Source organism: Planomicrobium sp. MB-3u-38, from assembly GCF_002836425.1.
In the GTDB taxonomy this organism is placed as follows: Bacteria; Bacillota; Bacilli; order Bacillales_A; family Planococcaceae; genus Planococcus; species Planococcus okeanokoites.
Map to the genome: position 1 here is coordinate 1 of NZ_PJBO01000008.1, position 55,184 is coordinate 55,184.

Annotated in this window: 68 protein-coding genes and 2 other annotated features; all 68 genes read right to left on the bottom strand. The window is 45.1% G+C overall.

Annotated elements, in window-relative coordinates; all coding sequences use genetic code 11:
• Positions 1–256 precede the first annotated feature (256 nt).
• The 68 genes from CXF70_RS04100 to CXF70_RS04435 all read right to left on the bottom strand — a co-directional run bounded on the left by CXF70_RS04100 (position 257) and on the right by CXF70_RS04435 (position 55,101).
• Positions 257–943 carry a KinB-signaling pathway activation protein gene (locus tag CXF70_RS04100; protein ID WP_084242163.1) on the bottom strand — a complete coding sequence of 229 codons (687 nt, stop codon included), beginning with the start codon at positions 941–943 and terminating at the stop codon, positions 257–259.
• A gap of 238 nt (positions 944–1,181) precedes the next feature.
• Positions 1,182–2,249: an Mrp/NBP35 family ATP-binding protein gene (locus CXF70_RS04105; RefSeq protein WP_084242164.1), complete on the bottom strand. Its 1,068-nt coding sequence runs from the start codon at positions 2,247–2,249 to the stop codon at positions 1,182–1,184.
• Positions 2,250–2,405: 156 nt separating this feature from the next.
• Positions 2,406–2,798, bottom strand: coding sequence for a 30S ribosomal protein S9 (gene rpsI, locus CXF70_RS04110; protein WP_033542771.1), 393 nt, complete (start codon positions 2,796–2,798; stop codon positions 2,406–2,408).
• A 29-nt stretch (positions 2,799–2,827) separates the two neighbouring features.
• A complete protein-coding gene (gene rplM, locus CXF70_RS04115) occupies positions 2,828–3,265 on the bottom strand; it encodes a 50S ribosomal protein L13 (protein ID WP_084242165.1) in 438 nt (145 codons plus the stop codon).
• A gap of 195 nt (positions 3,266–3,460) precedes the next feature.
• Positions 3,461–4,204, bottom strand: coding sequence for a tRNA pseudouridine(38-40) synthase TruA (gene truA, locus CXF70_RS04120; RefSeq protein WP_101801655.1), 744 nt, complete (start codon positions 4,202–4,204; stop codon positions 3,461–3,463).
• An 11-nt stretch (positions 4,205–4,215) separates the two neighbouring features.
• Positions 4,216–5,013 (bottom strand): energy-coupling factor transporter transmembrane component T family protein, encoded by a 798-nt coding sequence (locus CXF70_RS04125; protein ID WP_101801656.1) that lies wholly within the window; start codon positions 5,011–5,013, stop codon positions 4,216–4,218.
• Positions 5,010–5,882, bottom strand: a complete 873-nt coding sequence (locus CXF70_RS04130; protein WP_101801657.1) for an energy-coupling factor ABC transporter ATP-binding protein — start codon at positions 5,880–5,882, stop codon at positions 5,010–5,012. The genes CXF70_RS04125 and CXF70_RS04130 overlap by 4 nt, the downstream gene beginning before the upstream one ends.
• Complete coding sequence (locus tag CXF70_RS04135) at positions 5,858–6,706, bottom strand: energy-coupling factor ABC transporter ATP-binding protein (protein ID WP_101801658.1); 849 nt, start codon at positions 6,704–6,706, stop codon at positions 5,858–5,860. Before CXF70_RS04135 ends, CXF70_RS04130 begins: the two co-directional genes overlap by 25 nt.
• A gap of 602 nt (positions 6,707–7,308) precedes the next feature.
• Entirely contained in the window at positions 7,309–7,683 is a 375-nt protein-coding gene (gene rplQ / locus CXF70_RS04140; protein ID WP_084242170.1) for a 50S ribosomal protein L17, read from the bottom strand.
• Positions 7,684–7,728: 45 nt separating this feature from the next.
• Positions 7,729–8,673: a DNA-directed RNA polymerase subunit alpha gene (locus CXF70_RS04145; RefSeq protein ID WP_084242171.1), complete on the bottom strand. Its 945-nt coding sequence runs from the start codon at positions 8,671–8,673 to the stop codon at positions 7,729–7,731.
• A gap of 129 nt (positions 8,674–8,802) precedes the next feature.
• Complete coding sequence (gene rpsK, locus CXF70_RS04150; protein WP_006828953.1) at positions 8,803–9,192, bottom strand: 30S ribosomal protein S11; 390 nt, start codon at positions 9,190–9,192, stop codon at positions 8,803–8,805.
• A 25-nt stretch (positions 9,193–9,217) separates the two neighbouring features.
• Entirely contained in the window at positions 9,218–9,583 is a 366-nt protein-coding gene (gene rpsM / locus CXF70_RS04155) for a 30S ribosomal protein S13 (RefSeq protein WP_033542779.1), read from the bottom strand.
• A gap of 24 nt (positions 9,584–9,607) precedes the next feature.
• Positions 9,608–9,721, bottom strand: coding sequence for a 50S ribosomal protein L36 (gene rpmJ / locus CXF70_RS04160; protein WP_006828951.1), 114 nt, complete (start codon positions 9,719–9,721; stop codon positions 9,608–9,610).
• 37 nt (positions 9,722–9,758) lie between these two features.
• Positions 9,759–9,977 carry a translation initiation factor IF-1 gene (gene infA, locus CXF70_RS04165; RefSeq protein ID WP_006828950.1) on the bottom strand — a complete coding sequence of 73 codons (219 nt, stop codon included), beginning with the start codon at positions 9,975–9,977 and terminating at the stop codon, positions 9,759–9,761.
• A 415-nt stretch (positions 9,978–10,392) separates the two neighbouring features.
• The gene (locus tag CXF70_RS04170) at positions 10,393–11,046 is read right to left on the bottom strand and encodes an adenylate kinase (protein ID WP_101801659.1); all 654 of its coding nucleotides are present in this window, start codon (positions 11,044–11,046) and stop codon (positions 10,393–10,395) included.
• Between the two features lie 60 nt (positions 11,047–11,106).
• The gene (gene secY, locus CXF70_RS04175; RefSeq protein WP_084242173.1) at positions 11,107–12,402 is read right to left on the bottom strand and encodes a preprotein translocase subunit SecY; all 1,296 of its coding nucleotides are present in this window, start codon (positions 12,400–12,402) and stop codon (positions 11,107–11,109) included.
• Entirely contained in the window at positions 12,402–12,842 is a 441-nt protein-coding gene (gene rplO, locus CXF70_RS04180) for a 50S ribosomal protein L15 (protein WP_084242174.1), read from the bottom strand. The genes secY and rplO overlap by 1 nt, the downstream gene beginning before the upstream one ends.
• A gap of 33 nt (positions 12,843–12,875) precedes the next feature.
• Positions 12,876–13,058, bottom strand: a complete 183-nt coding sequence (gene rpmD / locus CXF70_RS04185) for a 50S ribosomal protein L30 (RefSeq protein ID WP_084242175.1) — start codon at positions 13,056–13,058, stop codon at positions 12,876–12,878.
• A 14-nt stretch (positions 13,059–13,072) separates the two neighbouring features.
• Entirely contained in the window at positions 13,073–13,573 is a 501-nt protein-coding gene (gene rpsE / locus CXF70_RS04190) for a 30S ribosomal protein S5 (protein ID WP_084242176.1), read from the bottom strand.
• Between the two features lie 20 nt (positions 13,574–13,593).
• Positions 13,594–13,956: a 50S ribosomal protein L18 gene (gene rplR, locus CXF70_RS04195; RefSeq protein ID WP_084242177.1), complete on the bottom strand. Its 363-nt coding sequence runs from the start codon at positions 13,954–13,956 to the stop codon at positions 13,594–13,596.
• 33 nt (positions 13,957–13,989) lie between these two features.
• A complete protein-coding gene (gene rplF / locus CXF70_RS04200) occupies positions 13,990–14,529 on the bottom strand; it encodes a 50S ribosomal protein L6 (protein WP_084242178.1) in 540 nt (179 codons plus the stop codon).
• Positions 14,530–14,559: 30 nt separating this feature from the next.
• Positions 14,560–14,958, bottom strand: coding sequence for a 30S ribosomal protein S8 (rpsH, locus tag CXF70_RS04205; protein WP_084242179.1), 399 nt, complete (start codon positions 14,956–14,958; stop codon positions 14,560–14,562).
• 29 nt (positions 14,959–14,987) lie between these two features.
• Entirely contained in the window at positions 14,988–15,173 is a 186-nt protein-coding gene (rpsN, locus tag CXF70_RS04210) for a 30S ribosomal protein S14 (RefSeq protein ID WP_084242180.1), read from the bottom strand.
• 19 nt (positions 15,174–15,192) lie between these two features.
• Positions 15,193–15,732, bottom strand: a complete 540-nt coding sequence (gene rplE, locus CXF70_RS04215) for a 50S ribosomal protein L5 (RefSeq protein WP_084242181.1) — start codon at positions 15,730–15,732, stop codon at positions 15,193–15,195.
• 27 nt (positions 15,733–15,759) lie between these two features.
• Complete coding sequence (gene rplX / locus CXF70_RS04220) at positions 15,760–16,071, bottom strand: 50S ribosomal protein L24 (protein ID WP_084242182.1); 312 nt, start codon at positions 16,069–16,071, stop codon at positions 15,760–15,762.
• A 35-nt stretch (positions 16,072–16,106) separates the two neighbouring features.
• Positions 16,107–16,475 (bottom strand): 50S ribosomal protein L14, encoded by a 369-nt coding sequence (gene rplN, locus CXF70_RS04225; RefSeq protein ID WP_036803916.1) that lies wholly within the window; start codon positions 16,473–16,475, stop codon positions 16,107–16,109.
• Between the two features lie 47 nt (positions 16,476–16,522).
• Entirely contained in the window at positions 16,523–16,786 is a 264-nt protein-coding gene (rpsQ, locus tag CXF70_RS04230) for a 30S ribosomal protein S17 (protein WP_084242183.1), read from the bottom strand.
• Positions 16,787–16,810: 24 nt separating this feature from the next.
• Positions 16,811–17,011: a 50S ribosomal protein L29 gene (gene rpmC, locus CXF70_RS04235; protein WP_006828936.1), complete on the bottom strand. Its 201-nt coding sequence runs from the start codon at positions 17,009–17,011 to the stop codon at positions 16,811–16,813.
• Positions 17,001–17,435 (bottom strand): 50S ribosomal protein L16, encoded by a 435-nt coding sequence (rplP, locus tag CXF70_RS04240; protein WP_084242184.1) that lies wholly within the window; start codon positions 17,433–17,435, stop codon positions 17,001–17,003. Before rplP ends, rpmC begins: the two co-directional genes overlap by 11 nt.
• A gap of 1 nt (position 17,436) precedes the next feature.
• Entirely contained in the window at positions 17,437–18,093 is a 657-nt protein-coding gene (gene rpsC, locus CXF70_RS04245) for a 30S ribosomal protein S3 (RefSeq protein ID WP_071152057.1), read from the bottom strand.
• Positions 18,094–18,096: 3 nt separating this feature from the next.
• Positions 18,097–18,438 carry a 50S ribosomal protein L22 gene (gene rplV / locus CXF70_RS04250; protein WP_084242185.1) on the bottom strand — a complete coding sequence of 114 codons (342 nt, stop codon included), beginning with the start codon at positions 18,436–18,438 and terminating at the stop codon, positions 18,097–18,099.
• Positions 18,439–18,457: 19 nt separating this feature from the next.
• A complete protein-coding gene (gene rpsS, locus CXF70_RS04255; RefSeq protein WP_033542795.1) occupies positions 18,458–18,736 on the bottom strand; it encodes a 30S ribosomal protein S19 in 279 nt (92 codons plus the stop codon).
• Positions 18,737–18,796: 60 nt separating this feature from the next.
• Positions 18,797–19,627 carry a 50S ribosomal protein L2 gene (gene rplB, locus CXF70_RS04260; RefSeq protein ID WP_084242186.1) on the bottom strand — a complete coding sequence of 277 codons (831 nt, stop codon included), beginning with the start codon at positions 19,625–19,627 and terminating at the stop codon, positions 18,797–18,799.
• 46 nt (positions 19,628–19,673) lie between these two features.
• Positions 19,674–19,958: a 50S ribosomal protein L23 gene (gene rplW / locus CXF70_RS04265; RefSeq protein ID WP_071152061.1), complete on the bottom strand. Its 285-nt coding sequence runs from the start codon at positions 19,956–19,958 to the stop codon at positions 19,674–19,676.
• Positions 19,958–20,581: a 50S ribosomal protein L4 gene (gene rplD, locus CXF70_RS04270; protein WP_101801660.1), complete on the bottom strand. Its 624-nt coding sequence runs from the start codon at positions 20,579–20,581 to the stop codon at positions 19,958–19,960. The genes rplW and rplD overlap by 1 nt, the downstream gene beginning before the upstream one ends.
• Before the next feature lie 29 nt (positions 20,582–20,610).
• Positions 20,611–21,240: a 50S ribosomal protein L3 gene (rplC, locus tag CXF70_RS04275; protein WP_084242188.1), complete on the bottom strand. Its 630-nt coding sequence runs from the start codon at positions 21,238–21,240 to the stop codon at positions 20,611–20,613.
• Between the two features lie 47 nt (positions 21,241–21,287).
• Positions 21,288–21,596, bottom strand: coding sequence for a 30S ribosomal protein S10 (gene rpsJ / locus CXF70_RS04280; protein ID WP_033542800.1), 309 nt, complete (start codon positions 21,594–21,596; stop codon positions 21,288–21,290).
• 254 nt (positions 21,597–21,850) lie between these two features.
• Positions 21,851–23,170: a Na+/H+ antiporter family protein gene (locus tag CXF70_RS04285; RefSeq protein WP_101801661.1), complete on the bottom strand. Its 1,320-nt coding sequence runs from the start codon at positions 23,168–23,170 to the stop codon at positions 21,851–21,853.
• A gap of 193 nt (positions 23,171–23,363) precedes the next feature.
• On the bottom strand, positions 23,364–24,551 hold the full coding sequence (gene tuf / locus CXF70_RS04290) for an elongation factor Tu (protein ID WP_084242190.1): 1,188 nt from the start codon (positions 24,549–24,551) through the stop codon (positions 23,364–23,366).
• A 117-nt stretch (positions 24,552–24,668) separates the two neighbouring features.
• Positions 24,669–26,747 carry an elongation factor G gene (gene fusA / locus CXF70_RS04295; RefSeq protein ID WP_084242191.1) on the bottom strand — a complete coding sequence of 693 codons (2,079 nt, stop codon included), beginning with the start codon at positions 26,745–26,747 and terminating at the stop codon, positions 24,669–24,671.
• Positions 26,748–26,798: 51 nt separating this feature from the next.
• Entirely contained in the window at positions 26,799–27,269 is a 471-nt protein-coding gene (gene rpsG / locus CXF70_RS04300) for a 30S ribosomal protein S7 (protein WP_084242192.1), read from the bottom strand.
• A 44-nt stretch (positions 27,270–27,313) separates the two neighbouring features.
• On the bottom strand, positions 27,314–27,733 hold the full coding sequence (gene rpsL, locus CXF70_RS04305) for a 30S ribosomal protein S12 (RefSeq protein WP_084242193.1): 420 nt from the start codon (positions 27,731–27,733) through the stop codon (positions 27,314–27,316).
• A 458-nt stretch (positions 27,734–28,191) separates the two neighbouring features.
• Complete coding sequence (gene rpoC, locus CXF70_RS04310) at positions 28,192–31,797, bottom strand: DNA-directed RNA polymerase subunit beta' (protein WP_101801662.1); 3,606 nt, start codon at positions 31,795–31,797, stop codon at positions 28,192–28,194.
• A gap of 105 nt (positions 31,798–31,902) precedes the next feature.
• On the bottom strand, positions 31,903–35,457 hold the full coding sequence (gene rpoB, locus CXF70_RS04315; protein WP_084242195.1) for a DNA-directed RNA polymerase subunit beta: 3,555 nt from the start codon (positions 35,455–35,457) through the stop codon (positions 31,903–31,905).
• 217 nt (positions 35,458–35,674) lie between these two features.
• Positions 35,675–36,277 (bottom strand): class I SAM-dependent methyltransferase, encoded by a 603-nt coding sequence (locus tag CXF70_RS04320; RefSeq protein ID WP_084242196.1) that lies wholly within the window; start codon positions 36,275–36,277, stop codon positions 35,675–35,677.
• A gap of 115 nt (positions 36,278–36,392) precedes the next feature.
• Positions 36,393–36,755, bottom strand: coding sequence for a 50S ribosomal protein L7/L12 (gene rplL / locus CXF70_RS04325; RefSeq protein WP_084242197.1), 363 nt, complete (start codon positions 36,753–36,755; stop codon positions 36,393–36,395).
• 54 nt (positions 36,756–36,809) lie between these two features.
• Positions 36,810–37,316, bottom strand: coding sequence for a 50S ribosomal protein L10 (gene rplJ, locus CXF70_RS04330; protein ID WP_101801663.1), 507 nt, complete (start codon positions 37,314–37,316; stop codon positions 36,810–36,812).
• Positions 37,317–37,349: 33 nt separating this feature from the next.
• Positions 37,350–37,496: a sequence feature (ribosomal protein L10 leader region), on the bottom strand.
• 42 nt (positions 37,497–37,538) lie between these two features.
• Positions 37,539–38,237, bottom strand: a complete 699-nt coding sequence (gene rplA, locus CXF70_RS04335) for a 50S ribosomal protein L1 (RefSeq protein ID WP_084242199.1) — start codon at positions 38,235–38,237, stop codon at positions 37,539–37,541.
• 106 nt (positions 38,238–38,343) lie between these two features.
• Entirely contained in the window at positions 38,344–38,769 is a 426-nt protein-coding gene (rplK, locus tag CXF70_RS04340; RefSeq protein WP_052654209.1) for a 50S ribosomal protein L11, read from the bottom strand.
• 164 nt (positions 38,770–38,933) lie between these two features.
• Positions 38,934–39,467 (bottom strand): transcription termination/antitermination protein NusG, encoded by a 534-nt coding sequence (nusG, locus tag CXF70_RS04345; protein WP_084242201.1) that lies wholly within the window; start codon positions 39,465–39,467, stop codon positions 38,934–38,936.
• A gap of 109 nt (positions 39,468–39,576) precedes the next feature.
• Positions 39,577–39,762, bottom strand: coding sequence for a preprotein translocase subunit SecE (gene secE / locus CXF70_RS04350; RefSeq protein WP_084242202.1), 186 nt, complete (start codon positions 39,760–39,762; stop codon positions 39,577–39,579).
• Positions 39,763–39,820: 58 nt separating this feature from the next.
• Positions 39,821–39,967, bottom strand: a complete 147-nt coding sequence (gene rpmG, locus CXF70_RS04355; protein WP_081986982.1) for a 50S ribosomal protein L33 — start codon at positions 39,965–39,967, stop codon at positions 39,821–39,823.
• Positions 39,968–40,037: 70 nt separating this feature from the next.
• The gene (sigH, locus tag CXF70_RS04360) at positions 40,038–40,688 is read right to left on the bottom strand and encodes an RNA polymerase sporulation sigma factor SigH (RefSeq protein WP_084242203.1); all 651 of its coding nucleotides are present in this window, start codon (positions 40,686–40,688) and stop codon (positions 40,038–40,040) included.
• Positions 40,689–40,758: 70 nt separating this feature from the next.
• A complete protein-coding gene (locus CXF70_RS04365; RefSeq protein WP_084242204.1) occupies positions 40,759–41,268 on the bottom strand; it encodes an NYN domain-containing protein in 510 nt (169 codons plus the stop codon).
• Positions 41,269–41,273: 5 nt separating this feature from the next.
• The gene (gene rlmB, locus CXF70_RS04370) at positions 41,274–42,026 is read right to left on the bottom strand and encodes a 23S rRNA (guanosine(2251)-2'-O)-methyltransferase RlmB (RefSeq protein WP_101801664.1); all 753 of its coding nucleotides are present in this window, start codon (positions 42,024–42,026) and stop codon (positions 41,274–41,276) included.
• Complete coding sequence (locus tag CXF70_RS04375) at positions 42,023–42,442, bottom strand: Mini-ribonuclease 3 (RefSeq protein WP_101801665.1); 420 nt, start codon at positions 42,440–42,442, stop codon at positions 42,023–42,025. Before CXF70_RS04375 ends, rlmB begins: the two co-directional genes overlap by 4 nt.
• A gap of 4 nt (positions 42,443–42,446) precedes the next feature.
• Complete coding sequence (gene cysS / locus CXF70_RS04380) at positions 42,447–43,847, bottom strand: cysteine--tRNA ligase (RefSeq protein WP_101801666.1); 1,401 nt, start codon at positions 43,845–43,847, stop codon at positions 42,447–42,449.
• The gene (cysE, locus tag CXF70_RS04385) at positions 43,844–44,506 is read right to left on the bottom strand and encodes a serine O-acetyltransferase (protein ID WP_101801667.1); all 663 of its coding nucleotides are present in this window, start codon (positions 44,504–44,506) and stop codon (positions 43,844–43,846) included. Before cysE ends, cysS begins: the two co-directional genes overlap by 4 nt.
• A gap of 51 nt (positions 44,507–44,557) precedes the next feature.
• Positions 44,558–44,773: a binding site (T-box leader), on the bottom strand.
• Positions 44,774–44,815: 42 nt separating this feature from the next.
• On the bottom strand, positions 44,816–46,279 hold the full coding sequence (gene gltX, locus CXF70_RS04390) for a glutamate--tRNA ligase (protein ID WP_101801668.1): 1,464 nt from the start codon (positions 46,277–46,279) through the stop codon (positions 44,816–44,818).
• A gap of 58 nt (positions 46,280–46,337) precedes the next feature.
• Positions 46,338–46,820 carry a 2-C-methyl-D-erythritol 2,4-cyclodiphosphate synthase gene (ispF, locus tag CXF70_RS04395; RefSeq protein WP_101801669.1) on the bottom strand — a complete coding sequence of 161 codons (483 nt, stop codon included), beginning with the start codon at positions 46,818–46,820 and terminating at the stop codon, positions 46,338–46,340.
• Positions 46,817–47,512: a 2-C-methyl-D-erythritol 4-phosphate cytidylyltransferase gene (gene ispD, locus CXF70_RS04400; RefSeq protein ID WP_084242210.1), complete on the bottom strand. Its 696-nt coding sequence runs from the start codon at positions 47,510–47,512 to the stop codon at positions 46,817–46,819. The genes ispF and ispD overlap by 4 nt, the downstream gene beginning before the upstream one ends.
• Before the next feature lie 21 nt (positions 47,513–47,533).
• Positions 47,534–48,631 carry a PIN/TRAM domain-containing protein gene (locus CXF70_RS04405; RefSeq protein ID WP_084242211.1) on the bottom strand — a complete coding sequence of 366 codons (1,098 nt, stop codon included), beginning with the start codon at positions 48,629–48,631 and terminating at the stop codon, positions 47,534–47,536.
• A gap of 94 nt (positions 48,632–48,725) precedes the next feature.
• Complete coding sequence (gene radA / locus CXF70_RS04410; protein WP_084242212.1) at positions 48,726–50,102, bottom strand: DNA repair protein RadA; 1,377 nt, start codon at positions 50,100–50,102, stop codon at positions 48,726–48,728.
• Positions 50,103–50,168: 66 nt separating this feature from the next.
• Complete coding sequence (locus CXF70_RS04415) at positions 50,169–52,607, bottom strand: ATP-dependent Clp protease ATP-binding subunit (RefSeq protein WP_101801670.1); 2,439 nt, start codon at positions 52,605–52,607, stop codon at positions 50,169–50,171.
• Positions 52,604–53,704, bottom strand: coding sequence for a protein-arginine kinase McsB (gene mcsB, locus CXF70_RS04420; protein WP_101801671.1), 1,101 nt, complete (start codon positions 53,702–53,704; stop codon positions 52,604–52,606). Before mcsB ends, CXF70_RS04415 begins: the two co-directional genes overlap by 4 nt.
• Positions 53,694–54,227, bottom strand: a complete 534-nt coding sequence (locus tag CXF70_RS04425; protein WP_101801672.1) for a UvrB/UvrC motif-containing protein — start codon at positions 54,225–54,227, stop codon at positions 53,694–53,696. Before CXF70_RS04425 ends, mcsB begins: the two co-directional genes overlap by 11 nt.
• A 14-nt stretch (positions 54,228–54,241) precedes the next feature.
• Positions 54,242–54,709 (bottom strand): CtsR family transcriptional regulator, encoded by a 468-nt coding sequence (locus CXF70_RS04430; RefSeq protein ID WP_084242216.1) that lies wholly within the window; start codon positions 54,707–54,709, stop codon positions 54,242–54,244.
• Positions 54,710–54,855: 146 nt separating this feature from the next.
• Entirely contained in the window at positions 54,856–55,101 is a 246-nt protein-coding gene (locus CXF70_RS04435) for a hypothetical protein (RefSeq protein WP_101801673.1), read from the bottom strand.
• Between the last annotated feature and the right edge of the window lie 83 nt (positions 55,102–55,184).

Below are 55,184 nucleotides of genomic sequence, written 5' to 3' on the forward strand. Positions count from 1 at the left end.
TTTGTTGACGTTTTGCTGTTCAGTTTTCAAGGTTCATGTTGTCGTCTGTGTTGCTTGGCGACTTTTATTATATTAAAGCATCTTCATTTCACTGTCAACAGATTTTGAAAAGTTTTTTTGAAATTACTTTTTTCCTTCTGTAATTCTTTTCCCGCTCTAAGAACCAGCCCTCTGAAATCAGGATTCGTGCTTCCACCATTCCCTCAAAAATTCCCCAATAAAAAAATGCCTGCATCCTCAGCAGGCATTTTAGAATCTACGATTTTTTTACAGCCGGTTTAGCATTTTCTTTACGGGCTGCTCGACGCTCTTCAAGCTTTTGCCGATCTTCATCGGACTTGGCATTGTATTTCGGCAGCACCAATAATTGATAAGCATTCACCGCCAGGAATGGAAACAGCAGCAATGTCACCCAGCTGTCGACGTTTCCTGCTTGGACCATAAGCGCAGGCAGCCATTCAAGTGTAGTGACTGCAATCATAAAGAACAGCGCGGAAATGAAAGTGGATTTCGTCGTCCACTTCGCTTTGAAGTAAGCTGTCACCACCGCTGTGACGATTAAAATAGTCAGAAGACCTGCATAAAGCCAGCCTTGCGCCGCCGTATCAGCATTCGGCATGAATCGGAAAACAATCAGATCAAAAATTACTACCGCGATGATCAATAGCTGAACCCAATTCCATAGGGTCAAGGTACGGAACATATTGATTCCGAACTGGTGGATGGTTAAATAGGCGAAAAATCCCATCTGCGCAATCAAACTCATCGTCATGCCCACAACTACCATCCATACAAAACCGGCGATGAACTCTCCCCAGTTGCCATTTGCGAATGGTTCAGCGAAAACATCATTCCATCTTATGAATAAACCGAGGATCCCGGTTATAGCTCCACCTATCAACATTGCATTTATAAAGAACTTTACCCAATTTCGTATTGTCACATTAATGCCTCCGTTATTTGAACTTCTTTTAAGATTGTACCAATCAGGTGGGCAAAAATCCATAAACGAAACCGGTGAGATGTGAACAAACCTTGAAGTCACGGCATCTGTTCGCCGATTCGGCACAATTTTAAAAACAGATATTCTTAAAAAAATTTCCACCTGCAGCAACTATGAAAAATTTTGATCAAATAAAAACCCGGAACCCCTTCGAAGGTTCCGGATTCATTATTATAATTTATTGGCCTTTTGCCGCAAATTGCTTAAGAATGGTTTCTGCGATATCCCCATAGATTTTCCCTGTAGGATGATCTTCAAGGTAAACCGAAGGCGCAAAATCTGCTTCGTTCCAGTCAGGCTGGCCGAGAGGAATCTGTCCAAGCAACGGTACCTGCAATTCTTCTGCAAGTTTCGGTCCGCCGCCTTGTCCAAATAGATACTCTTTCTTGCCTGTTTCCTTGCTTTCAAACCAGGACATGTTTTCGATGACACCCAATACTTCGTGGTCCGTCTGCAAAGCCATCGCTCCGGCGCGCGCTGCTACGAAAGCAGCTGTCGGGTGAGGAGTTGTAACGACAATCTCTTTTGAAGCCGGCAGCATCTGGTGGATATCAAGCGCGACATCTCCCGTTCCTGGCGGCAAGTCCAATAGAAGATAGTCCAGATCGCCCCACTCCACATCGCGGAAGAATTGATCAAGCACTTTGCCAAGCATTGGCCCACGCCATACGACCGGCATATTTTCTTCAACGAAGAAGCCCATCGAAATGACTTTGACACCGAAACGTTCGACCGGAATGATTGTATCTCCGCGCACAACAGGTGTTTTCTCAATGCCCATCATATCTGGAACACTGAACCCATAAATATCCGCATCGATCAAACCGACTTTTTTACCGAGACGCGCTAGTGCAATCGCCAGGTTGACGGAAACTGTCGATTTCCCGACGCCGCCTTTCCCGCTGGCAATCGAGATGAATTCGACTTTATTCAATGGAGACAATAAATCCTGTGCTTCGGATTCATTTGCCGTTCCACGGAATTTCGCCATTGCTTCAGGCGCTAGCTCTTCAAAACGGATTCCGACTGAATCGGCTCCCGCTCCTTTTAGGATTTCAACGACTTTCATCTGCAATTGCATCTGTTCAGGTGTATTCACTTTGGCGATCGCCAATTTTACACTAACATGTTTCTTTTCTTCTTTGATTCTTACAGAAGTAATGCCATCTGTCTCTGCCAGCGATCTATGTAAAAACGGATCTTGTACTTCTCCGAGTAATTCGCGAACTTGTACTTCAGTCAACATATATATACACTCCTTATCACTTTTGCTCACCGTAAAGTATAACATAGCGTTAATTATTTTGAATTAATTCTGTCTTCTTATAGTAGAAAACCCGAAAAGTCCCTGATGCAAAAAATAAAACCCCTGTTCTCCAAAGAGAAAGGGGTTTTAGTGATATTAACGTTTTGAGAACTGTGGTGCACGACGAGCTGAACGCAAACCTGGTTTCTTACGCTCTTTCATACGTGGGTCACGAGTTAGCAATCCAGCAGATTTAAGTGCCGGACGGAAAGCAGGATCTACAGTAAGTAGAGCGCGTGCGATTCCGTGGCGTACTGCTCCAGCTTGACCTGTGAAGCCTCCGCCTCTTACGTTTACAAGAACATCATAGCTTCCAAGAGTTTCAGTAGCTACTAGTGGTTGTTTGATGATTTGCTCAAGAGTTTCGTATGGAACGTAATCCGATACGTCGCGGTTGTTGATTGTGATTGTGCCGTCTCCTGGTACTAAACGGACGCGGGCTGTTGAGTTTTTACGGCGACCTGTACCTAAATATTGAACTTGTGCCAAAGGTGTATCCTCCTCTTATTTACTGATTATTAGCCGCGAAGTTGGTAAACTTCCGGTTGTTGTGCTTGATGGTTGTGTTCTGGTCCTGCGTATACGTGAAGTTTCTTGAAGATCTGGCGTCCAAGAGAGTTCTTAGGAAGCATCCCTTTAATAGCCAATTCAAGCATTTTCGTTGGGTATTTCGTGCGCATTTCAAGAGCTGTACGCTGTTTCAAACCACCGCTGAATTGTGTGTGGCGATAGTAGATTTTGTCCGTAAGCTTTTTGCCTGTAAGGTGAATCTTGTCAGCGTTGATGATGATTACGTGATCACCAGTGTCAACGTTTGGTGTGAATGTTGGTTTGTATTTACCGCGTAGGATTGAAGCGACTTCAGAAGCTAAACGTCCAAGAGTTTGCCCTTCTGCATCGACAACCAACCATTTACGCTCTACTTCGTGACCTTTAGCCATGAATGTTGTACGCATGTATATTGTCCTCCTAATAAATCGTATCGTTTTAATGTTAAAAATACAGTGTTCCGCTGTTCCGTTTTTTCGTTATCCCAAACACTAATAACCTTCCGGGGCATATCGTGGGGGTAATGAAAATACCATACATCATCATATAACGCCAGCGCCAGAAAGTCAAGCGTTTTTCTAAAAACACCTGGAATGGTTGCTTCAGCTTTCATACTCCACATTTTCGAGGTATAGGCCATGCGCCGCAGCCGTCTTTCCTGCCGCCCCCCGGTCAGCAGAACGGATGATTCCAGCCATCTCTTCCGGCTTCCGTTTGCCGATGCCCACTTCGAATAATGTGCCGGCAATGATGCGCACCATATTATAGAGGAAGCCGGATCCTTCAATCACCATGTGCAATTCTTCGCCGTGCTCCTCGAAATCCAAGCGCCGGATAGTCCTCACTTTATCGACTACCCCTGTGTTCGCGGCGCAAAAACTGGAAAAGTCATGAGTGCCCAGGACAGCTTTAGCCGCCTTGCGCATAGCATCTACGTCCGGCCGTTGTTTCAGGTGCACCATATAATTCCGGGTAAAAGGGCTGATGATTTTGCTGCGGTCCCATTTATAGCGGTATGTTTTACCGATTGTATGGTAACGAGCATGGAATTCAGGTGTCGCCTCTTCGATAGAGAAAACGCGGATATCTTCCGGCAGCAGCACATTCAGCGCTTTTAACCATCCTTCGACCGGTATATTGAAATCCGTATCAAAATGGATCACCTGGCCAGTGGCATGCACTTTCGCATCCGTCCGTCCGCTTGCCACGACTTGCACATCTCGGCCTTTATGGATATTCTTCAGCACTTTCATTAATTCCATTTGGATCGTCCGGGCTTCCGGCTGAATCTGATAGCCTGCGAAGCCTGAGCCATCATAAGCGATGACCGCTTTCATTCGTTTCATAATTTCTCTCCTTACGCCCGGAAATACCATAACGCCACTGTCAGGCCTGCGAGCAGTACTAAGCTGAGCGTATCCGCCAGCTGCCAGTTCAACTGGCGGTAGCGCGTCCTGCCCTCTCCGCCGCGGTAACCGCGAACTTCCATGGCCGTCGCCAGGTCTTCAGCGCGTTTAAAGGCACTGACAAACAACGGAATAAGCAAAGGCACGACGGCTTTGACCCGCTCTTTCATCGGACCAGAACCGATATCGGAACCCCGCGCCATTTGCGCTTTTAGAATCTTGCCGGTTTCATCCATCAATGTCGGGATGAAGCGCAGCGAAATGGACATCATCAACGCCAGTTCATGTACCGGCAATTTAATCTTCTTGAAGGGGCCAAGCAGCACTTCGATGCCGTCTGTTATCGAAATCGGCGAAGTCGTCAGTGTCAGCACGCTGGTTATGAATACCAGCACCAAAAATCGGATGGATATGAATATCCCTTGCCTCAAGCCTTCCTCGTAAACTTCTATAAAGCCGAAACTGAATAAGAGATCTCCTTCTCTGGTGAAAAAGAGATGCAGGAAAAAAGTGAAGATCAATAGGATAAAGACCGGTTTCAATCCGTTTATCAAAAAATATAGGCGAATCTTCGAAAGAAAGACAACCAGCAGCGTGAAGCCGAGTAATATGGCATAGCCCCACGCATTATTGGCGACAAAGACAATGGCGATAAACAGGAAGACAAACAGGATCTTTGCCCGTGGATCCATGCGATGGACCACCGAATCACCAGGAATGAACCTGCCGAAAATCATTTTCTCCATCATAGGGATCCACCCCCATCCGCCATCGCCAAAGCAATATTTTTCGCCAATACTTCTTCAGTCAATGAAACCTCGCCCAGCTTCAAGCCGGTGCGTTCTTCAAAATCCCGCTGCAGCCGGACACTGCGCGGCGGCTGAAGACTGTAATCCCGCAATTGCTCTTCATTCGAAAAGATCGCTTTCGGTTCACCCGTGACCACGCATCGGCCTTTATGCATGATCGCGACCCGGTCCGCGTATCTCGCCGCATCTTCCATGCTGTGCGTCACCAACACCGTCGTCAGGTTTTTTGTAATATGAAGTTCATGGAACAGATCCATGATTTCCCGGCGTCCCCTTGGATCAAGGCCAGCCGTCGGTTCATCCAGCACCAGAACTTCCGGTTCCATCGCCAATACGCCCGCAATAGCGACACGGCGCATCTGGCCGCCGGACAGGTCGAAGGGGGATTTCTCCAATACGCCCTCAGGCAAGCCGAGTTGCACGACAAGTTCGCGAGCCCGTCGCTCTGCTTCCTTTTCAGGCACACCGAAATTCAGCGGACCAAACATGATATCTTTCAAAACGGTTTCATCAAACAGCTGCTGTTCAGGAAATTGGAACACAATGCCCACCTGCCGCCTGACATTCCGCAGATCTTTGGCTTTTACACCCGCTTCAATTTTCCGGTCCCCAATCATCACAACGCCTTCTGTCGGTTTTAACAGCGCATTCAGATGCTGCAGGACTGTCGACTTGCCGGAACCTGTATGGCCGATGATCGCGGTATAGGAACCTGACGGAATATGAAGGTCAACATCCGTTAATGCCCTCTTTTCAAATGGCGTATCTTCAGCGTAACTATAGCCTACGCCTTTGAGTAATATTTCCACAGTTCATCCACCAACTTATCTTCTGTCATATGTTCTTCCTGAAGCCCTATTCCAGCCTCCTGCAATAAATGCGTCATCCGCATCGCAAAAGGCAGATCCAGTCCCATATCCGTCAACTTGCTGCCTTGGCTAAAAACAGCTGCAGGTGTGCCTTCCATATTCTTCTGGCCAAGGTTCATCACAATGATGCGTTCTGCCAGAGCCGCTTCTTCCAGATCATGCGTAATCGAAATTACCGTCAATCCGGTCGACTCCCGCAAGCGGCGTATCGTTTCAATGACTTCCATTCTCCCCTGGGGGTCGAGCATGGACGTCGCTTCATCCAAGATTAACAGTTTAGGCCGCATGGCCAGCGCTCCGGCTATCGCTACCCGCTGTTTTTGTCCCCCCGACAAATGGTGGGGTTCATGGTCTTTATAGTCTTCCATTTTCACTTGGCTCAATGCTTCATGGACCCGTTCCACCATCACTGCATGAGGCACCCCGTTATTTTCCAGAGCAAATGCCACATCATCCTGGACGGTCGCCCCGACGAATTGATTGTCTGGGTTCTGGAACACCATTCCCAGGTCAGACCTGATATCCCATAAGGTTTCTTCAGACATCTCTTGCCCGAATACTTTCACTTTCCCTTTATTAGGGAAAAGCAGGCCGTTCATCAGCTTCGCAATCGTTGATTTCCCCGAACCGTTATGGCCCACCAGTGCGATCCATTCCCCTTGCTGTATCGAAAAGGATACATCTGCCACTGCCGGACGTACCGGTCCGTCTTCTGCATTATATGTGAATGTCACGTTTTCAAATGACAAAATTTCCGAATTCATCTAGTCTGACCTCCTCTGGCTCATCTCATCTCTACTCTACTACAATAGGTTGAACTTAAAAATACTATACATACCGCTTCGGCGCTATGGACAAGCCTCCCGCAATAAGCCGAGAAGACCACTCGTCTTATTGCTCCGGCCAGTCCGGAGCCGCGCCTTTGCTGAGAGAAATTTCTAGAGATATGGAGCAAAACAGCGAAGACGCCTTGGGGATTAAGCGAAGTGCTGAAATCCACTCGGGCATTTAGCCCGAGTTAGTTCAGCGCGAGCCCCCGGCAAGCGCAGCTGTTTTGCGGAATATCAATTATTAAAAGTTACTAGTTCAATTTATATAGGTAGAAGAAGCATATGTAAAATAAATAAAAAAAAGCGCGCACCTCATTCAGAGAAATGCGCTTTTCTGTCTCTATGGCTCCCCGGTTGCTTAAGCCGGGGTTGAATGAGGTGCGTAGAGCTAGACAAGACGCCGCCCAAGGGCTCGCTCATCGTAACGCTCAGCTTTTCATATGTGTCGTATAAATCCTTATGCTAAAAGAAGAGGGTATGAACCCTCTTCGGAAGAATCGACAATGCCGAAGCAATGTCGACTCGGAAGATAGATATTAAACTAACTCGATGATAACGATTGGTGCGCCATCTCCGCGACGAGGCCCCATTTTCATGATGCGTGTGTAGCCGCCTTGACGGTCAGCGTAACGTGGTGCAACATCATCAAACAATTTTTGCAAAGCAAAGATTGTGTTTTCGTTGCCTTCTTCGTCAGAAGTTGTTACTAGTTCACGGCGGATGTATGCTGCAGCTTTACGGCGAGCATGGATATCCCCACGTTTACCAAGAGTGATCATTTTTTCTACAGTCGAGCGCACTTCTTTCGCACGAGCTTCAGTCGTTTGAATGCGTTCGTGTACGATTAAGTCTGTAGTAAGGTCACGTAATAGTGCTTTACGTTGAGAACTTGTACGTTGAAGCTTTCTCATTGAAGTTTCCCTCCTTTGTTAAATAGTTCGGATCCGATTTTGGACTCAGTCTTCTTTACGAAGGCCCAATCCCAAATCTTCCAACTTCACTTTGACTTCTTCAAGTGATTTGCGTCCAAGGTTGCGTACTTTCATCATGTCGTCTTCCGACTTGCTTGCCAGTTCGTGTACCGTGTTGATACCCGCACGTTTCAAGCAGTTGTAAGAACGGACTGAAAGATCAAGCTCTTCGATAGTCATCTCTAAGACTTTCTCTTTTTGGTCTTCTTCTTTTTCAACCATGATTTCAGCAGTTTGTGCCTCATCCGTCAATCCTACAAAGATGTTCAAATGCTCAGTAAAGATTTTTGCTCCAAGCGCAATTGCCTCTTTCGGACCGATGCTGCCATCTGTCCAGACATCAAGAGAAAGTTTATCGAAATGCGCCAACTGGCCCACACGAGTATTTTCAACTTGGAAATTGACGCGAGAAACTGGAGTATAAATAGAGTCAATCGGGATAACGCCAATCGGAAGATCTTCACGTTTGTTCTGATCAGCACGAGCGTATCCACGGCCTCTGTTCGCATACATGCGCATACGTAAGTGACCGCCTTTAGCGATTGTTGCGATATATAGATCCGGATTCAGAATTTCTACATCACTGTCGTGAGTAATATCTGCAGCCGTAACCGTTCCATCACCTTTTACATCAATTTCAATGACTTTTTCTTCGTCAGAGTAAATTTTCAGAGCCAGTTTCTTAATATTCAAGATGATTGATGCCACATCTTCTTCTACACCTTCGACAGTGGAGAATTCATGCAATACACCATCAATCTGAATCGAAGTAACAGCAGCGCCTGGTAAAGATGAAAGTAAGATTCGACGTAAGGAGTTTCCTAAAGTGGTTCCATATCCACGCTCAAGGGGTTCAATAACAAATTTGCCGAACTTGGCATTGCTATCGATCTCAACCGTTTCAATCTTTGGTTTTTCTATTTCGAGCATTCATTTTACCCTCCTTCAAAACGTCGGTGTTTTTCGTTAAACCAAGAATTCGATAGTCACAGACTTTCGCAACGATTCAGAACACATTCAGTAAGTCGTGATGTTCAAAAATCCTATTCAGATTAACGATTATACGCGACGGCGTTTTGGCGGACGGCAACCGTTATGAGGAACTGGAGTTACATCTTTGATAGCTGTAACTTCTAGTCCGGCAGCTTGAAGTGCACGGATAGCAGCCTCACGACCTGAACCAGGACCTTTAACTGTAACTTCTAAAGTTTTAAGACCGTGTTCAATCGATGTTTTTGCAGCGGTTTCTGCAGCCATTTGAGCAGCGAAAGGTGTAGATTTACGTGAACCTCTAAATCCTAGTGCACCTGCGCTAGACCAAGATACTGCATTCCCTTGCATATCTGTAATCGTAACAATTGTGTTGTTGAATGTTGAGCGGATGTGAGCAATACCTGATTCGATATTCTTTTTCACACGACGCTTACGAGTTTGTTGTTTACGTGCCATGTTAAGAAGAAACCTCCTTTACTGATTATTTTTTCTTGTTCGCAACAGTTTTACGAGGACCTTTACGCGTACGCGCATTGTTCTTCGTATTTTGACCGCGTACAGGTAGTCCACGGCGGTGGCGGATACCTCGGAAGCTAGCAATTTCCATCAAGCGTTTGATGTTCATTGATACTTCACGACGAAGGTCACCTTCAATTTTGTATTGATCCAATTGTTCACGGATATTGTTCAACTCATCTTCTGTAAGATCACGAACTCGTGTATCTTCAGAGATACCAGCAGCAGAAAGAACTTTCTGAGCAGTTGTTTTACCAACACCGAAAATGTAAGTTAATGAAATAACTACGCGTTTGTCGCGCGGAATGTCAACACCAGCAATACGTGCCATGTGTTCGATGCACCTCCTTCAATATTAGCCTTGTCTTTGTTTGTGTTTCGGATTTTCACAGATTACCATGACTTTTCCGTTTCTGCGAATAACTTTACATTTTTCGCAGATCGGTTTCACAGATGGTCTCACTTTCATCTAACCCAACCTCCTTAGTAGTCCGGAGTGCAAAAGATTATTTAAAACGGTATGTGATACGACCGCGTGTTAAATCGTAAGGAGATAGTTCAACTGTAACTTTGTCTCCTGGTAGAATGCGGATAAAGTGCATGCGGATCTTGCCGGATACATGCGCAAGAATCGTATGGCCATTTTCCAATTCTACTTTAAACATCGCGTTAGGCAAAGTCTCAACGACTGTTCCTTCGATTTCAATTACATCGTCTTTCGCCATCGACCCAGTCTCCCTTCTGTATACAAGTCAGCCCTCATCTTCAAACAGTAATTGCTGATTGAATAATTGATTTCTATTCATTCACCAGGATTGCATGAGTGACATGTAAAAGACATCTTCCGAGTTCCGCTTCCCGCAATGAGCAGGTTGGGAAAATCCGGTCAAGCCCTTCAGCCTCACGTATCCTCGAGCGCCCGGACTGCTTAGGATGAGTTCCAAACCCGTTACACAGATGCTTCCACGAAACCCATTATACTATTTCCAGTGCTGAATTGCACGGTTCAGACCAGGTCTGCGCACATATCGCACCGGCTTTCATATAATAAGCATCAAGCTTTTGCAGCTCTCGAAAATTCATATCTCCGGTGCTCCTTAAAGCCGCATGGAGGCAACTAACTGCGCCCGGCGCCGGGGATTATCCTCGGTCGCCCTTTAGAAGAGCATCAATGTCAGCAAATACTTTTTGAATGTCCTGCTGTCCATTTATATTTTTCAGCACGCCTTTGTCTCCGTAGAAATCAAGAAGCGGCTGTGTTTGTTGCATGTTTACTTCTAAACGTTTTGTGACGGTTTCAGGCTTGTCGTCTTCGCGCTGATAGAGCTCTCCACCATCCTTATCGCACACACCTGCAACTTGAGGTGGATTGAATACAGTATGGTAAGCAGTTCCACAGATTCTGCAAATCCAGCGGCCTGTCAAACGTGCAATCAATTCGTCTTTTTCAACTTGGATATTTACGACATGCTCGATTCTTTTGCCAAGATCGGCAAGAAGAGATTCTAGAGCTTCAGCTTGAGGAACTGTACGCGGAAAGCCATCTAATAGAAAGCCTTCTGCACAATCCGCTTCGCTAAGACGCTCACGGACGATACCGATAGTCACTTCATCAGGTACCAAAGCACCTTGATCCATGAACGATTTTGCTTTCAAGCCTAGTTCCGTACCACCTTTGATAGCGGCGCGAAACATATCACCTGTAGAAATATGAGGGATGTCGTACTTCTCAACAATTTTGTCTGCTTGAGTGCCTTTGCCGGCTCCAGGCAGACCCATTAATACGATATTCATACGGAGTGCCCCCTCAGACAAGCGGATAAGGAACGTTCTCACGTTCCCACCACAATCATCTTATTTCATAAAGCCTTTATAATGACGTTTTACAAGCTGCGATTCCAATTGTTTCATTGTCTCAAGTGCTACCCCTACTACGATCAATAGGCTGGTACCACCGATTTGCGCTGATTGGGGCAAGCCCGCAACGTTAATGAAGAAAATCGGCAGAACAGAAATGACTGCAAGGAAGATAGCGCCGACAAATGTCAGTCGGTAAAGCACGCTTGTTAAATAATCCTGTGTATTTTTACCCGGCCGGATTCCCGGGATGTATGCACCCTGCTTTTTCAAGTTATCCGATACGTTCTCAGGATTAACCTGAATGAATGCGTAGAAATACGTGAATGCAATAATCAGAGCGACATAAATGATCATGCCGACAGGCTGAGTATAGTCAAACGTATTTTGTACAGCATCCGTAAACGCATTGGCTCCAAAGAAAGAAGCAATGGTTTGAGGCGTGATGATAAACGCTACTGCAAAGATTACCGGGATAACTCCGGCCGCGTTCACTTTCAAAGGTAAATGCGTTTGCTGCCCACTTGTCGTCTGGCCGCGGCCAGCAACGCGTTTAGCATACTGAATCGGAATTTTGCGCAGCGCCTGCTGAACATAAATCACCAAAACCGTAATGGCAACAACTGCTAATGCAAGCAACGCCATGATAGCGATATTGATCGGAAGCTGATCTCCAGCTCCTTGGATCTGCTGTGCATATAATTGGTTAATTGCACCTGGTACTGCAGCGACAATCCCTGCGAAGATGATAATCGAAATACCGTTCCCCACACCTTTTGCCGTAATCTGCTCACCAAGCCACAGTAGAAACGCCGTACCACCAGTCAAAACAATCGCAATAACAATATAAGTTGAAATTGTATCGTTTTGAATCAAAGTTCCTCCATACATTTGGTTAAAGCCATAAGACATACCAATTGCCTGGATGAAAGCAAGTACGATTGTGAAGTAGCGAGTGAATTGAGCAAGTTTCCGTCTTCCGACTTCCCCTTGTTTCGCCCACTCAGCAAATTTCGGTACAACATCCATCTGCAATAATTGCACGATGATCGATGCTGTAATGTATGGCATGATCCCCATCGCTAAAATCGAGAAGTTAGCAAGGGCGCCTCCACCGAAAGTATTTAAGAATCCGATCAGACCCATCTGATCAGTAGCTTGCAAAACTGAAGCGTCGACATTCGGCACCGGAACAAAAGTTCCGATACGGAAGATGACGAGCATCAATAATGTAAAGATGATTTTATTTCGAATATCAGTCACGCGCATAAAATTTGAGATTGTCTGAAACATTAAAGCACCTCTGCTTGTCCACCGGCAGCTTCTATCGCTTCTTTAGCTGATCCAGAGAATTTGTGAGCTTTAACATTCAGTTTCTTTTCTAAACTACCGTTACCAAGGATCTTGATTCCAGATCTTTCGTTGCTGACAACACCAGATTCAATTAGCAATGCAGGTGTAATTTCTGTGCCTTCATCGAAACGGTTCAATACATCCAAGTTCACGACTGCATAGTCTTTACGGTTGATGTTAGTGAATCCACGTTTTGGCAAACGACGGAATAATGGGTTTTGGCCACCTTCGAATCCAGGACGGACACCGCCGCCTGAACGAGCGTTTTGACCTTTATGACCTTTACCTGCTGTTTTACCAGTACCTGAACCGATACCGCGTCCGATGCGCTTTCTTGAGCTGCGTGAACCTTCTGCTGGTTTTAATTCATGAAGTTTCATTTAGTTGGCACCTCCTTCTATAGAAATCAGGGATTAAACTTCTTTAATAGTAACTAAGTGAGCGACTTTATCAAGCATACCGCGGATAGCGGCATTGTCTTGGTGCTCGACTGTTTGATGCATTTTGCGTAAACCAAGTGACTGGACAGTTTTACGTTGTGCCGGTTTAGAACCGATCACAGACTTTGTGAGGGTAATTTCTAGTTTAGTAGCCATGTAATTTTCCCTCCTTATCCTAATAGCTCTTCTGTAGTTTTACCGCGAAGTTTTGCAACTTCATCAGCACTTTTCAGTTGAGTCAAACCGTTGATTGTTGCACGCACCATGTTGATTGGTGTGTTAGAGCCAAGAGATTTAGACAAAATATCCTGTACTCCTGCAAGCTCAAGTACCGCACGGACTGGTCCGCCGGCAATAACTCCTGTACCAGGTGAAGCAGGTTTGATAAGGATTTGGCCTGCGCCAAAACGTCCTGTTACTAGGTGTGGAGTTGTACCTTTAACCATAGGTACTTCGATCAGGTTTTTCTTCGCATCTTCAATAGCTTTACGGATTGCATCTGGAACTTCTTGTGCTTTCCCAGTACCAAAACCGACTTTACCATTTTTGTCGCCTACAACAACTAATGCGGAGAAACGGAAACGACGTCCACCTTTTACAACTTTCGCTACGCGGTTAATCGTAACTACGCGTTCTTCAAGTTCAAGTTTGTTTGGATCAATACGACGCATGAAATGTGTCCCTCCTTCTTTTAAAATTCTAAACCATTTTCACGTGCTGCTTCTGCTAGAGCTTTAACACGTCCGTGATATAAATAACCACCGCGGTCAAAAACAACCGATTTCAAGCCTTTTTCAGTAGCTTTTTTCGCAATTGTTTCGCCGACTTTAGTTGCTGCTTCAACGTTGCCAGTTACATCTCCGGAAAAATCTTTATCCATTGAAGATGCGCTTGCAAGTGTTACACCGTTTGTATCGTCGATCAATTGAGCGTAAATGTATTTATTCGAACGGAATACGTTCAAACGCGGACGTTCTGTCGTACCCGTAATTTTTGAACGTACACGTGCATGACGCTTTTTACGAGATGCATTTTTATCGAGTTTCGTAATCACTGAGGTCACTCCTTTCAGCCTGCCTAAGCAGCATTATTTACCTGTTTTACCTTCTTTGCGACGAACTGCTTCGCCTTCGTAACGGATCCCTTTGCCTTTATACGGCTCTGGCGGACGCGTAGCGCGGATGTTTGAAGCAAGAGCTCCAACACGTTCTTTGTTGATGCCTTTTACGACAACTTTTGTGTTTCCTTCGACTTCAACTTCAACGCCCTCTTCCGGAGTGAATTCAACCGGGTGAGAGTAACCTACGTTAAGAACCAATTTCTTGCCTTGCAATTGAGCACGGTACCCGACACCCACTAGTTCAAGTCTGCGCTCGAAACCTTGTGAAACGCCTGTAACCATGTTCGCTAGCAATGCACGGCTTGTTCCGTGGTTTGTGCGGTGGTCTTTAGAGTCGGAAGGACGTGTCAAAGTCAACACGTTATCTTCTAGAGAAATAGTGATATCTTGGTTAAATGCGCGAGTCAACTCGCCTTTAGGACCTTTAACTGTTACTTCGTTCTTGTCGCCAAGAGTGATCGTAACGTCAGAAGGTACCTCGATTGGTTTTTTACCTACACGTGACATTTCTTTGCACCTCCATTCGTTTGTTGCTTATTACCAAACGTATGCTATGATTTCTCCGCCGATTTGTTTCGCGCGGGCTTCTTTATCAGTTACCAAACCTTGTGATGTCGATACTAAAGCGATTCCTAGACCGTTTAGTACGCGTGGCACCTCGTCAGTTTTAGCGTAAACACGTAGTCCTGGTTTTGAAATACGTTTCAATCCAGTAATAACGCGTTCGTTGTTAGCTCCGTATTTCAAGAAAATCCGGATCATGCCTTGCTTGTCATCTTCAACATATTCAACGTCACGAACGAAACCTTCACGCTTAAGAATTTCAGCGATGTCTTTTTTCACATTAGAAGCCGGAAGCTCCAATTTTTCGTGACGAACCATATTCGCATTACGAATGCGTGTCAGCATATCTGCAATCGGATCAGTCATTGTCATTACATTTACCTCCTTCCCAAATTAGGGGATTACCAGCTGGCTTTTTTAACGCCAGGAATTTGTCCCACATATGCAAGTTCACGGAAACAAATACGGCAAAGTTTAAATTTGCGTATTACAGAATGCGGACGTCCGCATCGTTCACAGCGTGTGTACTCTTGTACCTTAAACTTTGGCGTGCGTTTTTGTTTTGCGATCATAGATTTTTTAGCCACGTTTACGCCTCCCTCACGTTTACTTTTGGAACGGCATTCCGAATTGTGTCAATAACTCACGAGCTTCTTCATCAGAGTTCGCAGTTGTTACAATTACGATGTCCATCCCGCGTACTTTCGAAACTTTATCATAATCGATTTCAGGGAAGATCAATTGTTCTTTCACACCAAGTGTGTAGTTGCCGCGGCCGTCGAATGATTTATTCGAAACACCACGGAAGTCACGAACACGTGGAAGTGAGATAGCAATCAATTTATCCAGGAAGTCATACATACGCTCTCCGCGCAGTGTAACTTTACATCCGATTGGCATACCTTCACGAAGACGGAAGCCAGCGATAGATTTCTTAGCTTTAGTGATCACTGGTTTTTGACCAGAGATTGTCTGCAATTCTTCAACAGCTGAATCAAGTGATTTAGTGTTTTGTACTGCTTCACCGACACCCATGTTGATAACGATTTTATCAACTTTTGGAGCCTGCATGACTGATTTATATTCAAACTTGCTAACTAGAGCAGGAGTGATTTCATTCACATATTTTTCTTTTAGGCGGTTCATGTGTGTACCTCCCTTCATTCAAGAGTTTTAGTTGTCTAATTTGTCACCGGATTTTTTTGCAACACGAACTTTTTTACCATCTTCAACCTTGTATCCAACACGAGTCGGCTCGCCTGATTTAGGGTCAAGCAACATTACGTTTGAAACGTGGATAGCTGCTTCCTGGCTGACAATTCCGCCTTGCGGGCTTGCCTGGTTCGGTTTTGTGTGTTTTTTGATGATATTGATACCTTCAACGATCACACGGTCTTTTTTAGGTAGAGCAGTCAAGACAACGCCTGTTTTGCCTTTGTCTTTTCCTGAGATCACCTTAACTTTGTCACCTTTTTTAACATGCATTCTGTCGCACCTCCTTGGTATAACACATTGATTTATTAAAGAACTTCAGGAGCAAGTGAAACGATTTTCATGAAGTTGTTGTCACGTAGTTCACGTGCAACAGGTCCGAAAATACGAGTTCCGCGTGGACCTTTGTCGTCACGGATAATGACGCATGCATTTTCATCAAATTTGATGTAAGTACCGTCTTTACGACGAGCCCCGCTTTTCGTGCGAACGATAACAGCCTTAACGACTTCACCCTTCTTAACAACGCCACCTGGTGTTGCTTTTTTCACGGTACAAACGATTACGTCACCGATGTTTGCAGTCTTGCGACCAGAACCACCAAGTACTTTAATCGCTAGTACTTCACGAGCACCCGAGTTGTCTGCAACTTTTAAACGACTTTCCTGTTGGATCACTTAGGTAACCTCCCTCCGGAATTTCTTAAGTTCCGAAATTATTTAAATTAAATGATAACCGCTTTTTCTACCACTTCTACTAAACGGAAACGTTTTGTAGCTGATAGTGGGCGAGTTTCCATGATGCGAACGATATCGCCGATTTTAGCTTCGTTTTGCTCATCATGAGCTTTATATTTCTTCGAGTATTTTACACGTTTGCCGTAAAATGCATGCTTCTTTTGAGTTTCAACCATTACTGTAACGGTTTTGTCCATTTTGTCAGACACAACACGGCCTGTGTATACTTTGCGTTGATTACGCTCAGTCATACTAGCAAACCTCCTCTCGATTTATCAGTTGTTTCCACTGAGTACTCTTTCGTGAATCACAGTTTTCATACGGGCAATCGCTTTACGTACTTCGCGGATGCGAGCAGTATTTTCTAATTGACCAGTAGCCAATTGGAAGCGAAGGTTGAAAAGCTCTTCTTTCAGTGATTTCACTTTTTGTTCGATTTCAGCAGTGGTTAGGTCACGGATTTCATTAGCTTTCATTCGATTCACCACCAATTTCTTCACGTTTTACGAACTTGGTTTTAACCGGAAGTTTGTGAGATGCAAGGCGCAATGCTTCGCGTGCCACTTCTTCAGATACTCCAGCAAGTTCAAACATTATTTTACCAGTTTTTACTACGGCTACCCAGCCTTCAGGTGAACCTTTACCAGAACCCATACGAACCTCAAGAGGCTTTTTCGTATATGGCTTATGCGGGAAAATTTTGATCCATACTTTACCGCCACGTTTCATGTAGCGAGTCATGGAAATACGAGCAGCTTCGATTTGGCGGTTAGTGATCCAAGATGATTCCAGTGCTTGAAGACCGTATTCGCCGAATGCGATTTCTTTGCCGCCTTTAGCTTCACCGCGCATCTTGCCTCGGTGCTCACGACGATATTTAACGCGTTTAGGCAATAACATATTATTTGCCTCCTTCCTCAGATTTCTTCTTAGTTGGAAGGACTTCACCGCGGTAGATCCATACTTTTACGCCAAGTTTGCCGTAAGTTGTGTCAGCTTCAGCATGTGCATAATCGATATCGGCACGAAGCGTATGGAGCGGAACAGTACCTTCACTGTAGTGTTCAGCACGCGCAATGTCAGCGCCGCCTAGACGTCCAGATACTTGAGTTTTGATCCCTTTAGCGCCAGAACGCATAGTGCGCTGGATTGCTTGTTTTTGTGCACGACGGAAAGACACACGGTTTTCCAATTGACGTGCAACACTTTCAGCAACTAGTCTCGCATCAAGGTCAGCTCGTTTGATTTCAATGATGTTGATGTGTACACGCTTGCCAGTCATTGTATTAAGCTGCTTGCGAAGTACTTCTACTTCAGAACCACCTTTACCAATTACCATTCCTGGTTTCGCAGTGTGAATTGTTACGTTTACACGGTTTGCAGCGCGTTCAATTTCGATTTTGGAAACTGAAGCTTCTTTCAAACGTGCTTCGATGTATTCACGGATCTTAATATCTTCGTGAAGAAGTGTCGCATAGTCTTTCTCAGCGTACCATTTTGACTCCCAGTCACGAATGATTCCGATACGCATACCTATTGGATGTATTTTTTGTCCCACGAATTATCCCTCCTTCTTCTCAGATACCACTAATGTGATGTGGCTTGTACGTTTATTAATTGCGCTTGCACGTCCCATTGCTCTTGGACGGAAACGTTTCAATGTTGGACCTTCGTCAACGAATACTTCACTGACAACCAGGTTGTTCAGATCCATTTCGTAGTTGTGTTCAGCGTTTGCAGCTGCAGATTTCAACAATTTCTCAATAACGATCGATGATGATTTTTGAGTATGTTGTAAAATCGCAACAGCTTCGCCAATTTGCTTGCCTCGGATTAAATCTACTACTAAACGGACTTTACGAGGAGCAATACGTACTGTTCTAGCGACAGCTTTTGCTTGCATGGGGAAATCCTCCTCTCAATTAACGTCTTGTTTTCTTGTCATCTGCGCCATGACTAGCATATTTGCGTGTTGGTGCAAATTCTCCTAGTTTATGGCCGACCATGTCTTCAGTCACGTAAACAGGAATGTGTTTGTGACCATCGTATACTGCGATTGTTTGTCCGATGAATGTCGGGAAAATTGTAGAACGGCGAGACCAAGTTTTGATCACTTGTTTTTTCTCAGAGTCCTTTTGTGCATCAACTTTCTTCAAAAGATGATCATCAGCAAAAGGTCCTTTTTTCAAGCTGCGGCCCATTTGGGATCCTCCCTTCGTGATTGCACCACGGTTCTTTCAGCGAACCGCAGCGAAATCAAATTATTTTTTACGACGACGAACGATAAATTTATCGGATTTATTCGTTTTCTTACGTGTTTTGTATCCAAGAGTCGGTTTGCCCCATGGAGACATTGGTGATTTACGTCCGATTGGCGAACGTCCTTCACCACCACCGTGTGGGTGATCGTTAGGGTTCATTACAGATCCGCGGACAGTTGGGCGATTGCCTTTCCAACGGTTACGTCCTGCTTTACCAATGTTAATCAATTCGTGCTGTTCATTTCCTACTGCACCGATTGTAGCGCGGCAAGTGGCAAGGATCATACGAACTTCGCCTGATTGCAGACGGACTGTAACGTATTTACCTTCTTTACCAAGAATTTGAGCAGAAGTTCCTGCAGAACGAACTAGTTGTCCGCCAGCACCTGGCTTCATTTCAATGTTGTGGATTGTAGAACCCATTGGGATGCCTGACAATGCCATAGCATTACCTGGTTTGAAATCCGCTTCAGGGCCTGACATGATTTGCGTTCCAACGCCTACTCCTTTAGGAGCAAGGATGTAACGTTTTTCTCCGTCAGCGTAATGGATCAATGCGATGTTCGCAGAACGGTTAGGATCGTATTCGATCGTAGCAACGCGGCCTGGAATGCCATCTTTGTTACGTTTGAAATCGATGACACGGTATTGGCGTTTATGTCCACCACCGTGATGGCGTACAGTAATTTTACCTTGGTTGTTACGGCCGCCTTTACGCTTCGTTGGTTGCAAAAGCGATTTCTCAGGCTTGTTCGTTGTGATTTCTTCGAAATCCGAACTCGTCATGTTACGACGACCGTTAGTGGTAGGTTTATATTTTCTAATTCCCACGTTGTTTCCCTCCTTCTTTAGTTAGTTCCTATCAGAACTTAGAGAATTAAATCTCGAACAATTCGATTTCTTTTGAGTCAGCAGTCAATTTCACAATCGCTTTGCGGCGCTTGTTAGTGTAGCCTGCGTGTTTGCCCATGCGCTTGAATTTACCTTTGTAGTTCATGATGTTGACTTTCTCAACTTTCACGCCAAAGATTTCTTGAACCGCTTGTTTAACTTGTGTTTTGTTTGCGCGAGTGTCCACTTCGAAAGTGTACTTCTTATCTGCCATTACTTCAGAAGAACGCTCAGTAATGACCGGACGCTTTAGAATATCACGTGCTTCCATTAACTAAGCACCTCCTCAATTTTTTCGATTGCAGCTTTCGTCATAACAACTTTATCATGTCCAAGAAGATCTAGAACATTGATGCCAGTTGCAGAGATTACTGTCATACCTTGGATGTTGCGGGCAGACAATGCTAAGTTTTCGTTAACATCCTCTGTTACGAACAATACTTTTTTGCCCAATGAAAGGTCATTCTGCAATTGCAAGAAAGACTTTGTTTTTGGAGCGTCAAAAGTTATTCCTTCAAGTACCATCAGGTTTTCGTTCACTACTGTCGAAGACAAAGCTGAACGCATTGCAAGACGGCGTACTTTTTTAGGCAATTTATAGCTGTAGCTGCGTGGTGTTGGTCCGAAGACAATACCACCGCCACGCCATTGTGGTGAACGGATCGAACCTTGACGGGCACGTCCAGTCCCTTTTTGGCGCCATGGCTTTTTACCGCCACCGGCTACTTCAGAACGGTTTTTTACTTTATGGTTACCTTGACGAAGTGAAGCGCGTTGAGCGATTACAGCGTCAAATAGTACTGATTCATTTGGTTCGATACCGAAAACGTAATCGTCCAACTCGATATCTCCAACTTGTGAACCTGTTTGATTTAATAAAGCTACTTTAGGCATTCCTGTTTCCTCCTTTCTTCAAAAAATAATTATTTAGCTTTGATTGCTGTTTTTACACGAATCAATGCTTTGCGAGATCCAGGAACATTACCTTTAATAAGAAGCAAGTTACGCTCAGTATCAACTTTCACGATGTGAAGGTTTTGAATCGTAATCGTAGTGCCACCCATTTGACCAGGTAATTTCTTCTGTTTGAATACACGGTTAGGAGCAACCGGACCCATTGAACCAGGACGACGGTGGTAGCGTGAACCGTGACTCATTGGTCCGCGTGATTGTCCGTGGCGTTTAATAACACCCTGGAAACCTTTACCTTTCGTTGTTCCTGTTACATCTACTACATCGCCTTCTGCGAATACATCAACTTTGACTTCCTGACCAATCTCGTAATCAGCTAAGTTTACATTGCGAAGTTCGCGAATGAAGCGCTTAGGAGCAGTGTTAGCTTTTGCGACGTGTCCTTTAGAAGGTTTGTTTGAAAGCTTTTCGCGCTTGTCTTCAAAACCTAGTTGGACTGCTTCATAGCCGTCAACCTCAACTGTCTTTTTCTGAAGCACTACGTTTGGAGCTGCTTCAATTACAGTTACAGGGATTAAATCACCGTTCTCAGCAAAAACTTGCGTCATACCGATTTTTCTACCTAAGATTCCTTTGGTCATTTGTCACACCTCCTGCAAATTTTTGTGTTTTCTATTTCGTTTACCGATTAAAGTTTAATTTCAATGTCAACGCCAGATGGTAAATCCAATTTCATCAATGCATCTACAGTTTGTGGTGTAGGATTGACGATATCGATCAGACGTTTATGTGTGCGCATTTCAAATTGCTCACGAGAATCTTTGTAGATATGGACTGAACGCAGGATCGTGTATACAGACTTTTCAGTCGGCAACGGGATCGGCCCCGAAACACTAGCACCTGAACGTTTTGCAGTTTCCACGATTTTCTCAGCAGACTGATCTAGAATTCTGTGATCATATGCTTTTAAACGGATACGAATCTTCTGTTTTGCCATTATTTTCCCTCCTTTTCGCCTATTTTTGATAGACATTCTCCACGAAAATTTTCCAATCACTCGCCATGGCAAAGCGGCCGGGTGTATCGGTAACCTCTCGCTTCATCGCAGTCAAAGACCAACATTCACCATTATACAAAATAAAAAAGAACTTCGCAAGTGTTTCCACGAAATTCTTTTCAATTCGCTTTTATTAGTATAGCAGGATTTTCTTGAGATTCAACCTATACGATAATAGTCCGAACATTTCTTTCTTAACCAAGCAACATTACAGCAATCCAGCCGAAAATGACGAGCGGGATATTGTAGTGGATGAACGTCGGAACAACGGTGTCCCAGATGTGATTGTGCTGGCCATCCACGTTCAATCCTGCGGTCGGTCCAAGCGTCGAGTCTGATGCCGGTGAGCCTGCGTCACCCAGAGCGCCGGCTGTGCCGATCAATGCGATGATTGCAATAGTGGAAAATCCGAACTCCATGCTCAGTGGAACGAATATTGCCGCAATGATGGGTATTGTGGCGAAAGATGAACCGATGCCCATCGTTACAAACAATCCGACAATCAGCATCATCAATGCAGCCAAGCCCCTATTGCCGGCAAACAAGTCAGAAACACTTTCCACCAACGGTTCCACTGCTCCTGTCGCTGTAATGACTGAAGCAAATCCATTCGCCGTGATCATAACGAATCCGATGAATGCCATCATGCGCATCCCTTCGGTCAGCACATCGTCGGCTTCCTTCCATTTCATCGCGCCGAACACATAAAGCACAATGATCCCCGCAAGCGCTCCAACAATCATCGAGTCTGTTTCAATCTGCGCATACAGCGCTGCACCCAAGGCGATGATTGTAACAATTATATCTTTGATCGATGCCGTTTTGATTCGCGTTTCTTCTATAGAAGAAGTTTCATGGTAGTCGCGCGGTTTGCGGTAGGAGATGAAGACAGCAATGATCAGGCCTACGGCAAGGCCAGCCACCGGCAGCGCCATCGCTCTTGGAATATCCGCCATCTCAATCTCCAGTCCCGCAAGTGCCATTTGGTTTGCCAGAATCTCATGGAAGATCAAACCAAAACCATAAGGCAGTAAAATATAGGGAGCAGTCAATCCGAATGTAAGGACCGCAGCTATCAACCGACGGTCAATCCGTAATTCATTCAAAATATGAAGAATCGGCGGAACCAATAAGGGGATGAAGGCGATATGAATCGGTATCAGATTCTGTGAAAAGATCGCCATTGATAAAAGCGCCAGCACGATCAACGCCTTCGCCAAACCTTCCCTCGTCGCCTGGCCGTCTTTGTTTACTATCTTCAATACACCCTGCACCAGCAGCTCCGGAATACCGGTGCGTGAGATTGCTACCGCAAATCCTCCGAGCATGGCATAACTAAGGGCTATCTCAGCCCCTTCTCCCAGTCCCGACGTAAAGGCGCCTATTGTATCCATAAAAGGTAGCCCGCCACTCAGCCCTCCTGCAAGCGCTCCGATAAGCAGCGCAAATACAACATTCACTCTTAATAGACTTAATACCAGCATGACCAATACGGCCACTATAACTGCATTCATAATAAAAACTCCTTTAGTTTGCTAAAGCATTAAAGCACAACAATTAAAATATCAAATCAGCTTTAACTTGTCAAACGACTGGTTCTGATAATTATCCAGTTTTCTTTTTTATTTATAGCTGCCCAGTTTTGATTAGAACATAAAAAAAATCCCTGCCTCATGAAGAGACAGGGATTTTTACATTTAGCAGGAATTACTTCTGGATTGTAGCTACAACGCCAGCGCCTACAGTACGTCCACCCTCACGGATAGAGAACTTAGTTCCTTCTTCTAGTGCGATTGGAGAGATTAGCTCAACATCCATTTCGATGTTGTCGCCAGGCATAACCATTTCTACACCTTCAGGAAGGTTACAAACACCAGTTACATCAGTTGTACGGAAGTAGAACTGCGGACGGTAGTTTGTGAAGAATGGAGTGTGACGTCCACCCTCTTCTTTTGAAAGAACGTATACTTCAGCTTTGAAAGTTGTGTGTGGAGTGATTGTGCCTGGTTTAGCCAATACTTGTCCACGTTGGATGTCTTCACGGGAAACTCCGCGAAGAAGTGCACCAATGTTATCGCCAGCTTCAGCATAGTCAAGCAATTTACGGAACATTTCTACACCTGTAACAGTTGTAGATTTAGCTTCTTCGTTGATACCGATGATGTCAACGTTATCGCCAACTTTAACTTGTCCACGCTCAACACGACCAGTTGCAACTGTACCACGGCCAGTGATAGAGAATACGTCCTCTACAGGCATCATGAATGGCTTGTCAGTGTCACGCGGTGGAGTTGGGATGTACTCATCAACTGCGTTCATCAATTCCATGATTTTTTCTTCGTATTCTGCATCTCCTTCAAGAGCTTTAAGAGCAGAACCTTTGATGACAGGAATGTCATCGCCAGGGAAGTCATATTCAGATAGAAGGTCGCGAACTTCCATTTCAACTAGCTCAAGAAGTTCTTCGTCGTCTACCATGTCGCATTTGTTCATGAATACTACAAGGTAAGGTACACCTACTTGACGTGAAAGAAGGATGTGCTCACGAGTTTGTGGCATTGGGCCGTCAGCAGCAGATACTACCAAGATCCCGCCGTCCATTTGTGCAGCACCAGTGATCATGTTTTTAACATAGTCAGCGTGTCCTGGGCAGTCAACGTGTGCATAGTGGCGAGTAGCAGTTTCGTACTCAACGTGAGAAGTGTTGATTGTGATACCGCGCTCTTTTTCTTCTGGTGCGTTATCGATTTGGTCGTAAGAACGAGCTTCCCCGCCTGACGCTTTAGCAAGTACTGTAGCGATTGCTGCAGTCAAAGTTGTTTTACCATGGTCAACGTGACCAATTGTACCAATATTAGCGTGTGTTTTTGAACGGTCAAATTTAGCTTTACCCATTAGAAAAGTCCTCCTCATAATTTAAGTTAATTTTTTTAACTTGCTGTGCCGGAATAATAGGGCCCTATCATTCCTGGCATACAAATTATTTATACTTGATTAAAGATCAAATTTCAATTATTGACCTTTATTTTTTTTGATGATGTCTTCAGAAAGTGATTTTGGTACTTCTTCATAGTGATCGAAGTGCATTGAGAACACACCACGGCCTTGCGTGTTAGAACGCAATGAAGTTGCATATCCAAACATTTCAGCAAGTGGAACCATTGCACGAACAACCTGTGCGTTACCACGAGCATCCATACCTTCTACGCGTCCGCGGCGTGACGTGATGTCACCCATGATATCTCCAAGGTATTCCTCAGGGATAACAACTTCAACGCGCATGATAGGCTCAAGAATTACCGGGTTAACTTTAGAGATAGCGTTTTTAAGTGCCATTGACGCAGCAACTTTAAATGCCATTTCGTTGGAGTCAACATCATGGTAAGATCCGTCGAACAATTTAGCTTTGATATCGATCAAAGGATATCCGGCGATAACACCGTTGTCTAGTGAGTCACGAAGACCCGCTTCGACTGCTGGGATGTATTCACGTGGAACAACACCACCAACGATAGCATTTTCAAACTCGAAACCTGCTCCTTCTTCGTTTGGCGCGAATTCGATCCAAACGTGTCCGAATTGTCCACGACCACCTGATTGGCGTACGAACTTACCTTCAACTTTAGCTGACTGGCGGAATGTCTCACGGTAAGATACCTGAGGCGCCCCTACGTTAGCTTCTACGTTGAATTCACGTTTCATACGGTCAACTAGGATATCAAGGTGAAGTTCACCCATACCTGCGATGATCGTTTGGCCAGTTTCCTGGTCAGTGTGAGCACGGAAAGTAGGATCTTCTTCTTGCAATTTAGCAAGGGCTTGACCCATTTTGTCTTGGTCCGCTTTTGATTTTGGTTCCACAGAAAGTGAAATAACCGGTTCTGGGAATACCATACGCTCAAGGATTACTTGCTGCTTCTCGTCACTTAAAGTATCACCAGTTGATGTATCTTTAAGGCCGATAGCCGCTGCGATATCACCGCAGTAAACTTCAGCGATCTCTTCACGGGAGTTAGCGTGCATCTGAAGGATACGTCCTACGCGCTCGCGTTTGCCTTTAGAAGAGTTTTGTACGTATGAACCTGATTTAAGCGTTCCAGAATACACACGGAAGAAAGTAAGCTTCCCAACGTATGGATCTGTCATAACTTTAAACGCCAATGCTGAGAACGGTTCGTTTTCATCTGGTCTGCGCAATACTTCTTCGTCAGAATCCGGAAGAACGCCAGTCATTGGAGGTACATCAAGTGGTGATGGCAGGTAATCAATTACTGCATCAAGCATTAATTGAACACCTTTGTTTTTGAAAGCAGTACCACAAACTACAGGGTAGAACTCAACATCCAACGTTCCTTTACGGATTGCTGCTTTAAGTTCGTCTACTGTAAGTTCTTCGCCACCAAGGTATTTTTCCATCAAGTTTTCGTCAAGCTCAGCAACAGCTTCCACTAGTTTAGTGTGCCATTCTTCAGCAAGCTCTTTATACTCTTCAGGAATATCCCCTTCAGTGATTTCAGTTCCAAGGTCGTTAGCGTAGAAGCGCGCATTCATTTCAACAAGATCGATGATCCCTGAGAATTCGTCTTCTGCACCAATCGGCAATTGGATTGGATGTGCATTCGCCTGCAAGCGGTCATGCAACGTTCCAACTGAGTAAAGGAAGTCAGCACCGATTTTATCCATTTTGTTTACGAATACAACACGTGGCACGCCATATGTTGTAGCTTGACGCCAAACTGTTTCAGTTTGCGGCTCAACACCTGATTGAGCATCAAGAACCGTTACAGCACCATCAAGTACGCGCAGTGAACGTTCAACTTCTACAGTGAAGTCTACGTGTCCAGGAGTATCGATGATGTTGACGCGGTGCTCTTTCCATGAAGCTGTTGTTGCAGCAGAAGTGATCGTGATTCCACGCTCTTGCTCTTGCTCCATCCAGTCCATTTGAGAAGCACCTTCATGCGTTTCGCCGATTTTATGGATTCGGCCTGTGTAATATAAAATACGCTCCGTAGTAGTCGTTTTACCGGCATCGATGTGGGCCATGATTCCGATATTACGTGTTTTGTCTAAGGAGAACTCTCTAGGCATGTTGTTCTTCTCCTTCCATCTCGGATTAAGATTTTAAAATCTTGTAAGATCTTACCAGCGGTAGTGAGCGAAGGCTTTGTTCGCTTCTGCCATTTTGTGAATATCTTCACGTTTCTTAACTGCTGAACCAGTGTTGTTGGCAGCATCCATGATTTCATTAGCCAAACGCTCTTCCATTGTTTTCTCTCCACGAAGACGTGAATAGTTTACAAGGTAGCGAAGGCCTAAAGTTGTACGGCGTTCAGGACGAACTTCAACCGGCACCTGGTAGTTTGCACCACCAACACGGCGAGCGCGAACTTCAAGAACTGGCATAACGTTAGCCAATGCTTGTTCGTATACTTCAATCGGATCTTTACCGCTGCGTTCTTTAACTAGTTCGAACGCTCCGTATAGGATCTTTTGTGAAGTACCTCTTTTTCCGTCAACCATCATTTTATTAATTAAGCGTGTCACCAATTTCGAATTATAAATTGGATCTGGCAACACGTCACGTTTAGCTACAGGACCTTTACGAGGCATGTATGTTCCTCCTTTCAACGAAGGTTATTCGTTAATTTAATTGATTATTTTTTTTCTTTAGGGCGTTTAGTTCCGTATTTAGAACGTCCTTGCATACGGCCGTTTACTCCAGCAGTATCAAGTGCTCCACGTACGATATGGTAACGCACACCAGGTAAATCTTTTACGCGTCCGCCGCGAAGAAGAACTACACTGTGCTCTTGAAGGTTGTGGCCTTCTCCAGGGATGTATGCATTGACCTCGATTTGGTTAGTCAAACGTACACGCGCGTATTTACGCAATGCGGAGTTTGGTTTTTTCGGTGTCATTGTACCAACACGAGTACAAACTCCACGTTTCTGAGGTGAGCTTACGTTAGTCTGAGACTTTTTGAAGCTGTTATACCCTTTGTTCAACGCTGGTGAGTCTGATTTAGAGCTTTTTGGTTTACGAGGCTTGTTAACTAATTGGTTAATTGTAGGCATCGATTTTTTCCTCCTCTCAAAAGGTGTTCTAATACCACATATCCAGGTGGTTCATTTTTGGGTAAAAAACAAAGTCTTTGTGTTTTCTACACAAAAACTGGTATCCAGTAATTGCTTCAGCAGCTGCAGAGGATAACTTTCTGCCTAGCCAAGCTTTGATCTTGGGTGAATCCGTTTGACCTGACCTTATCATTGATGTCCGGACGATCATGATGGGTCATCCAAGCGTTCCACTTATATATTCTTGGACAATGCCACTTTAAACGCTATTACTGTTGCTTAGTACCGAAGATAATTCGCGTTTCTTGCCAATTTTCAAGGTATTTGCGTACCAATAAAATGAAAGATCGCTAATCATCAACCTTCAACATAATATCACCCTGTGAATTTCATGTCAACTAAATTCATAAAAAATCCCGGGGAGCCCGTTAGCACTCCCCGAAATCTGTTCACTTTACTTACGATTCAGAACCGACGATTTCTTCCGTTGGCGCTTTCTCGCTTTGAGCGATTTTAATCTGACGGTAACGCTGCATTCCAGTACCAGCTGGAACAAGTTTACCGATGATGACATTCTCTTTCAAGCCGAGTAGTTCATCGCGTTTCCCTTTGATTGCGGCATCTGTTAAGACGCGCGTTGTTTCCTGGAACGATGCAGCTGAAAGGAATGATTCTGTTTCAAGTGAAGCTTTAGTGATCCCGAGGATGACCGGACGGCTGGTTGCCGGAAGGTTGCCTTCAAGAACAGCTTTTACATTCGCTTCTGTGAATTGGTGGATATCCAATAGTGAACCTGGCAATAATTCTGTATCGCCGGCTTCAATTACACGGACTTTACGGAACATCTGGCGAACCATGACTTCCACGTGTTTGTCGCCGATTTCAACACCCTGCATACGGTAAACTTTTTGAACTTCCTTCAATAGATAAACTTGAACAGCTTGTACATCTTTAACTTGCAATAATTGTTTCGGATCAATTGAACCATCTGTCAATACCTGGCCGCGAACGATGACATCATCCGCCTGCACTTTAAGGCGCGCATTGTATGGAGCCAAATATTTACGTGTTTCAACGTCACCTTGAATCGTGATTTCTTTTTGGCCTTCGCGAATTTCATCGATTTCAGTAACCGTACCTGTAATTTCAGAAATCACTGCCTGGCCTTTCGGATTTCTTGATTCGAAAATTTCCTGGATACGCGGAAGACCTTGCGTGATATCGTCTCCTGCTACACCGCCTGTGTGGAATGTACGCATCGTAAGCTGCGTTCCTGGTTCCCCGATTGACTGGGCTGCAATAATACCAACTGCTTCGCCCACTTCAACTTCGTCACCAGTCGCAAGGTTCGTGCCGTAACATTTTTTGCAGACGCCGTGTTTCGTGTTACAAGTGAATGCTGAACGGATCGTCACTTCTTTGATGCCCGCTTCAACAATGAGGCGAGTCAAATCTTGTGTGATCAATTCGTCTTTCGCGACAATCACTTCTTTTGTTTCAGGATGGCGAATTGTTTTCTTAGCATGGCGTCCAACGATACGCTCTTCCAACTCTTCGATTACTTCCGTACCTTCCATCAACGCTCCAACCAACAGGCCGCGGTCAGTGCCACAGTCATTTTCACGGACAATCGCATCTTGTGCAACGTCTACGAGACGACGGGTCAAGTAACCTGAATCGGCAGTTTTCAGTGCTGTATCGGCAAGACCTTTACGTGCACCGTGAGTTGAGATGAAGTATTCCAATACCGTTAAACCTTCACGGAATGAAGATTTGATCGGCAGTTCAATGATGCGTCCTGCCGGGTTGGCCATGAGTCCGCGCATACCAGCTAATTGTGTAAAGTTGGATGCGTTACCACGGGCACCGGAGTCACTCATCATAAAGATCGGGTTCATATTGTCGAGGGATGCCATCAATTTTTCCTGGATAACATCTTTCGCGCTGCTCCAGAAAGAAATGACGCGTGCATAGCGTTCCTCTTCAGTGATTAAACCACGACGGAATTGTTTCATGACTTTATCTACATTGTCTTGAGCTTCAACAAGAATTTCCCCTTTATCCGGAAGAACGACGATATCAGAAATACCAACCGTAATACCAGCTTGAGTGGAATATTTGAATCCAAGGCTCTTCATGCGGTCAAGCATTCTTGAAGTTTCCGTAATATGGAAACGTTTAAATACTTCAGCGATGATTTCACCAAGAATTTTCTTCTTGAATGGCGTTACAAGTTCAGCCTCTTCAATGTGCTTCCGAATATCTGTCGTTGTTGAGACAAAATATTTGGCTGGCGTCTCAACTTGCAAGTTATAATCTGTCGGTTCGTTGATATAAGGGAACGACTTCGGCAGAATTTCATTGAAAATGATCTTGCCGACAGTTGTCAGCAATAACATTTTGTTTTGTTCAGCTGTAAAAGTCGGGTTGTTTACAGAAGCTGCCTTGATTGCAATACGGGTATGCAAATGAACATGGCCAGTCTGATAAGCGACTAAAACTTCTTCAGGTCCAGAGAACGTAGCTCCTTCGCCGGTTGCGCCTTTGCGCTCCAACGTAAGGTAATAGTTCCCCAAAACCATATCCTGTGAAGGAGTAACAACTGGTTTTCCGTCTTTCGGGTTCAAAATGTTCTGAGCTGCCAACATCAACAATCTTGCTTCAGCTTGAGCTTCAGATGAAAGCGGAACGTGGACAGCCATTTGGTCACCATCAAAATCGGCGTTGTATGCTGTACATACCAATGGGTGAAGGCGAATTGCTTTACCTTCGACCAACGTCGGTTCGAAAGCCTGGATGCCAAGTCTGTGAAGTGTCGGTGCCCGGTTCAATAGAACCGGATGCTCCTTGATGACATCTTCCAGTACATCCCAAACTTCAGAATGAAGACGTTCGATTTTGCGTTTTGCGCTCTTAATATTATGGGCAAGTCCGCGTTCAACAAGCTCTTTCATAACGAAAGGCTTGAACAACTCGATCGCCATCCCTTTCGGCAAACCACATTGATACATTTTCAAGTTCGGTCCGACAACAATAACGGAACGGCCTGAATAATCGACACGTTTACCAAGAAGGTTTTGACGGAAACGGCCTTGTTTCCCTTTAAGCATATGAGAAAGAGATTTCAATGGACGGTTACCCGGTCCTGTTACAGGACGGCCGCGTCGGCCATTATCAATCAGCGCATCTACAGCTTCCTGAAGCATGCGTTTCTCGTTTTGAACAATGATGCTTGGCGCGCCTAAATCCAATAGGCGTTTCAAACGGTTGTTCCGGTTGATTACACGACGGTAAAGATCGTTCAAGTCAGAAGTGGCGAAACGGCCGCCATCCAATTGAACCATCGGACGAAGCTCCGGCGGAATTACAGGCAGAACATCAAGAATCATCCAATCCGGGTTGTTGCCTGAATTACGGAATGATTCCACAACTTCAAGGCGTTTGATCGCACGTGTGCGGCGTTGCCCTTGAGCTGTTTTCAATTCTTCTTTCAATGAATCCGTTTCACGCTCAAGATCGATTTCCTGAAGAAGTCGCTTGATCGCTTCGGCTCCCATTGCAGCCTGGAATTTCTTACCGAATTTGTCACGGTAAGCGCGGTATTCTTTTTCAGACAGCAATTGTTTCTTTTCAAGCGGTGTATCCGCAGGATCGATAACAACATATGAAGCGAAGTAAATAACTTCTTCCAATGAACGCGGTGACATATCAAGGATAAGTCCCATGCGGCTTGGAATGCCTTTGAAATACCAGATATGTGAAACTGGCGCAGCTAATTCGATGTGCCCCATGCGTTCGCGGCGGACTTTCGAACGCGTGACTTCTACGCCACAGCGATCACAGACAACACCTTTATAACGAACGCGCTTGTATTTTCCGCAATGGCATTCCCAGTCTTTTGTAGGACCGAAAATACGTTCACAGAACAAACCGTCTTTTTCCGGTTTTAAAGTACGATAGTTAATTGTTTCTGGCTTTTTGACTTCTCCATAAGACCATGAGCGAATTTTATCGGGTGAAGCTAATCCGATTTTCATGTACTCAAAATTGTTCACATCTATCAAGGAGCCTACCTCCCTTTTGTCTCGAGTTTCTATACGGCTCTTCCTCGTTAATGACCAAGTGAATGGATGCGGGGCAGTGCTGGACTGCCCTTCTCCAATTATTTATCAATCAACTGTTCCAATCGGTGTTTCCTGATCTGCAATCGGCAGGATGTTCAAAGAATCAGCGGGTTGAAGATCTTCCTCTTCATCCAAATCGCGCAACTCGATTTCCTCGTCATCGATTGTCAGCATTTTAACATCCATACCAAGACTTTGAAGTTCTTTTATCAATACTTTGAATGATTCCGGCACACTAGGCTCCGGAACACTTTCGCCTTTGACAATTGCTTCATACGTTTTAACACGTCCGACTACATCATCCGACTTGACAGTCAAAATTTCCTGCAGCGTATGTGCGGCACCGTATGCTTCAAGCGCCCAAACTTCCATCTCACCGAAACGCTGTCCGCCGAATTGTGCTTTACCACCAAGCGGCTGCTGGGTAACGAGTGAATATGGTCCAGTTGAACGGGCATGGAGCTTATCGTCAACCATGTGCGCCAGTTTGATCATATACATGATTCCGACAGATACACGGTTATCGAAGGCTTCACCTGAACGGCCATCATAAAGGATGGTTTTTCCGTCTCTCGGCATGCCTGCTTCTTCCATTGTTTCCAGAACATCTTCTTCATTCGCTCCATCAAATACCGATGAAGCCATATGAATGCCAAGTGAACGGGAAGCCATTCCCAAGTGAAGTTCCAGTACTTGCCCGATGTTCATACGGGAAGGAACGCCAAGCGGGTTCAACATGATGTCGACAGGAGTGCCATCCGGCATGAACGGCATATCTTCTTCCGGAAGGATCCGGGAGATAACACCTTTGTTACCGTGGCGTCCGGCCATTTTATCACCAACAGAAATCTTACGTTTCTGCACGATATAAGCACGGACCAATTGGTTAACGCCTGGCGGCAGCTCATCGCCGTCTTCACGGTTGAAGATTTTAACATCCAATACAATACCGCCGGCGCCGTGTGGCACACGCAGCGATGTATCACGGACTTCGCGAGCTTTTTCACCGAAAATGGCGTGAAGCAAGCGTTCTTCCGCAGTCAATTCCGTTACGCCTTTAGGCGTTACTTTACCGACAAGGATGTCGCCATCTTTAACTTCTGCCCCGACACGGATGATTCCACGGTCATCAAGGTTGCGAAGTGCATCTTCACCGACGTTTGGAATATCACGTGTAATTTCTTCAGGTCCCAATTTCGTGTCACGGGAATCTGATTCGTATTCTTCAATATGAACAGAAGTATAAACGTCATCTTTAACAAGACGTTCACTCATGATGATCGCATCTTCATAGTTGAAGCCATCCCATGTCATGAATGCTACCAGGACATTTCGGCCCAATGCCATTTCGCCGCGTTCCATTGAAGGTCCATCAGCCAGGATATCGCGTTTTGAAACACGGTCTCCGACTTTGACGATCGGACGCTGGTTATAGCTTGTACCTTGGTTTGAACGGATGAATTTCTGCAAACGATAAGTGTCTGTATCGCCTTTGACTTCATTGCCGTCAACTTCTTCTATGCGGCGCACGCGGATTTCTTTCGCTTCCACGTACTCGACGATTCCGTCGTTTTTGGCAATGACTGCTGCCCCTGAATCTCTTGCTGCAAGGTGTTCCATTCCAGTACCTACAAAAGGAGCTTCCGGATTTAACAACGGAACAGCCTGACGCTGCATGTTCGCACCCATAAGGGCACGGTTGGAGTCATCGTTTTCAAGAAACGGGATACAAGCAGTCGCAACAGAAACGACCTGTTTCGGCGAAACGTCCATGTAATCGACGCTGCTGCGTTTGTAAAGCGTGTTTTCACCGCGGAAACGGGCCACTACTTCTTCTTCGACAAATGAACCATCCGGATTCAAGACTGAGTTCGCCTGTGCCACTACGTAATTATCCTCTTCATCAGCTGTCAGATAATCGATTTGACCTGTCACAAGACCAGTTTCAGGATCAACGCGGCGGTAAGGTGTTTCAATAAATCCGAATTTATTCACTTTCGCGAATGTGGAAAGTGTATTGATCAATCCGATGTTCGGTCCCTCAGGAGTTTCAATCGGACACATGCGGCCATAATGCGAGTAATGGACGTCACGCACTTCAAAACCGGCACGTTCACGCGTTAAACCACCGGGCCCAAGCGCTGACAGACGGCGTTTGTGCGTCAATTCAGCAAGCGGGTTCGTTTGGTCCATGAACTGCGATAATTGCGAACTGCCGAAGAACTCTTTAATTGATGCAATAACCGGACGGATGTTGATCAATTGCTGAGGTACGATCGCTTGTGTATCGTTGATGGACATACGCTCACGCACAACGCGTTCCATACGGGATAAACCGATGCGGAACTGGTTTTGCAAAAGCTCTCCGACTGAACGGAGACGACGGTTGCCAAGGTGATCGATATCGTCAGTGTTTCCAACTCCGTATAAAAGGTTAAAGAAGTAACTGATGGAAGAAATGATATCGGCAGGAGTTACATGCTTGATCTTATCTTCTATATAAGCATTGCTTATAACAGTAATCTCTTTTTGCTCTTCGTCATTCGGAGCATAAATCTTAACAGCCTGCAATGTCACGTCGCCTTCTAAAACTCCGCCTACTTGAGTGACAGTATGGAAGCCCACACCACTTTCAAGATTCGGGATGATTTTATCAAGGACGCGGCGATCGATGACTGTACCAGCTTCTACAAGAATTTCCCCTGTTTCAGGATCAACCAGCGTTTCGGCAATAGTTTGATTGAAAAGGCGGTTCTTGATGTGAAGCTTCTTGTTCATTTTATAACGGCCTACATTGGCCAAGTCATAGCGTTTTGGGTCGAAGAAGCGTGAATACAATAAGCTCTTTGCACTTTCGACTGTCGGTGGTTCACCCGGGCGCAGACGCTCGTAAATTTCCAGAAGCGCTTTTTCAGTGCTTTCTGTATTATCTTTTTCAAGCGTATTGCGTAAGTATTCGTTATCGCCAAGCAAATCGATGATTTCCTGGTCGGAACCGAATCCAAGCGCTCTCAATAGCACCGTTACAGGAAGTTTTCGTGTGCGGTCGATTCTGACATACACAACATCTTTCGCATCTGTTTCGTATTCAAGCCAGGCACCACGGTTTGGAATGACAGTTGCGCCAAATCCTTTTTTACCGTTTTTATCTGTCTTGTCATGGAAATAGACGCTTGGTGAACGAACAAGCTGTGAAACGATGACGCGTTCAGCGCCGTTGATGACGAAAGTGCCGGTTTCTGTCATCAATGGGAAATCTCCCATGAAAACATCCTGCTCTTTCACTTCATCCGTTTCTTTGTTATGAAGACGCACTTTAACACGCAGTGGAGCCGCGTAAGTAACATCGCGTTCTTTTGATTCGTCTACTGGATACTTCGGTTCTGCAAGACTGTAATCAACAAACTCGAGCGACAGATTTCCTGTGAAATCTTCAATCGGCGAAATATCGCGGAACATTTCGCGCAGCCCTTCTTCAAGGAACCACTCATAAGATGATGATTGAATTTCAATCAGGTTCGGAAGATCCAGCACTTCACTGATTCTCGAAAAACTTCTGCGTTGACGATGTTGACCGTACTGAACTAGTTGACCTACCAACTTATTCACCCCTCAATAAAACGATTATAGGTCTTTGCGATTTCTACAAAATGGTGTATGATATCGAAAAGACAAAAAGAAAACGAGACCAATAAATCAGCTCATTTTCGGTTAACACGTGATTGGTACTGTCGCCATGCTCTGCCCGAAAAAGGGCAAACGACCTCAAAATAATAAATTTTGCATTTCATTATAATATCATAGGGATTTTGTCAAGTCAAACTTTTCTGGCCTCAAAAATGAAGTATCCCTTCTTCTTTTCCGCCACTCGGCAATTGCCGAAAAGTTCTTCCAATTTTTCCTGCGTCGAAGGAGCTCCCTGCTTTTTCTGGATTACCACCCATAATGATCCACCAGGCGCAACTTTACTCCATGCTTCTTCGTAAAATCTGAAAACCGTTTCCTTACCGGCGCGGATCGGAGGATTCGTCAATATTGCCGAAAACCCTTCTTCTTCAACTGCAGAAAGTCCATCACTTTCATAGATTTCTACATTTTCAACATTATTTTTCGTTGCATTTTTCTTGGCCAGTTCGATGGCGCGTGTATTGACGTCCACCATATGAACTTGTTTCCGGGGAAAAGATTTTGCGATGGCAATTCCAATCGGCCCATAACCGCAGCCGACATCCAGCACCGGCCCTTCTACAGCAGAATCTTCGAATGTGTCAATCAAGACCCGTGAACCGAAATCCACTTCGTTTTTGCTGAATACACCCGAATCCGTCTGGAAATGAAATTTTTCGCCTCGCAGGGTAAAATCCCATTCTTGGGGTTTGCTTGTCGTTTGAGGATTTTTGGAATAATAATGCTGTGACATAAAAAGCCCTCCTTACATTAATCAACCAGCGGCACGAAGTTAAATTTAAAATGAAGAAAAAGCTCGTCGGTTTACACTGACGAGCTTTTTCTGTATTACTATTAAGATTCAGAAATTATTTAACTTCTACTGAAGCGCCAACTTCTTCAAGTTTGCCTTTGATTTCTTCTGCATCTTCTTTAGAAACGCCTTCTTTAAGAGCTTTAGGAGCTTCGTCAACTAGTGCTTTAGCTTCTTTCAAGCCTAGGCCAGTAACTTCGCGTACTGCTTTGATAACTTTGATTTTTTGATCTCCTGCAGAAGCAAGGATTACATCAAATTCAGTTTGCTCTTCAGCAGCAGCAGCGCCGCCGCCAGCTGCAGCAGCTACAGGAGCAGCAGCAGTTACGCCGAATTCTTCTTCGATTGCTTTAACAAGGTCGTTAAGTTGTAGAACTGTCATTTCTTTGATTGCGTCTAAGATTTGTTCTTGTGTCATTATTAGTTCCTCCTGTGATAGGTAATTTTTTTGTATTGCTAGGCAGCTAACTGATTAAGCGCCTTGTTCTTGTTCTTCTTTTTGGTCTGCAACTGCTTTTGTTGTAGCAGCAAAGTTGCGGACTGGAGCTTGAAGTACGCTGAGTAGCATAGACAATAGACCTTCGCGTGATGGAAGTTCTGCCAATGCTTTAATATCTTCCGCAGAAGATACAACACCTTCGATAACGCCCGCTTTAATTTCAAGCGCTTCGTTCTTTTTCGCGAAATCGTTGATGATTCTCGCTGGCGCTACGACATCTTCGTTAGAAAACGCGATAGCGTTAGGACCTGTAAAGTGTTCGTTGATCGCTTCAAGACCATGCATTTCAGTAGCACGGCGAGTCATTGAGTTTTTGTAGACTTTGAACTCAACGCCTGCTTCACGAAGCTGTTTACGAAGTTCTGTTAATTGTGCAACGTTCAATCCGCGGTAATCAACGACTACTACAGAAGCTGCAGAGCCGAATTTATCAGCGATTGTTTGCACGACAACTTTTTTCGTTTCAACTGCTTTTGTCATTTTGGCACCTCCCATAGATTTTCCATTCATACCGTTTCCATAAGAAAAGCCTCTGGTCCATTACAGACACAGAGGCATAAAGTCAGCATCAAAAAGATGTTTACTGAATTCATTGTCCTCGGCAGGGATAATTTAAGCGACTGGCGCCCCTGCTGTCTGCGGTACAAACGTATATTTCACAACTCCGCTATTATAGCCGAGATATTGTGTAATGTCAACAAATTATTTAACGACAACTTTCGTCGGGTCAACTTTTACAGCAGGTCCCATTGTAGTTGTTACGTTAAGTGATTTAATGTAAGTTCCTTTAGCAGTAGCCGGTTTAGCTTTAACTACTACATCGTAGATCGCTTCCAAGTTTTCAGCAAGTTTGCTGTCATCGAAAGAAACTTTTCCGATTGGCGCGTGGATGATACCTGTTTTGTCTGCACGGTATTCCACTTTACCAGCTTTGATTTCCTGAACAGCTTTAGCTACATCAAATGTAACAGTTCCTGTTTTCGGGTTTGGCATCAAGCCTTTTGGTCCCAATACGCGGCCGATTTTACCAACTTCACCCATCATGTCAGGTGTTGCTACGATCACGTCGAAGTCAAACCATCCTTGTTGGATTTTTTGGATATATTCAGCATCGCCTACGAAATCAGCGCCAGCTGCTTCAGCTTCTTTCAGCTTGTCGCCTTTAGCGAATACCAATACGCTTTGAGTTTTACCAGTACCGTTTGGAAGCACAACTGCTCCGCGGATCTGCTGGTCGTTCTTGCGCGTATCGATTCCAAGACGGAAAGCCACTTCAACTGTTGCATCGAAGTTTACTGTGCTTGCTTTTTTCGCAAGTTCAATCGCTTCTTTTGCCTCATAAAGGTTAGTACGGTCGATCAATTTTGCTGCTTCGCGCAGCTTTTTGCCTGTTTTAGCCATTTTACTTGTCCTCCTTGTTGTGGTCTAGCGGTTTTAAACCTCCCACGATTAAAGGCTGCGCAGCTCTTTACGAACTTGCGCAACCCGTCCAAAAACAACTGCTGGATTAGTCTTCGATAGTAATGCCCATGCTGCGAGCAGTACCTTCAACCATCAACATTGCAGCTTCAACTGAAGCGGCATTTAGATCTGGCATTTTAGTTTCTGCGATTTCGCGAACTTGATCGCGTTTAACAGTCGCTACTTTGTTGCGGTTCGGTTCGCCTGAACCTGATTCAATACCAGCCGCTTTTTTCAAAAGAACAGCAGCGGGTGGAGTTTTCGTAATGAATGTAAATGAACGGTCTTCAAATACCGAAATCTCAACTGGAATGATCAGTCCTGCTTGTTCAGCAGTACGTGCGTTGAACTCTTTACAGAAGCCCATGATGTTAACACCTGCTTGACCTAGTGCAGGTCCAACCGGTGGAGCTGGGTTTGCTTTTGCTGCAGGAATCTGCAATTTTACAACTTTAATCACTTTTTTAGCCACGAAACACACCTCCTTAAGTCCGTGATGTGGTAATAGGGTTTCCCCTCCCACTCAATATCTGTCTGTCAACTATGTTGATAGAATTAGCTAAATTGTACAGATTGTCCTATGACAGTCTGACCTATGAAATAATACCACTTCCGCTCCGGAATAGCAAGCGGCTTTTATATTTTCTGGACTTGCTCGAAATCAAGCTCCATTTTCGTCTCACGGCCGAAGATATCAATAGAAACTTTCACCTTGCCTTTAGTCTCATCGATTTCTTCCACTTTGCCCTGGAAGTTCGCGAATGGCCCTTCCATGACTTCGACGATATCAGCAACCGCAAAGTTGATGTCGACACGGCGTTCTGTCATGCCCATCTGCTTCAGGATGAAATCGACTTCTTCATCAAGCAGCGGCGTAGGCTTGGCTCCGCCACCTGAAGAACCGATGAATCCGGTCACTCCCGGCGTATTGCGGACAACATACCAGGATTCGTCTGTCATGATCAATTCGACCAGAACATATCCCGGGAAAGTTTTGCGCATTACTGTGCGTTTTTTGCCGTCTTTAAAATCAGTTTCCTGCTCTTCAGGAATGATGACGCGAAAAATCTTATCCTGCATGCCCATTGTTTCGACACGCTTTTCCAAATTGGCTTTGACTTTATTTTCATAACCGGAATATGTGTGGACTACATACCAATTCTTTTCCATAATCGCACGGACTGAACGTCCATCCCTCCTTTTTTCCAAATGAAAAAACCCGTTCTCGTAGAATGACGGGCTATTTTTTATGCATTATTCTTGTTGCGCGCTTCTTCTGTTACAGCGCTAAGAACCAACGGAATAATTCCGAGATGCCTGTATCGACCAATGCGAAGAAAAGTGCCATGAAGATAACTGTGGAAAGAACGACGATCGTATAGCGTGTCAATTCCTTGCGTTTAGGCCAACTTACTTTTCTCATTTCCGAAACGACGTTTTTAAAGAAATCGCCAATGTTACCCATTGTTCAAAAACCTCCGAAGTTTAAAAATCACTCTATATCGTTCGGCATTCACTTAAATTCATAACGTTTGTTTATGCACGGTATGCCCATTGCAATGAGCACAGAATTTATTAAGTTCCAAACGTGTGCTGGATTCCGCTTTCGCAGGAACCGTATAATTGCGGGATGCACATTTCGAGCAGCTTAAAACGATTTTTTTAGCCATTTTCCTCACCCTATTCGAGTTTGCAGCTTTTTCAAGGTTATCACCTTAAAACTTCCATGTCAACAGCACATCAGGAGGTGCGGGTTTCATCTTTTTGCAGATGCCGCTCCAGTTTCCGTTTGACCCGCTGCAGCGCGTTGTCGATCGATTTGACATGGCGCTCCAATTTTTCTGATATTTCCTGGTAGGTCTGGCCGTCGAGATACAATGCCAGCACTTCGCGCTCCAGTTCACTGAGCACTTCACCCATTTTTTCTTCCATATACATGAATTCTTCATTATTGATCATCAATTGCTGTGGGTCGTCCACTCCGTTATCAGTGAGCACGTCCATCAGCGTACGGTCGGATTCCTCGTCATAGATCGGCTTGTCCAAAGATACATAGGAATTCAGCGGAATATGCTTCTGGCGTGTGGCAGTCTTGATGGCGGTGATGATTTGCCGGATGATGCACAATTCCGCAAACGCCCTGAAAGAAGACAGTTTATCACTGCGGAAATCACGTATGGCTTTATACAGGCCAATCATGCCTTCCTGGATAATGTCCTCTTTGTCAGCTCCGATCAGGAAATAAGAACGGGCTTTCATCCGAACGAAATGCCGAAATTTATTGATCAGAAAATCCAGTGCTTCGGTATTTCCGTCGTGGACCAAACTGACAAGTTCCTCATCTGTCATTTCCATAAATCGCCGGGCTTGAACTTGTTCCTGATTTCCCACGGTTATCCCTCCGGTCGCGCGAACCTCGATATCATCAGTATACAGGAACTAAAAATTGAGCGTCAACCTATCATTTCATTCCACGGCGCCATTTTTCAAATATTTCTGCAATTTCAGTCGGTAAGGCAATTTTCGATATTGCCTGCTGCCGTTGTATTTCTTTCACTTTTTCGGAAATCTTTTTTTGAATCTCTTCTACTTCGATTTCCAATTCCCTGGCGGAGATCCGCAATGCGCCTTTGGCGAAGATCACCCATTGTTCGGTGGAATCCGAAGTGGCCACATAAACCTGGTCCCGGCGATTATTCAAGCTGACCGCCAGCTTCTCTATCCGTTCATCTGCAGTTTCACTCTCTTTAGTGAAGATGACTTCAACGTCCGAAGTGAGATTTCGCGCTTCGATTCCCGGAACAAGGTGCGCATCGAATACAATGATGACCCGCCACCCTTTATAGCCGCGGTACTCCGCCATCCTTTCGATCAGCCGGTCTCTGGCGGAGGCCAGCTTATCTTTCTTTAATTCCCTTAGTTCCACCCAGTCTCCAATGATATTATAGCCATCAACCAGCAGAATATTCATATCGCTTAACCCAGCGGATTGCGCTTCCGGTAGACTTCGTACATGAGCAGGCTCGCTGCTACGGAAGCATTCAGGGAAGTTACATGGCCGACCATCGGCAGCTGGTAAAGGAAATCGCATTTCTCGCGCAGAATCCGGCTCATCCCTTTGCCTTCACTGCCGATAATGACCGCAAGCGGCAATGAAGCATCCATCTTCCGGTAATCCACCGATTCTTTCGCGTCCGTTCCGGCAATCCAGACGTTGCGCTTTTTCAGCTCATCCACAATCTGCGAAAGATTATTGACTCTCACGACCGGAATATGTTCGATGGCACCTGTGGAGGCCTTCGCCACCACTGCCGTCAAACCGACTGCCCGGCGTTTCGGGATTATCAATCCGTGGGCACCGACCGCATCCGCCGTCCGCATGATCGATCCCAAGTTATGCGGATCTTCCAACTCATCAAGAATCAGAAAGAACGGATCTTCCGAACGTGACTCCGCCACTTTGAATAAATCATCCAGCTCCGCGTAATTATAAGCAGCAACCGCCGCAGCTATCCCCTGATGGTTCGAATCAGTCAGACCGTCGATTTTTTTCTTCGGCACAAACTGGACGATGACTTTCTTTTCTTTCGCCAATTGCAGAAGTTCGGCTATCCCTTTTTTCTGGACACCTTCAGCAATCCAGATTTTATTGATATCCCGGTCCGCCCGCAAAGCTTCAAGCACCGGGTTTTTACCGCCAATGATTTCCGGTTCCAATTCCTCCGTCATTTGATCACTCCTCTCAGCTCTTCTATTATATTAATGGCATAAGCAATGATTTCGCTTACCCGCTCCGTATGGCCTTTTAAATAATTCCAACCCAGCACAGCTTCAAAAGCCGTACTGAAATTATAAGTCTGGACGTCGGTGTTTCTCGGCACTGAACCGGACTTGGCGTTGCGGCCTCGGCGCATGACTGCCAGTTCCTGTTCTGACAGAAATTCTTCTTCCGTCAGGCGCTTCAGTACAACAGCCTGCGCTTTCGCTGACACGAAAGTCGTCGACATCCGGTGCAGCGTATTCGGTTTCACCCGGCCCGAGCGGAGCAGATGCTCGCGCACCGCCTGCTCATAGACCGCATCTCCCATATAGGCGAGTGCAAGGGCGTTCAATTGATCGACATCCTGATTGCGTAATACTTCCAAGCCCTTACCCCCTCTTCCAACGTGTGCCTTGGGCCGTATCTTCCAGGATGATGTTCTTTTCCTTGAATAAATCACGGATTTCATCGGCACGGGCGAAGTCGCGATTTTTGCGTGCTTCGATCCGCTCCAGGAGTAAAGCCTCGACTTCAGCATCCAGTAACTCCTCTTCCTGTTTGAACGGCAGCCCCAGCACACCGGCCAATTCATCAAATACCGACAGGAAGGTCTTCATCACTTCGGAGGAAGTCTGTTTTTCCAAGAGGTACGTATTTGCCAGACGGGACAGATCGAACAGCTTTGAAATGCCATGCGCCGTGTTGAAATCGTCATCCATCGTTTCAATGAATTCTTTTTTGATCGCTTCGATTTTTGCCAGCCAGATATCGGAATGGTCGCCAAGCTCAGCGGACACGCTCAAGCGGTGCTTCAAATTCGAATAGGAAGTGCGCAGACGTTCCAGTCCAGCCACTGCATCTTCCACCAATTGCTGCGAATAATTGATCGGATGGCGGTAATGCACCGACAGCATGAAGAAACGAAGAACCTGCGGATCCATTTCCTTCAAGATATCATTCACCAACACGAAGTTATTCAATGACTTCGACATTTTTTCATTGTCAATATTGATATAGCCATTATGCATCCAGTAACGGGCAAACGGTTTTCCTGTATAAGCTTCCGACTGCGCAATCTCATTTTCATGGTGCGGGAATGTCAGATCCTGGCCGCCTGCGTGGATATCGATTGTATCTCCCAAATGTTCGCGCGCCATCACCGAGCACTCGATGTGCCAGCCCGGACGCCCTTCGCCCCATGGGCTGTCCCATGAGATTTCATTCGGCTTGGCCGCTTTCCATAACACAAAGTCCAGCTCATCTTCTTTTTTATCGCCGGTTTCGATGCGCGCTCCGACTTTCAGTTCATCAACCGATTGATGCGACAGCTTGCCGTAGCCTTCGAATTTACGGGTACGGTAATAAACATCCCCCTGTGATTCATAAGCAAAGCCTTTCTCAATCAACGCTTCGATAAATTCGATGATCTGCTCCATATGCTCGGTCACACGCGGATGCGCATCAGCTTTTGCACAGCCAAGCGCTTCCGTATTATCAAAGTAGGCTTTGATGAATCGTTCAGCAATTTCCGGAACAGTCTCTCCGAGTTCATTGGCTGCCTTGATCAATTTATCGTCGACATCCGTGAAGTTCGAAATATAGTGTACATCATACCCGCGGTACTCGAGGTAACGGCGAACCGTATCATAAACGATGACGGGGCGTGCATTGCCGATGTGGATGTAATTATAGACAGTAGGTCCGCAAACATACATTTTTACTTTGCCCTCTTCGAGCGGCACAAAAGGTTCTTTTGTTCGAGACAATGAGTTGAAGATTTGAATGGTCATTCGGCATTCCCCTCTTTCTTACTTGCTTGTTTTAATAATTCCACTTCACGCCGGAGCTCGGCGATTTTCATTTCCATCGAATTGCAGATATCGGCAACCGGGTCTGGCATATCCTGATGGTTGAGGTCTTGCTTGACCCGCACTCCATCCTGTATGACCACTTTTCCCGGTATCCCGACCACTGTAGAATTCGGCGGCACCGTTTTCAACACGACAGAACCGGCTCCGACCTTCGAACCCTCACCTATCGTTATAGATCCAAGAACTTTGGCCCCCGTTGCCACCAGCACATTATCTTCCAGCGTCGGGTGGCGCTTTCCGTTCTCTTTCCCTGTCCCCCCGAGGGTGACGCCCTGGAATATCGTTACATTGTCGCCGATGATACACGTTTCCCCGATGACGACGCCCATCCCGTGGTCGATAAAGAACCGGCGGCCGATCACTGCTCCCGGATGGATTTCGATACCTGTGAAAAAGCGGCTGACCTGCGAAATGACGCGCGCGAGGAAAAACAATTTATTCTTGAAGAAGAAATGTGCCAGCCGGTGCGCCCAGATGGCATGCAAACCGGAATATGTGAGGATCACTTCCAGAAAGCTTCTGGCAGCGGGGTCCTGCTCGAATACCACATCCACATCTTCTTTAAATGCTTTGAACATCCCTTTCAACTCCTTTTACTGCAAAATAAAAAGCGCCCCTGTCAATAAATTGACAGAGACGCATGCTTGCGCGGTTCCACTCTGATTAAAAAGGGCTCACCCTTTTTCTCTCGGCACCTTTAACGCAGGTGAAACGTCTGGTCTACTCGATTCGACTCAGCACTCGGAGAGGCATTTCCATGCGGCAGCGGCTCGGATCACTTTCAGCCGGCGGTGATCTTCTCTGGAGAGCGTGCTGCATGTACTTCTTCTCGTCAACGATTTTCTGATAGTAAATTCATTTTACATCATTGCTTCTATAAGTCAATCTTATGCACTTGCGTATTGAGCTACCCGTGCAATCGTCTTATCTTTGCCTAACAATGCAATCGCATCCGGCAATTCAGGTCCATGCGTTTGGCCAGTCGTAACGACACGGATCGGCATAAAAAGGTTTTTCCCTTTATGTCCTGTCGCTTTTTGCACCGCCTTGATCGCCGCTTTGATTTCAGCCGGTTCAAATGCTTCCAGTGATTCAAGCTGCTCTTTGAAGGAAGCCATAACTTCCGGCACCTGTTCGCCTGCAAGAACTTCTTTTTCTTCGTCGCCGTAATGAAGGTCATCCGAGAAGAATTGTTCAGACAGCTCCGTGATTTCCGCTCCGAAACTCAATTGGTCGTGGTACAAAGCGACAAGGCGCTGTGCCCAGCCCTGCTGTTCCGCGTCCATCGTTTCCGGTAATTTGCCCGCTTTCTGCAAATGCGGCACTGCAAGTTCAACCACTTCTTCAAGCGGCATCTGTTTGATGTATTGGTTGTTCATCCAAGTCAATTTCTGCTTATCGAACATAGAAGGTGATTTCGACAACCGGTTGGCGTCAAAGATTTTGATCAACTCTTCTTTCGAGAAGATCTCTTCTTCCCCTTCAGGCGACCAGCCAAGCAATGCGAAGAAATTGAAGAGCGCTTCCGGAATGTAGCCGAGTTCTCTGTATTGAGAGATGAATTGAATAATCGACTCATCACGCTTCGACAGTTTCTTGCGGTCTTCATTGATGATCAGCGTCATATGGCCGTAAGTCGGATGCTCCCAGCCGAATGCATCATAAATCATCTGCTGGCGCGGCGTGTTCGATAAATGCTCTTCCCCACGGAACACATGCGTAATCTTCATCAAATGGTCATCGATGACCACAGCGAAATTATACGTAGGGATTCCGTTTGTCTTCACCATCACCCAATCACCGACATCTTTTGATTCGAATGAAATCGGTCCACGCACCAAGTCGTCAAACTTATACGTAACGTCAGCCGGCACTTTCGCACGGATGGTATAGGATTTCCCTGCATTTTCCCGCTCTTTTACATCTGCAGTAGTCAAGTTACGGCAAGTTCCGCTGTATTGTGGCGCAGCGATGCCGGCCGCTTTTTGCGACTCGCGCTCTGCTTCCAGCTCTTCCGCAGTACAGAAACATTTGAAAGCCAAGCCTTTTTCAAGCATCTCATCCGCATAGCCTTTATAGATATCCAAGCGTTCCATTTGGCGGTAGGGACCGTAATCGCCCCCTACATCAACCGACTCATCGTGCTCGATACCCAGCCATTTCAAATTATCCAGCTGTGATTCGATGCCCGTTTCAATATTGCGGGCTGTATCCGTATCTTCGATGCGGACGATGAATTTCCCGTCATGATGGCGTGCATATAAATAATTGAAAAGTGCTGTCCGGGCTCCGCCGATATGTAAATGCCCAGTCGGACTCGGCGCATAGCGTACGCGTACTTCTTGTGTCATTAGATTTCCTCCTAAGAAACTTTTATCTTTTGCTATTCTATCACTCACAGGAAAGCGTTTAAAGCTTCCGTCCCACTAATAAGATCACAGCAAGCGCCGCGATTCCTTCTTCACGTCCCAAATAGCCAAGCTTTTCATTCGTCGTCGCTTTGACATTGACCTGCGAAATATCCGCTTCCAATAAACCGGCGATCGATTCTCTCAACTGCTCAATATAAGGTGCCAGCTTCGGCTTTTGCGCAATCACTGTACAATCCACATTACCCAGTTCATAGCCTTGCTCTTTTACATATTGCCAGATATGCGTCATAAGCTTGCGGGAGTCGGCATCCTTGAATTCAGGATCTGTATCCGGGAAATGCTTCCCGATATCGCCACCGCCAATCGCTCCAAGCGCTGCATCCGTAATCGTATGCAGCAATACATCCGCATCCGAATGCCCCAGAAGCCCCTTATGATGAGGGATTTCAATCCCTCCTAGGATCAATGGCCTGCCTTCGACCAATTGATGCACATCGTATCCTTGCCCAATCCGAATCATTGCTGTTCCTCCTGTCTGCGACTTTCCAAAATTGCTTTGCCGTATATCAAATCATCCGGCGTCGTCATTTTCACATTCTCATAATTGCTTTCAACAATCTTTACCGGATGCCCAAGCCTTTCCACCAGCATGGCTTCATCCGTGCCAAGAAATCCTGCTTCAAAAGCCTCTGTCGCCGCTTCTTTTATCAATGCATACCGAAACGCTTGCGGCGTCTGGATGATCCACAGTTTCTCCCGTTCAACCGTCTCCGTAATAAAACCGGATTCCGCTTTTTTGATCGTATCCTTTACTCGAACGCCTGCAATCGCTGCACCGGAATCCGACGCTTCCTCTGCGAGACGCGATATCACTTCGGCATCGATAAATGGGCGCGCCGCATCATGCACGAGCACCACATCACATTCGGGAATCATATCCAGACATGCCCGGACGCTATCCTGCCTTTCAGCACCGCCCACTGCAAATCCGGCCACTTTCGTAATGCCGTATTCTTTCACAAAATCCTCAATCAGTTCCCGCTCTTCCTCTTTTACCGCAAGCCAAATCGCCTCGCAGTTCAGGTCCCGCTGAAAAACTTCAAGTGTATAGATGAATATCGGTTTATCGAATAACTCCAGCAGCAATTTGTTCTTATCCGCTTTCATCCGCTTGCCGCTCCCTGCGGCGGGCAAAACAACTGTATAGTTCATGAGTTTACATCCTTTTATCTATCATTTAGCGCCGCGTGGCTTAGCAAAAATCATTCGTCCGGCAGAAGTTTGCAGCACACTTGTAACTGTTACATCGATTGCATCGCCGATGTATTTCTTGCCGTCCTCAATGACGATCATCGTGCCGTCGTCCAAATAAGCGACACCCTGATTCTGTTCTTTACCATCTTTAATCACGACGACATGCATATCTTCACCTGGAATGACCACCGGTTTTACAGCATTGGCCAAATCGTTGATGTTCAATACTGGTACATTATGCAGCTCACAGACTTTATTCAGATTAAAATCATTTGTGACGACCTGGCCGCCCATTTTCTTGGCTGCGCGCATCAATTTCAAATCCACTTCCGCCACTTCATCAAAACTTTCTTCCGTAATCATGATGGCGCCTTCGCGTTCACTCTGCAGCCGCTTCAAGATATCGAGTCCGCGGCGGCCTCTCGTACGTTTCAATGTATCGGATGAATCCGCAATATGTTGCAGTTCAGATAACACGAATTGTGGCACGACAAATGTGCCTTCCATGAAACCTGTCGCTGAAATATCCGCAATCCGGCCATCAATGATGACGCTTGTGTCCAATAACTTGTAATCCGATTTATTCACCGGCAATACTTTCAGTTCCTGATCTTCTTCGTTCTTCTTGGCGTTCAATGCCATTTTCGACGGTGTTAACATGCTCAACATTTCGTCTCGCTTCTGGAATCCAACCTGGAAACCTAGATAACCGAGAACCACCGACAGGACGATCGGAGCAGCAGTCGCAACAAGCGGAATGTCAATCGTACTCAATGCGAATCCGACAAGGAAAGCTACGATCAATCCGATAATCAGCCCCACTGTCCCGAACAGCAGATCCGGTGTCGGCGCATGGAGTAATTTTTCTTCCATCCACTTCATGAACCGTACCAATGAATCTGCAAACAACAATGATAATAAGAAAAATAGGATAGCTCCTATAAGTGCAGAAACTATTGCGTTATTGATCCAAGGGTTGTCGACGATAGGTATGAGTTCAAAAACATAAGGTAAGAATATAATTCCGACAGTTGCACCGATCAATAAAAATAAAACCTGAATAATTCTTTTTAACATATTTCCACCTCCTTCATTCCAATTATACACATATCATTTATAAAACGCTGTTTAGACCCTATATAGCTAAAAAAATAGAGGAGGCCATGGCCTCCTACTGTGGAAAAATTTCTTTTAATGCATCATTTACCGTTTCTACTCCAACTACGCGGATGCCTTCAGGGAAATCCCAGCCGCCGATATTGGATTTTGGAACAATCGCCCGTTTGAAACCAAGCTTAGCTGCTTCCTGTACCCTTTGTTCAATCCGGGAAACGCGCCGCACTTCGCCCGTCAACCCGACTTCACCGATAATACAGTCAAAACCGTTCGGTGCAACATCACGGTAACTGGATACTATGCTTGCCAGCACAGCCAAATCGATGGCCGGTTCATCCAATTTGACGCCCCCTGCCACTTTAATGTAAGCGTCCTGTGCCTGAAGCAGCATGCCCATCCGCTTTTCCAGTACGGCCATCAACAGTGAAACTCTATTTTGATCAAGGCCTGTCGCCATCCGTTTCGGATAATTGAAACTCGATGGTGTAACGAGTGCCTGAATCTCCACCAGAATTGGCCGGGTACCTTCCATAGAAGCGACGACTGTCGAACCGGCCGCTCCGCTGGACCGTTCTTGAAGAAATAATTCCGATGGATTCAAAACTTCTTTTAAACCGCTTTGCAGCATTTCAAAAATTGCGATTTCATTCGTTGAACCAAAACGGTTTTTGACACTGCGTAAAATCCGGTAGGTATGGTGGCGCTCCCCTTCAAAATAAAGGACGGTATCCACCATATGTTCGAGAATTCTCGGGCCGGCTATCTGTCCTTCCTTCGTCACGTGTCCTACAAGGAAAATGGCAATATTCTTCGTTTTGGCGATGCGCATCAACTCTGCCGTACTTTCGCGGACTTGCGTAACACTGCCGGGAGCCGATGTCACTTCAGGGTGATGGACCGTCTGAATCGAATCGACGATCACAAAATCCGGATTCACTTCTTCAATTGTATGGTTGATCAACTCAAGATTGGTCTCTGCGTAAATATATAAATCGGATGAAGAGGCGTCGAGGCGCTCTGCCCGCAATTTGGTTTGGCGGATGGATTCTTCACCGGAAATATAAAGCACTTTGCTGCCGCTATTGGCAAGCATCGCTGATACCTGCAGCAATAACGTCGATTTCCCGATACCGGGATCTCCGCCGATCAATACAAGTGAGCCGGGTACAATTCCCCCGCCAAGCACGCGGTTCAACTCACTAAGCTCAGTCGTAACCCGCGGCTCTTCCTTTGTTTCAATCGAATTGATCGGTGTCGCTTTCTGAGGGGCTGCAGCGGTATGCTGAAAAGCGTTTCTTGTCCCTTTCGGAACAGCTATTTCAATTTCTTCCGTCATTTGATTCCATTCTCCGCAATTCGGACATTTCCCCATCCATTTTGCCGATTCATATCCACAAGACTGGCATACGAATTTCGATTTCTTCTTTGCCATGTGCTCCTCCTTCTAATGAAAAACCGCTCGCCAGAGAAATCTCCGGCGAGCGGAATATCTTATTGCTTATTTCTTCACAGGTTCTTTCGTGCGGACCACAAATTCATCATTCTCTACATCGAAGATAATGCGTTGTCCTGCTAAGGCTGTGCCTTTCAAAAGTTCCTCAGACAAGCGGTCTTCCACATGCTTCTGTAGTGACCGGCGAAGAGGACGGGCACCGTACTCCGGATCGTATCCTTCTTTAGCGATCTTATCCAAAGCGGCATCTGTCAGCTCAAGATTAATATCCTGCTCCTGCAGACGTTCAGCTAGTTGTTTTGTCATCAATGTCACGATTTCACGCAAATTCTCTTTTTCAAGGGAATGGAATACAATCATGTCATCAATCCGGTTAAGGAACTCAGGACGGAACGCTTTCTTCAATTCCGCAAGCATTTTCGATTTCATGTCTTTGTAATCCGTTTTTGCGTCTTCTAAATTGAAGCCGACGTATTTATTGTATTTCAATTCTTCTGCTCCGACGTTTGAAGTCATAATGATGACTGTATTCCGGAAATCGACGCGACGGCCTTTCGAATCTGTTAAACGGCCATCTTCAAGCACTTGCAAAAGGATGTTGAATACATCCGGATGCGCTTTTTCGATTTCATCAAGAAGAATGACGGAATATGGTTTTCTGCGGACTTTCTCAGTCAGCTGGCCACCTTCATCATAACCGACATAACCTGGAGGCGAACCGACCAGACGTGAAGTCGAGTGTCTTTCCATGTACTCGGACATGTCAATACGGATCATTGCATCTTCATCTCCGAACATCGATTCAGCCAATGCACGCGCCAATTCTGTCTTACCTACCCCCGTAGGGCCAAGGAAGATAAATGAGCCGATTGGACGTTTAGGATCTTTCAACCCTGCACGAGCACGTCTGATTGCTTTTGAAATGGAAGTGACTGCTTCGTTTTGGCCAATAACACGTCCATGAAGAATTTCTTCCAAATTCAATAGTTTATCAGATTCAGTCTGAGCCAGTTTTGACACCGGAATGCCTGTCCACATAGATACAACTTTTGCAATGTCTTCGACAGTCACTTCAGATTCTTCTTTGCCTTGTTTTTCTTTCCATTCTTTTTTCGTTTTATCCAGCTGATCTTTTAATTTCTGTTCTGCATCACGGAGAGAAGCCGCTTTTTCAAACTCTTGACTCTGTACCGCTTCGTTCTTTTCAGAACGAGCAGCTTCAAGTTTCGTTTCCATTTCCTTAAGATCCGGTGGAGTAGTATATGAGCGAAGTCTTACTTTAGAACCCGCTTCATCAATCAAATCAATCGCTTTGTCCGGAAGGAAGCGGTCAGAAATATAACGGTCGGACATTTTCGCTGCTGCATCAATTGCCTCATCCGTGATTTTTACACGATGATGCGCTTCATAACGATCACGCAGACCTTTGATGATTTGGATGGATTCTTCTACTGAAGGCTCATCCACTTGAATTGGCTGGAAGCGCCGTTCTAATGCTGCATCTTTTTCAATATACTTGCGGTACTCGTCCAACGTCGTAGCACCGATACATTGAAGTTCGCCTCTTGCCAATGCTGGTTTAAGGATATTCGAAGCATCAATCGCACCTTCTGCTCCGCCTGCACCAATTAATGTATGAAGTTCATCGATAAACAGAATAACATTACCTGCCTGGCGAATTTCATCCATAACCTTTTTCAGACGGTCTTCAAACTCACCGCGGTATTTTGTTCCGGCGACGACTGTACCCATATCAAGAACCATTACGCGTTTATCGCGCAGCGTTTCAGGGATTTCATTGTTTACGATCTGTTGGGCTAAACCTTCTGCGATGGCTGTTTTACCAACCCCCGGCTCCCCGATCAACACTGGGTTATTCTTCGTACGGCGGCTCAACACTTCAATCACACGCGTAATCTCATCGCTTCTGCCAATTACCGGATCTAAACTGCCTTCGCGCGCGACTTGCGTCAAATCACGTGCCAGGCCATCCAAGGTCGGTGTATTGGCTGATGCATTCGGGCTGCTTCCTGTAGAAGCCTGCTCGTTGCTGCCGAGCAACTGCAATACTTGTTGACGGGCTTTATTCAAGCTCACGCCAGCATTGCCAAGTACACGTGCAGCTACGCCTTCACCTTCACGGATAAGGGCCAACAGCAAATGCTCTGTGCCAATATAGGAATGACCCAGTTTTCTGGATTCATCGACTGACAGTTCGATAACTTTTTTCGCTCTCGGTGTATAATGCACAATCGGACCGACATCTTTTTCGCCGATGCCCACAAGTTCTGTCACACCTTCTTCGATCAATTGCGTATTCACTTCAATCGCTTCTAAAGCTTTGGCTGCAATACCGCCCCCTTCACGAATTAAACCAAGTAAAATATGTTCTGTTCCAATGGATTCATGTTTCATGCGAATTGCTTCTTCTTGAGCCAGTTGAAGAACCTTCTGTGCTCTTTGCGTAAATCTGTTGAACATCATATAGAATCCTCTCCTTCTTTATCTCCGTTAATTTTGTATTCCTCTTTCAAACGTTCCCTGAAAAGCTTAGCCCTGGCGATGTCACGTTCATTGGGTGACAACGGTCTGTCTGAGTAATGCTGCAGAAAAGCTGGCTGCATAAAAACCATCAGCTCATTTAAAATAGACATATCAATTTTTTCTATTAACTTCAAGTCTATCCCTAACCGAACATCAGAAAGGCATTTAGCCGCTTCTTCAGTCGTCAATAACCTCGAATACGTAAGAACACCGAGCGAGCGGTAAATACGGTCTTCGAGTTTTAATGGAGAATTACTTAAAATCGCTTCTCTGGCCCGTCGCTCCTGTTCAATAATTTGCTCAGTCATATTCTGTAAATCCTGAAGTATCTCATATTCAGACTTACCTAGTGTCAACTGGTTCGAAATTTGGTAAACGTTTCCCAAAGCTTCGCTTCCTTCTCCATAGATACCCCTCACAACCATTCCTAAGCGCGAAATAGCCGGAATAATACGTGTTATCTGTTGGGACATAGTCAAAGCAGGTAAATGCAGCATCACTGAAGCCCGCATGCCAGTTCCTGTATTAGTGGGACAACTGGTCAAATAGCCAAACTTCTCATGAAATGCGTATTGCAGATTTTCCTCCAGCAAGGAATCCAACTGATTCGCTATTTTATAAGCTTCTTGTAAATGGAAACCTGCTTGTAGACTTTGAATACGCAAATGATCTTCTTCGTTTATCATGATACTGAGTTCTTCATTTTTTGAAAGCATCACCGATCCTGAATGCACACCTGACGCGAGATGAGGACTGATTAAATGTTTCTCCACCAGTAATTCTCTGTGTAAGGAAGAAACTTCATGAATATCGATATGAGTGAATTCTTGGTCCAAGTCCTTACCTTTATCCAATAAAACAGAAGAGATTGCCTTATCAACTTTTAAAGCTTCATCTTCTGTAAAAGCATAAGGAAATTTAAACTCACTAAGATTTCGCGCTAATCTTATTCTTGTACTCATGGCTATATCCGTATTTTCTCCTTCATTAGCCATCCAACTGCTCGCTTTGGGCTCTAAAAAACGATCAATCGCCACGATTAGCACTCCCTTCGAGCTCTTTGTTCAACTCTCTTACTTGATCCCGTAACTTTGCTGCCTCTTCAAATTCTTCTGCTTCAATTGAATTCTTTAATTGTTTTCTTAACTCTTCAATTTCTTTTTTTATTTTTAATGTGCTGCCATAGGAGGCTGGAATTTTCCCAGTATGCTCCTTGTTTCCATTATGCAGACGTTTAAAAATTTCCTCTAAATTCGATTCAAACGTTTCATAACAAGTGGCACAACCAAATTTACCTAGTTTCAAAAAATTGTTAAATGTGAATCCGCAAGAGGGACATACGGAAATTTCTTTTTGTACTGGACTGACCGTTGGAGATTGGACCGGAAACCAATTTGAAAGTAATTGGTGAATAGCTAATGGATCTTGTTCAAAAGCTAAGTTCAAGTTATGGTTCTCAGCTGCACATACATGACACAAATGCCTCTCTGTAAGTTGGCCATTTCTTTTCTGTTTAACTAATACAGAAGCAGGACGTTCCCCGCATTGATTGCAAATCATCGTACCACCCCTCATTAATTCGACTGAAATTGGATCGTAAATAGCATGGCTATTAATATACGGGCTCTCACTTCATCTCTCAAAGGCAACCCAAGTAAAAGTGTTGAGCGGTCGATAGCACTTAAAATCATCTTTGCTTCCCGCTTAGTTATAATATCTTCGTCTAATAGACGAAAAACAATATCTTCCGCCATACTTTGAGTAGCACCATTCTCTAGATGTTGAATTACTCCGTTTATTAAATCGGATTTTTGGTGAAGGCGTATACGTTTTATACGAATATAGCCTCCGCCACCTCTTTTACTTTCAACTATATAACCTCTCTCCGGAGTAAATCTTGTATTGATTACATAATTAATTTGGGAAGGGACACATTGAAATTTTTCAGCTATTTCGCTTCTTTTAATTTCAATATGTTCTCTTTCGCTTAATTCGATAACTTGCTTTAAATACCCTTCAATTACATCAGAAATGTTCCGCACCGCATTCACCCCTTTACTGCCATTAATCTATAATTGACTTTGACTATATTTGACTTAATTATAACGTAAGTTTTTTATAGAATTCAAATAGTAAGTACTGAGTAAGTTATAAAAAAACCCGGAATAATATATTCCGGGTATACTAATTACTCTTCATCAAATATTCTCTTTTTAAAATCTTTTAAGTGGCTCTTAATAGATTTCGTTTCATCTTCAAGATACATAGTTTTCCATTGCATTCCTTCTAACCATATTTTCACAATATCTCCTGGCATAACATCGTGGGTAAATTCATTCAGAGGAAAGGTATATTGTTCTTTTCCTTCTTCTACTGGCGTTAGTAGTACTGTCCTTTTATCAATAGTTTCTACTTTATATATTCCAGCTTTCATTTTAACCACCTCTATATTAATTTTCCCATTCTTAATCTTTTTAATCTTTAATCATGTTCAAACACTAGAAAAATTTCTCCATA

What these genes read in the sequence shown, in the direction of transcription:
- CXF70_RS04105 (WP_084242164.1), bottom strand. Translation starts at nt 2,249, where the DNA reads ATGTTGACTGAAGTACAAGTTCGCGAATTACTCGGAGAAGTACAAGAT.
- rplM (WP_084242165.1), bottom strand. Translation starts at nt 3,265, where the DNA reads ATGCGTACAACATTCATGGCTAAAGGTCACGAAGTAGAGCGTAAATGG.
- truA (WP_101801655.1), bottom strand. Translation starts at nt 4,204, where the DNA reads ATGAAACGAATGAAAGCGGTCATCGCTTATGATGGCTCAGGCTTCGCA.
- CXF70_RS04125 (WP_101801656.1), bottom strand. Translation starts at nt 5,013, where the DNA reads ATGATGGAGAAAATGATTTTCGGCAGGTTCATTCCTGGTGATTCGGTG.
- CXF70_RS04135 (WP_101801658.1), bottom strand. Translation starts at nt 6,706, where the DNA reads ATGAATTCGGAAATTTTGTCATTTGAAAACGTGACATTCACATATAAT.
- rplQ (WP_084242170.1), bottom strand. Translation starts at nt 7,683, where the DNA reads ATGAGAAAGCTTCAACGTACAAGTTCTCAACGTAAAGCACTATTACGT.
- CXF70_RS04145 (WP_084242171.1), bottom strand. Translation starts at nt 8,673, where the DNA reads ATGCTCGAAATAGAAAAACCAAAGATTGAAACGGTTGAGATCGATAGC.
- rpsK (WP_006828953.1), bottom strand. Translation starts at nt 9,192, where the DNA reads ATGGCACGTAAACAACAAACTCGTAAGCGTCGTGTGAAAAAGAATATC.
- rpsM (WP_033542779.1), bottom strand. Translation starts at nt 9,583, where the DNA reads ATGGCACGTATTGCTGGTGTTGACATTCCGCGCGACAAACGCGTAGTT.
- rpmJ (WP_006828951.1), bottom strand. Translation starts at nt 9,721, where the DNA reads ATGAAAGTGAGACCATCTGTGAAACCGATCTGCGAAAAATGTAAAGTT.
- infA (WP_006828950.1), bottom strand. Translation starts at nt 9,977, where the DNA reads ATGGCGAAAGACGATGTAATTGAAATCGAAGGAACAGTCGTTGAGACT.
- CXF70_RS04170 (WP_101801659.1), bottom strand. Translation starts at nt 11,046, where the DNA reads ATGAATATCGTATTAATGGGTCTGCCTGGAGCCGGCAAAGGCACTCAA.
- secY (WP_084242173.1), bottom strand. Translation starts at nt 12,402, where the DNA reads ATGTTTCAGACAATCTCAAATTTTATGCGCGTGACTGATATTCGAAAT.
- rplO (WP_084242174.1), bottom strand. Translation starts at nt 12,842, where the DNA reads ATGAAACTTCATGAATTAAAACCAGCAGAAGGTTCACGCAGCTCAAGA.
- rpmD (WP_084242175.1), bottom strand. Translation starts at nt 13,058, where the DNA reads ATGGCTACTAAACTAGAAATTACCCTCACAAAGTCTGTGATCGGTTCT.
- rpsE (WP_084242176.1), bottom strand. Translation starts at nt 13,573, where the DNA reads ATGCGTCGTATTGATCCAAACAAACTTGAACTTGAAGAACGCGTAGTT.
- rplF (WP_084242178.1), bottom strand. Translation starts at nt 14,529, where the DNA reads ATGTCACGTGTAGGTAAAAAACCAATCGAGGTACCTTCTGACGTTACG.
- rpsH (WP_084242179.1), bottom strand. Translation starts at nt 14,958, where the DNA reads ATGACAATGACTGATCCGATTGCAGATATGCTGACACGCATTCGTAAT.
- rplE (WP_084242181.1), bottom strand. Translation starts at nt 15,732, where the DNA reads ATGAACCGCCTAAAAGAAAAATATGTGAATGAAATCACTCCTGCTCTA.
- rplX (WP_084242182.1), bottom strand. Translation starts at nt 16,071, where the DNA reads ATGCATGTTAAAAAAGGTGACAAAGTTAAGGTGATCTCAGGAAAAGAC.
- rpsQ (WP_084242183.1), bottom strand. Translation starts at nt 16,786, where the DNA reads ATGACTGAGCGTAATCAACGCAAAGTATACACAGGCCGTGTTGTGTCT.
- rpmC (WP_006828936.1), bottom strand. Translation starts at nt 17,011, where the DNA reads ATGAAAGCTAATGAAATCCGTGACCTAACCACTGCTGAAATCGAACAA.
- rplP (WP_084242184.1), bottom strand. Translation starts at nt 17,435, where the DNA reads ATGTTATTGCCTAAACGCGTTAAATATCGTCGTGAGCACCGAGGCAAG.
- rplV (WP_084242185.1), bottom strand. Translation starts at nt 18,438, where the DNA reads ATGCAAGCAAAAGCTGTCGCTAGAACAGTACGTATTGCTCCTCGTAAA.
- rpsS (WP_033542795.1), bottom strand. Translation starts at nt 18,736, where the DNA reads ATGGGCCGCAGCTTGAAAAAAGGACCTTTTGCTGATGATCATCTTTTG.
- rplW (WP_071152061.1), bottom strand. Translation starts at nt 19,958, where the DNA reads ATGGAAGCACGTGATATTCTAAAGCGTCCGGTCATTACTGAGCGTTCT.
- rplD (WP_101801660.1), bottom strand. Translation starts at nt 20,581, where the DNA reads ATGCCTAAAGTAGCTTTATTAAATCAAACAGGTTCACAAGTTGGAGAT.
- rplC (WP_084242188.1), bottom strand. Translation starts at nt 21,240, where the DNA reads ATGACCAAAGGAATCTTAGGTAGAAAAATCGGTATGACGCAAGTTTTT.
- rpsJ (WP_033542800.1), bottom strand. Translation starts at nt 21,596, where the DNA reads ATGGCAAAACAGAAGATTCGTATCCGTTTAAAAGCATATGATCACAGA.
- CXF70_RS04285 (WP_101801661.1), bottom strand. Translation starts at nt 23,170, where the DNA reads ATGAATGCAGTTATAGTGGCCGTATTGGTCATGCTGGTATTAAGTCTA.
- tuf (WP_084242190.1), bottom strand. Translation starts at nt 24,551, where the DNA reads ATGGGTAAAGCTAAATTTGACCGTTCAAAAACACACGCTAATATTGGT.
- fusA (WP_084242191.1), bottom strand. Translation starts at nt 26,747, where the DNA reads ATGCCTAGAGAGTTCTCCTTAGACAAAACACGTAATATCGGAATCATG.
- rpsG (WP_084242192.1), bottom strand. Translation starts at nt 27,269, where the DNA reads ATGCCTCGTAAAGGTCCTGTAGCTAAACGTGACGTGTTGCCAGATCCA.
- rpsL (WP_084242193.1), bottom strand. Translation starts at nt 27,733, where the DNA reads ATGCCTACAATTAACCAATTAGTTAACAAGCCTCGTAAACCAAAAAGC.
- CXF70_RS04320 (WP_084242196.1), bottom strand. Translation starts at nt 36,277, where the DNA reads ATGTCACAGCATTATTATTCCAAAAATCCTCAAACGACAAGCAAACCC.
- rplL (WP_084242197.1), bottom strand. Translation starts at nt 36,755, where the DNA reads ATGACACAAGAACAAATCTTAGACGCAATCAAAGAAATGACAGTTCTA.
- rplJ (WP_101801663.1), bottom strand. Translation starts at nt 37,316, where the DNA reads ATGACAAAAGCAGTTGAAACGAAAAAAGTTGTCGTGCAAACAATCGCT.
- rplA (WP_084242199.1), bottom strand. Translation starts at nt 38,237, where the DNA reads ATGGCTAAAACAGGCAAAAAGCTGCGCGAAGCAGCAAAATTGATCGAC.
- nusG (WP_084242201.1), bottom strand. Translation starts at nt 39,467, where the DNA reads ATGGAAAAGAATTGGTATGTAGTCCACACATATTCCGGTTATGAAAAT.
- secE (WP_084242202.1), bottom strand. Translation starts at nt 39,762, where the DNA reads ATGGGTAACATTGGCGATTTCTTTAAAAACGTCGTTTCGGAAATGAGA.
- rpmG (WP_081986982.1), bottom strand. Translation starts at nt 39,967, where the DNA reads ATGGCTAAAAAAATCGTTTTAAGCTGCTCGAAATGTGCATCCCGCAAT.
- CXF70_RS04365 (WP_084242204.1), bottom strand. Translation starts at nt 41,268, where the DNA reads ATGAATATTCTGCTGGTTGATGGCTATAATATCATTGGAGACTGGGTG.
- rlmB (WP_101801664.1), bottom strand. Translation starts at nt 42,026, where the DNA reads ATGACGGAGGAATTGGAACCGGAAATCATTGGCGGTAAAAACCCGGTG.
- cysS (WP_101801666.1), bottom strand. Translation starts at nt 43,847, where the DNA reads ATGACCATTCAAATCTTCAACTCATTGTCTCGAACAAAAGAACCTTTT.
- cysE (WP_101801667.1), bottom strand. Translation starts at nt 44,506, where the DNA reads ATGTTCAAAGCATTTAAAGAAGATGTGGATGTGGTATTCGAGCAGGAC.
- gltX (WP_101801668.1), bottom strand. Translation starts at nt 46,279, where the DNA reads ATGACACAAGAAGTACGCGTACGCTATGCGCCGAGTCCGACTGGGCAT.
- ispF (WP_101801669.1), bottom strand. Translation starts at nt 46,820, where the DNA reads ATGATTCGGATTGGGCAAGGATACGATGTGCATCAATTGGTCGAAGGC.
- ispD (WP_084242210.1), bottom strand. Translation starts at nt 47,512, where the DNA reads ATGAACTATACAGTTGTTTTGCCCGCCGCAGGGAGCGGCAAGCGGATG.
- CXF70_RS04405 (WP_084242211.1), bottom strand. Translation starts at nt 48,631, where the DNA reads ATGTTAAAAAGAATTATTCAGGTTTTATTTTTATTGATCGGTGCAACT.
- radA (WP_084242212.1), bottom strand. Translation starts at nt 50,102, where the DNA reads ATGGCAAAGAAGAAATCGAAATTCGTATGCCAGTCTTGTGGATATGAA.
- CXF70_RS04415 (WP_101801670.1), bottom strand. Translation starts at nt 52,607, where the DNA reads ATGATGTTCAACAGATTTACGCAAAGAGCACAGAAGGTTCTTCAACTG.
- CXF70_RS04425 (WP_101801672.1), bottom strand. Translation starts at nt 54,227, where the DNA reads ATGATTTGCAATCAATGCGGGGAACGTCCTGCTTCTGTATTAGTTAAA.
- CXF70_RS04435 (WP_101801673.1), bottom strand. Translation starts at nt 55,101, where the DNA reads ATGAAAGCTGGAATATATAAAGTAGAAACTATTGATAAAAGGACAGTA.